The 49,083-nt window shown below is 70.5% G+C and carries 40 protein-coding genes, 4 pseudogenes and 1 riboswitch (1 of these 45 cut by a window edge); of the genes and pseudogenes, 15 read left to right on the forward strand and 29 right to left on the reverse strand.

Translation table 11 applies throughout. The features are described 5' to 3' along the window. Positions 1-608: the 5' portion of a DNA primase small subunit domain-containing protein gene (locus tag HCA58_RS15305; protein WP_169598504.1), read on the reverse strand. Its footprint begins 364 nt before the window's first position; the window shows 608 of its 972 coding nt (coding positions 1-608); its start codon is at positions 606-608; its stop codon lies beyond the left edge, outside the window. A gap of 186 nt (positions 609-794) precedes the next feature. Here HCA58_RS15305 and HCA58_RS15310 point away from each other — a divergent pair, with 186 nt between their 5' ends. Next, positions 795-2,900, forward strand: a complete 2,106-nt coding sequence (locus tag HCA58_RS15310) for an acyltransferase family protein (protein WP_169598505.1) — start codon at positions 795-797, stop codon at positions 2,898-2,900. On the opposite strand, the gene HCA58_RS15315 is transcribed toward HCA58_RS15310, so the two are convergent. Continuing rightward, positions 2,876-3,793: a metallophosphoesterase gene (locus HCA58_RS15315; protein WP_169598506.1), complete on the reverse strand. Its 918-nt coding sequence runs from the start codon at positions 3,791-3,793 to the stop codon at positions 2,876-2,878. The two genes, HCA58_RS15310 and HCA58_RS15315, sit on opposite strands and share 25 nt — an antisense overlap. A gap of 77 nt (positions 3,794-3,870) precedes the next feature. Next, a riboswitch (ZMP/ZTP riboswitch) is annotated at positions 3,871-3,961 on the forward strand. Between the two features lie 18 nt (positions 3,962-3,979). Between HCA58_RS15315 and HCA58_RS15320 the strand changes: the two genes are divergently transcribed. Next, complete coding sequence (locus HCA58_RS15320; protein ID WP_169598507.1) at positions 3,980-5,416, forward strand: glycine hydroxymethyltransferase; 1,437 nt, start codon at positions 3,980-3,982, stop codon at positions 5,414-5,416. Positions 5,417-5,480: 64 nt separating this feature from the next. Here HCA58_RS15320 and HCA58_RS15325 read toward each other — a convergent pair whose 3' ends face one another. The 3 genes and pseudogenes from HCA58_RS15325 to HCA58_RS15335 all read right to left on the reverse strand — a co-directional run. Further along, entirely contained in the window at positions 5,481-5,729 is a 249-nt protein-coding gene (locus HCA58_RS15325; RefSeq protein ID WP_205808706.1) for a hypothetical protein, read from the reverse strand. Between the two features lie 116 nt (positions 5,730-5,845). Then, positions 5,846-6,106: a hypothetical protein gene (locus tag HCA58_RS15330; protein WP_169598508.1), complete on the reverse strand. Its 261-nt coding sequence runs from the start codon at positions 6,104-6,106 to the stop codon at positions 5,846-5,848. Between the two features lie 253 nt (positions 6,107-6,359). Further along, a pseudogene (locus tag HCA58_RS15335) lies at positions 6,360-6,479 on the reverse strand (alpha-hydroxy-acid oxidizing protein); the annotation flags it as partial. Between the two features lie 138 nt (positions 6,480-6,617). Between HCA58_RS15335 and HCA58_RS15340 the strand changes: the two are divergent. Further along, positions 6,618-7,028, forward strand: a complete 411-nt coding sequence (locus HCA58_RS15340) for an MmcQ/YjbR family DNA-binding protein (RefSeq protein WP_169598509.1) — start codon at positions 6,618-6,620, stop codon at positions 7,026-7,028. Between the two features lie 66 nt (positions 7,029-7,094). Then, on the forward strand, positions 7,095-8,024 hold the full coding sequence (locus HCA58_RS15345; RefSeq protein ID WP_169598510.1) for an exo-alpha-sialidase: 930 nt from the start codon (positions 7,095-7,097) through the stop codon (positions 8,022-8,024). Between the two features lie 62 nt (positions 8,025-8,086). Here HCA58_RS15345 and HCA58_RS15350 read toward each other — a convergent pair whose 3' ends face one another. From HCA58_RS15350 to HCA58_RS15390, 9 genes are read right to left on the reverse strand one after another with little or no spacing between them, the layout of a single operon-like run. Beyond that, a complete protein-coding gene (locus HCA58_RS15350; protein ID WP_169598545.1) occupies positions 8,087-8,449 on the reverse strand; it encodes an antibiotic biosynthesis monooxygenase family protein in 363 nt (120 codons plus the stop codon). A 14-nt stretch (positions 8,450-8,463) separates the two neighbouring features. Continuing rightward, on the reverse strand, positions 8,464-9,756 hold the full coding sequence (locus HCA58_RS15355) for a beta-ketoacyl synthase N-terminal-like domain-containing protein (RefSeq protein ID WP_169598511.1): 1,293 nt from the start codon (positions 9,754-9,756) through the stop codon (positions 8,464-8,466). After that, positions 9,753-11,027, reverse strand: coding sequence for a beta-ketoacyl-[acyl-carrier-protein] synthase family protein (locus HCA58_RS15360; protein ID WP_169598512.1), 1,275 nt, complete (start codon positions 11,025-11,027; stop codon positions 9,753-9,755). Before HCA58_RS15360 ends, HCA58_RS15355 begins: the two co-directional genes overlap by 4 nt. Continuing rightward, positions 11,024-11,422 (reverse strand): cupin domain-containing protein, encoded by a 399-nt coding sequence (locus tag HCA58_RS15365; protein ID WP_169598513.1) that lies wholly within the window; start codon positions 11,420-11,422, stop codon positions 11,024-11,026. The genes HCA58_RS15360 and HCA58_RS15365 overlap by 4 nt, the downstream gene beginning before the upstream one ends. Then, positions 11,415-12,206: an SRPBCC family protein gene (locus tag HCA58_RS15370; RefSeq protein WP_169598514.1), complete on the reverse strand. Its 792-nt coding sequence runs from the start codon at positions 12,204-12,206 to the stop codon at positions 11,415-11,417. The genes HCA58_RS15365 and HCA58_RS15370 overlap by 8 nt, the downstream gene beginning before the upstream one ends. Beyond that, positions 12,203-13,582, reverse strand: a complete 1,380-nt coding sequence (locus tag HCA58_RS15375; protein ID WP_169598515.1) for an acetyl-CoA carboxylase biotin carboxylase subunit — start codon at positions 13,580-13,582, stop codon at positions 12,203-12,205. Before HCA58_RS15375 ends, HCA58_RS15370 begins: the two co-directional genes overlap by 4 nt. Positions 13,583-13,594: 12 nt before the next feature. After that, positions 13,595-14,131: an acetyl-CoA carboxylase biotin carboxyl carrier protein gene (gene accB, locus HCA58_RS15380; RefSeq protein ID WP_169598516.1), complete on the reverse strand. Its 537-nt coding sequence runs from the start codon at positions 14,129-14,131 to the stop codon at positions 13,595-13,597. Further along, positions 14,128-15,822 carry an acetyl-CoA carboxylase carboxyltransferase subunit alpha gene (locus tag HCA58_RS15385; protein WP_169598517.1) on the reverse strand — a complete coding sequence of 565 codons (1,695 nt, stop codon included), beginning with the start codon at positions 15,820-15,822 and terminating at the stop codon, positions 14,128-14,130. The genes accB and HCA58_RS15385 overlap by 4 nt, the downstream gene beginning before the upstream one ends. Continuing rightward, positions 15,819-16,145 (reverse strand): TcmI family type II polyketide cyclase, encoded by a 327-nt coding sequence (locus tag HCA58_RS15390; RefSeq protein ID WP_169598518.1) that lies wholly within the window; start codon positions 16,143-16,145, stop codon positions 15,819-15,821. The genes HCA58_RS15385 and HCA58_RS15390 overlap by 4 nt, the downstream gene beginning before the upstream one ends. Before the next feature lie 404 nt (positions 16,146-16,549). On the opposite strand from HCA58_RS15390, the gene HCA58_RS15395 reads away from it, so the two are divergent. The 5 genes from HCA58_RS15395 to HCA58_RS15415 all read left to right on the forward strand — a co-directional run bounded on the left by HCA58_RS15395 (position 16,550) and on the right by HCA58_RS15415 (position 20,618). Continuing rightward, positions 16,550-17,389, forward strand: coding sequence for a BTAD domain-containing putative transcriptional regulator (locus HCA58_RS15395; protein ID WP_169598519.1), 840 nt, complete (start codon positions 16,550-16,552; stop codon positions 17,387-17,389). Between the two features lie 92 nt (positions 17,390-17,481). Continuing rightward, the gene (locus HCA58_RS15400) at positions 17,482-17,829 is read left to right on the forward strand and encodes a TcmI family type II polyketide cyclase (protein ID WP_169598520.1); all 348 of its coding nucleotides are present in this window, start codon (positions 17,482-17,484) and stop codon (positions 17,827-17,829) included. A 12-nt stretch (positions 17,830-17,841) separates the two neighbouring features. Further along, the gene (locus HCA58_RS15405; protein ID WP_169598521.1) at positions 17,842-19,191 is read left to right on the forward strand and encodes an NAD(P)/FAD-dependent oxidoreductase; all 1,350 of its coding nucleotides are present in this window, start codon (positions 17,842-17,844) and stop codon (positions 19,189-19,191) included. A gap of 226 nt (positions 19,192-19,417) precedes the next feature. Beyond that, positions 19,418-20,242 (forward strand): helix-hairpin-helix domain-containing protein, encoded by an 825-nt coding sequence (locus HCA58_RS15410; RefSeq protein WP_169598522.1) that lies wholly within the window; start codon positions 19,418-19,420, stop codon positions 20,240-20,242. Between the two features lie 169 nt (positions 20,243-20,411). Further along, on the forward strand, positions 20,412-20,618 hold the full coding sequence (locus tag HCA58_RS15415) for a hypothetical protein (RefSeq protein WP_169598523.1): 207 nt from the start codon (positions 20,412-20,414) through the stop codon (positions 20,616-20,618). Positions 20,619-20,701: 83 nt separating this feature from the next. Here HCA58_RS15415 and HCA58_RS15420 read toward each other — a convergent pair whose 3' ends face one another. From HCA58_RS15420 to HCA58_RS15440, 5 genes are all read right to left on the reverse strand, one after another. Beyond that, positions 20,702-22,273, reverse strand: coding sequence for a hypothetical protein (locus HCA58_RS15420; protein ID WP_169598524.1), 1,572 nt, complete (start codon positions 22,271-22,273; stop codon positions 20,702-20,704). A gap of 191 nt (positions 22,274-22,464) precedes the next feature. Next, positions 22,465-24,555: an APC family permease gene (locus tag HCA58_RS15425; RefSeq protein ID WP_205808707.1), complete on the reverse strand. Its 2,091-nt coding sequence runs from the start codon at positions 24,553-24,555 to the stop codon at positions 22,465-22,467. A 110-nt stretch (positions 24,556-24,665) separates the two neighbouring features. Beyond that, entirely contained in the window at positions 24,666-25,058 is a 393-nt protein-coding gene (locus tag HCA58_RS15430) for a hypothetical protein (protein ID WP_205808708.1), read from the reverse strand. Positions 25,059-25,320: 262 nt separating this feature from the next. Then, positions 25,321-26,181, reverse strand: coding sequence for a DUF5995 family protein (locus HCA58_RS15435; RefSeq protein WP_240956253.1), 861 nt, complete (start codon positions 26,179-26,181; stop codon positions 25,321-25,323). 105 nt (positions 26,182-26,286) lie between these two features. Next, on the reverse strand, positions 26,287-29,160 hold the full coding sequence (locus HCA58_RS15440; protein ID WP_169598526.1) for a LuxR family transcriptional regulator: 2,874 nt from the start codon (positions 29,158-29,160) through the stop codon (positions 26,287-26,289). A gap of 192 nt (positions 29,161-29,352) precedes the next feature. On the opposite strand from HCA58_RS15440, the pseudogene HCA58_RS23575 reads away from it, so the two are divergent. Further along, positions 29,353-30,516, forward strand: a pseudogene (locus HCA58_RS23575) (adenylate/guanylate cyclase domain-containing protein); the annotation flags it as partial. Between the two features lie 609 nt (positions 30,517-31,125). Here the strand turns inward: HCA58_RS23575 and HCA58_RS15450 are convergent. Together HCA58_RS15450 and paaI are read right to left on the reverse strand one after the other, a co-directional pair. Next, positions 31,126-31,692, reverse strand: coding sequence for a dienelactone hydrolase family protein (locus HCA58_RS15450; RefSeq protein ID WP_169598548.1), 567 nt, complete (start codon positions 31,690-31,692; stop codon positions 31,126-31,128). Positions 31,693-31,840: 148 nt separating this feature from the next. After that, positions 31,841-32,203: pseudogene (gene paaI / locus HCA58_RS15455) on the reverse strand (hydroxyphenylacetyl-CoA thioesterase PaaI); the annotation flags it as partial. Between the two features lie 262 nt (positions 32,204-32,465). Here paaI and HCA58_RS15460 point away from each other — a divergent pair. Continuing rightward, a complete protein-coding gene (locus HCA58_RS15460; protein ID WP_169598527.1) occupies positions 32,466-33,224 on the forward strand; it encodes a class I SAM-dependent methyltransferase in 759 nt (252 codons plus the stop codon). A 109-nt stretch (positions 33,225-33,333) separates the two neighbouring features. On the opposite strand, the gene HCA58_RS15465 is transcribed toward HCA58_RS15460, so the two are convergent. Continuing rightward, the gene (locus HCA58_RS15465; RefSeq protein ID WP_169598528.1) at positions 33,334-34,611 is read right to left on the reverse strand and encodes an MFS transporter; all 1,278 of its coding nucleotides are present in this window, start codon (positions 34,609-34,611) and stop codon (positions 33,334-33,336) included. Positions 34,612-34,761: 150 nt separating this feature from the next. On the opposite strand from HCA58_RS15465, the gene HCA58_RS15470 reads away from it, so the two are divergent. From HCA58_RS15470 to HCA58_RS15480, 3 genes are read left to right on the forward strand one after another with little or no spacing between them, the layout of a single operon-like run. After that, entirely contained in the window at positions 34,762-35,742 is a 981-nt protein-coding gene (locus HCA58_RS15470; protein WP_169598529.1) for a LacI family DNA-binding transcriptional regulator, read from the forward strand. Between the two features lie 50 nt (positions 35,743-35,792). Next, positions 35,793-36,062 (forward strand): hypothetical protein, encoded by a 270-nt coding sequence (locus HCA58_RS23580; RefSeq protein WP_240956255.1) that lies wholly within the window; start codon positions 35,793-35,795, stop codon positions 36,060-36,062. A 35-nt stretch (positions 36,063-36,097) separates the two neighbouring features. Continuing rightward, positions 36,098-36,895, forward strand: coding sequence for an SAM-dependent methyltransferase (locus HCA58_RS15480; RefSeq protein ID WP_169598530.1), 798 nt, complete (start codon positions 36,098-36,100; stop codon positions 36,893-36,895). 164 nt (positions 36,896-37,059) lie between these two features. Here HCA58_RS15480 and HCA58_RS15485 read toward each other — a convergent pair whose 3' ends face one another. The 6 genes from HCA58_RS15485 to HCA58_RS15515 all read right to left on the reverse strand — a co-directional run bounded on the left by HCA58_RS15485 (position 37,060) and on the right by HCA58_RS15515 (position 47,588). Beyond that, positions 37,060-37,323: a metal-sensitive transcriptional regulator gene (locus tag HCA58_RS15485; protein ID WP_169598531.1), complete on the reverse strand. Its 264-nt coding sequence runs from the start codon at positions 37,321-37,323 to the stop codon at positions 37,060-37,062. 303 nt (positions 37,324-37,626) lie between these two features. Further along, the gene (locus HCA58_RS15495) at positions 37,627-38,223 is read right to left on the reverse strand and encodes an ECF transporter S component (protein ID WP_240956258.1); all 597 of its coding nucleotides are present in this window, start codon (positions 38,221-38,223) and stop codon (positions 37,627-37,629) included. After that, positions 38,223-39,059 (reverse strand): energy-coupling factor transporter transmembrane component T, encoded by an 837-nt coding sequence (locus HCA58_RS15500; protein WP_169598533.1) that lies wholly within the window; start codon positions 39,057-39,059, stop codon positions 38,223-38,225. Before HCA58_RS15500 ends, HCA58_RS15495 begins: the two co-directional genes overlap by 1 nt. Then, positions 39,056-40,807, reverse strand: coding sequence for an ATP-binding cassette domain-containing protein (locus HCA58_RS15505; RefSeq protein ID WP_346775998.1), 1,752 nt, complete (start codon positions 40,805-40,807; stop codon positions 39,056-39,058). The genes HCA58_RS15500 and HCA58_RS15505 overlap by 4 nt, the downstream gene beginning before the upstream one ends. A gap of 160 nt (positions 40,808-40,967) precedes the next feature. Further along, the gene (locus tag HCA58_RS15510; RefSeq protein WP_169598535.1) at positions 40,968-42,557 is read right to left on the reverse strand and encodes a LamG domain-containing protein; all 1,590 of its coding nucleotides are present in this window, start codon (positions 42,555-42,557) and stop codon (positions 40,968-40,970) included. 894 nt (positions 42,558-43,451) lie between these two features. Further along, positions 43,452-47,588 carry a glycoside hydrolase family 9 protein gene (locus HCA58_RS15515; RefSeq protein WP_169598536.1) on the reverse strand — a complete coding sequence of 1,379 codons (4,137 nt, stop codon included), beginning with the start codon at positions 47,586-47,588 and terminating at the stop codon, positions 43,452-43,454. A 515-nt stretch (positions 47,589-48,103) separates the two neighbouring features. Between HCA58_RS15515 and HCA58_RS15520 the strand changes: the two are divergent. Next, a pseudogene (locus HCA58_RS15520) lies at positions 48,104-48,586 on the forward strand (DUF4291 family protein); the annotation flags it as partial. A gap of 73 nt (positions 48,587-48,659) precedes the next feature. On the opposite strand, the gene HCA58_RS15525 reads toward HCA58_RS15520, so the two are convergent. Next, positions 48,660-49,083, reverse strand: a 424-nt coding sequence (locus tag HCA58_RS15525) for a transposase (protein ID WP_346775999.1), incomplete at its 5' end; no start/stop codon positions are given.

The following is a 49,083-nucleotide window of genomic DNA, read 5'->3' on the forward strand; positions in this document are numbered from 1 at the left end:
CAGTCACCGAAACTCCACCTCGGCTCGATCGGGACGTAGACGTGCAGACCCCTCCCGCCGGTGGTCTTCGGATAGCCGGCCAGGCCCAACTCGTCGAGGAAGGCGCGCACCTCCCGGGCCACCGGCACCACCTTGTCGAACCCGACACCGGGCAGCGGGTCCAGGTCGATCCGCAGCTGATCCGGCCGTTCCACGTCCGCCCTGGTCACCGGCCACGGATGGAAACGCAGCGTACCCAGGTTGACCGCCCAGATCACCACGGCCAGCTCACCCGGCGCGACCTCGTCGGCGGTGCGCCCGCTGGGAAAGGTGATGTGGGCGGTGCCCACCCAGTCGGGCGCGCCGGCCGGCACCCTCTTCTGGTAAAACGCGTCGCCGCGGTTGTCCTGCCGGGTGGCGATGCTCGCGCCTGCGAAAACTCCGCGTGGCCAGCGTTCGAGCATCGTCGGTCGGTCCCGCAACGCACGGAGGATCCCGTCGCCGACGGCGAGGAAGTACCGCACCACGTCGAGCTTGGTCAGCCCCCGCTCGGGGAAGTACGGCCGGTCCGGGCTGGTGACGCGCACCGTCCGCCGCCCCACCCGGATCTCCTCCGCCGCCGTAGCCACGCCTGCGAGGGTACGACGTCACACCCGGCCCCGGTCCGCGTCGCCGGACGTCCATGTGGGCTGTTCCGGTAGCGAGTAGACATTTCTCTGCGAAGAGCGGTTCGCATGGGTCTAGGTAGGAAAGTCGGTTATGGTGGGCGGCGACCTTCGCCCTAAGTACTAGATTCAGGACCCAGAGTGACCACCATGACCTCCCAACAGGACAGCTCTCGCGTCAGGTTCCGCGGTGACGTGGAGGGTCTCCGTGCCGTCGCCGTCGTCCTGGTACTGACGGGGCATGCCAGCCAGAACCTTCTCCCAGGTGGCTTCGTCGGCGTCGACGTCTTCTTCGTCATCTCCGGATTCCTGATCACCGGTCTCCTGGTCACGGAGTTGAGGAGCACCGGGCGCATCTCGCTGGTCGGGTTCTGGGCCCGGCGAGCCAAGCGTCTCCTGCCGGCGGCCCTGCTCGTCCTCGCCGCGACGCTCGTGCTGACATTCGCTTTTCTCCCACGAACCCGCTGGGCCTCCACCGGCTGGGACGTCGTGTTCAGCGGGCTCTACGCGATGAATTGGCGGCTGGCCGAACAGTCGGTGGACTATCTCGCCGCCAACCAGGCGCCCAGTGCTGTACAGCACTTCTGGTCACTGGCGGTCGAGGAACAGTTCTACCTCGTGTGGCCGCTGCTCCTCATCGGCGTCGCCTGGCTTGCCCGGGACCGGCTCCGCACCAGCCACCTGATCCTCGCGCTGGCCCTCGTCGCCGTGCCATCGTTTGCCTGGTCCATGTGGATGACCTCCAACGATGCGGTCCGCGCCTATTTCGTGACCACCACCCGGTTGTGGGAGTTGGCCATCGGCGGCTTCGTGGCGCTCCTCGCCCATCAGTTCGATCGGCTCCCCCGGACTGCGGCAGCCGGGCTCGCATGGCTCGGTCTTGCCGCGATCCTCGTATCCGCCATTACCCTGCGCCCCGAATCAGCGTTCCCCGGCTACACGGCCCTCGGGCCGACCCTGGGCACCGCCGCCGTCATCGCTGGTGGACTGGCCGCAGGCCGGCTCGGACCGGCTGCCCTGCTCGATGTACGGCCGGTCCGCGCAGTGGGTGCTCTCTCCTACTCGCTCTACCTGTGGCACTGGCCCCTGCTCGTGGTCGCCGAGGCCCGCCTGAATGAGCTGACCGTCGGCACCGGTCTCGCTGTGGTCGCCCTGTCCGCCGTTCCGGCGGTGCTCACCTACCACCTCGTGGAGAATCCGATCCGACACTCACGGCAGCTTTCCTGGCAACCGGTACGCGCACTGCAACTGGGCGCTGTCTGCACCAGTCTGGCCGTGTTGGCCGGGCTGGCATTCCAGCTCACCATATGGCCGCCGCCACAGACACCGCCGGCTCCGGTGGCGGTCGGCGGTGCGCTTCCGTCCGGCTCCCCAAATACCGGCTCGACTGCCTCCAGCGCGCTCGGCGCCATGGCGCTGGGCGCCAGGCCCATCGAAAGCAGTGCCGGTCAGCCGGTTGACCGGGTCGGTGTCTTCGTACCGGATCCACTGGCTGCTCTTCGAGACGGGCCAGACAGCCAGCGCAACGGGTGCCACCAGGACATGACGGGTAGCGAAGTCACGGCGTGCGAGTATGGCGACCCGAACGCCGACTTCACCGTCGCGCTGGCCGGAGACTCGCACGCGGCACAGTGGTTGCCCGCGTTGCAGCAGGTCGCCGCAGAACGAAAGTGGCGGCTGCGGTCGTACACGAAGTCCGCTTGCCCCTACATCAACGGGACGGTCGCCCTCGACAGTCGGCCGTACCGCAGTTGCACCGAATGGAACGAGAAGCTACGCGTGGCCCTGACCGGACCCCAGCGGCCGGACGTGCTGATCGTCAGCACATCGCTCTACTTGATGATTCGTGACGGTAAGCCGGTTACCCAAGCCGCCGGCACCGCCTTCGCGGAGGCGCTTCGCGAGACCTGGGCCGAAATCGCCTCCGCCGAACTACCGGTCGTCGTACTGCGGGACACCCCCTATCATCGCTACGATATAGCTGAATGCGTGTCGGTCAATCACAATCGCCTCACCCGTTGCGCATCGCCCCGCTCTCAGGCGTTGGAGGGCGGTGGTGGGCCTGCGCACGAGCAGGCTGCATCGAGCAACGACAACGTCCATCTCGTGGACCTGAACGAGGCCATCTGCCCCCAGGATCGGTGCGCCCCGGTCATCGGGGGCGTACTTGTGTATCGGGACAGCAACCATCTCACCGCCACCTACGTCCGGACCCTGACGCCGCGGCTGGATCACGCGCTGGGCCGACTGCTCTGACTGCCCCGCGTCAACGCCGCTGCCGGCGGCCACCACGCCGTCGGGGGCACACCGTCCGGCGCCGGCAGGATCTGCCGTAGCCGGGGTACGCCACGGGGCTGCCACTCACGTGGGTAGCCCACCGACACCTCCTCGAACCGCACCCCGTCGTGCCAGGTGGTACGTGGGATGTGCAGATGGCCGTACACCACCGCGGCGGCGGCGAAGCGTACGTGCCAGTCAGCGGTCGCCTCGGTGCCGCACCACTGGGCGAAGATCGGGTAGCGCAGGACGCGGGTCACCTCACGAACCAGCGGCCAGTGGTTCATCAGCACCGTCGGCAGCGCCGGATCACGCCCGGCAAGCCGGCGGGCGGTCTCGGCCACCCGGGCCGCGCACCACGCTGACCGGCTCTCGTACGGGTCGGGATGCAGCAGCATCTCGTCGGTGCAGACGACCCCGGTCCGGTACGCCTCGGCCAGCGCCGCCTCGACGGTGTCGAAGCCGTCCGGACGCCAGCTGTGGTCGTACAGCAGCATCAGCGGCGCCACCGTCACCGGACCGTCGGGCCCCACCCACACCGGGTACGGATCCTCGGGGGTGACCACGCCGAGATCCCGGCACAGCTCGACCAGGTGGGCGTAGCGCGCCACGCCGCGCAACGTCACCGGGTCTCTCGGTGGTGTCCACAGCTCGTGGTTGCCCGGAGACCAGACGACCCGGGCGAACCGGCCGGCGAGCAGCCGCAGCGCCCACTCCACGTCGGCGACGGTGTCGCCCACGTCACCGGCGACCAGCAGCCAGTCCTGTGGCGTCCGGGGACGTAGCCCCTCGACGACCGGACGGTTCGCCGGATGTCCGACGTGCAGGTCGCTGATGGCCAGGAGACTGCTACCACCGTCGGTCACCGTCATGTGGTCGATCGTAGTGACGTCGACCCGACGTCTGCCCGGCGGTGCTGCGGCCCGGCCGGGCGCACCCGGGTAGGATCATCCCGGGCCGTGACTGGCGCATTGGAGATGGAGAACCATCGGGGAGCGGCCCCGTCACGAGGACGCATGCCGAGCGCCTGGGCCTTCCGCACGTCACCTGGAGGTCGCATGCCGCGCAACGCCGAATCCACCGCCTTCCGCAGCGCTCTCGAGGTGATCCGTGGTGTCGAGCCGCGGGTCGCCGACGCGATCGGGGCGGAGCTGGCCGACCAGCGCGAGTCCTTGAAGCTGATCGCCAGCGAGAACTACGCCTCCCCCGCGACGTTGCTGGCGATGGGCAACTGGTTCAGCGACAAGTACGCCGAAGGCACCGTCGGGCGGCGGTTCTACGCCGGCTGCCAGAACGTCGACACCGTGGAGACGCTCGCCGCGGAGCACGCCCGGGAGTTGTTCGGCGCCTCGCACGCGTACGTGCAGCCGCACTCGGGTATCGACGCCAACCTGGTGGCGTTCTGGGCGATCCTCGCCGACCGGGTCGAGTCGCCGGCGTTGCGGCGGGCGCAGGCGCGCCACGTCAACGACCTGACCGAGGCGGACTGGTTCACGCTGCGGCGTGAGCTGGGCGACCAGCGGATGCTCGGCATGTCGCTCGATGCCGGCGGGCACCTCACCCACGGCTTCCGACCGAACATCTCCGGCAAGATGTTCGACCAGCGCAGCTACGGCACCGACCCGGCGACCGGCCTGGTCGACTACGACCGGGTCGCCGAGGCCGCCCGGGAGTTCCGCCCGCTGGTGCTGGTCGCCGGCTACTCGGCGTACCCACGCAAGATCAACTTCCGGATCATGCGGGAGATCGCCGATTCGGTGGGTGCGACGTTCATGGTGGACATGGCGCATTTCGCGGGCCTCGTCGCCGGCAAGGTCTTCACCGGCGACTTCGACCCGGTGCCGCACGCGCACATCGTCACCACCACCACCCACAAGTCGCTACGTGGCCCCCGCGGCGGGCTGGTGCTGTGCGGCCCGGAGCTGGCCGACCAGGTGGACCGAGGCTGTCCGATGGTGCTCGGCGGCCCGCTGCCGCACGTGATGGCCGCCAAGGCCGTGGCACTGGCCGAGGCCCGCCGGCCCGACTTCGCCGGCTACGCCCGGCAGGTCGTCGACAACGCCCAGGCGCTCGCCGACGGGCTGCTACGCCGAGGGGCCACGCTGGTCACCGGCGGCACCGACAACCACCTCGTGCTCATCGACGTGGCCGGCTACGGTCTGACCGGCCGACAGGCCGAGCAGGCGCTGCTGGACTCGGGCATCGTCACCAACCGCAACTCGGTGCCGCAGGACCCGAACGGCGCCTGGTACACCTCCGGCATCCGGATCGGTACGCCCGCGCTGACCACGCGCGGGCTGGGCACGGCAGAGATGGACACCACCGCCGAGCTGATCCACACCGTGCTCACTCAGACCAGCGCCGGAGCGAACCCGGACGGCACCGCCGCCAAGGCGAAATACACCCTCGACCCGGCCGTGGCGGACAAGGTCGGCCGTCAGGCCAACGAACTACTCGCCGGCTTCCCGCTCTACCCGAACGTCGACCTGGACTGACCGGCGTGCCGGGCCGGTGGTCCACCGGCCCGGCACGAACGCCGACGCTGAACGCCGGCACCTGTCAGACGTAGTCGAACGTCCAGAGGAACCACAACGGGCTCGGCGCGGCGCTCAGCTCGCAGTACCACCAGTCCCACCGGCCCTGGCTGGCGCCGTCAGCTCCGTACCACTGGCAGAAGTCTCGGTCGTAGTAGACGCCACGCAGCGTTCCACCCGCCGGGTCCGCCTGTGCCGGCGCCGCCCCGACGGTCAACGCTCCACCTGCCACGGCGAGCGCCGTGAGCGACGCCGCCATCCTCCTGCGCACCATGAAACCTCCCTGCATCCGGGCCCGTCGACACGGAACGCATCGACATCTGCACCCAGGGTTCCGAGGCTCGGGGCGCGCGTCAACGCGTTCCCGAGCGGTGGCCGGCATGAGGCTGGTCAGCTCAGTGGACGCTTGAGGTGATAGCGGTGCACCTCGGTACTGCCCTGCACGTTGTTCACGTCCTCGGCGGCGGAGACCAGCTCCCAACCCTCCCGGCCGACGCGGTTGAGGTGCGCGACGGCGGTGTCACCGTAGGCCGTGACGTCCTTACGCGACCCGTCCGGGCCGTACCAGACGAACGAGACATGAAAATTTCGGCCCTGCCCCTGGTAGCGGCGGACCAGCAGGGCGTACTCCCAGGCAACCATGCCGACCATTATGACCGTCCAACCCGGACCACGGCAGGGCGGCCGTCACAGGTTGCGAAGCGGTGAACGCGGTGAGTCGCCGCCCGGCGCGGATCAGCCGACCGGCACCGTACGCAGCCTGCGAGCGGCAGCCGGGTCGGCGCACCCGGCCAGGGCCAAAGCGTCGCGCACCTCGTCGGCGACCAGGACACCGTCGGCCCCCAACGCCAGAGCATCACGGAAGCCGGGCAGCGGGGTGACACCCGGTGTACCACCGTGGGCCAGCGGCCAGCGCCCGCTCACCGTCGGGGTGAACCAGCCGCTGGTACGCCATCGGCGGCACGCCCACGGGCATCGCATGCTCACGGCCGCGCAACCGGCACCGCAGCGTCGGGGCGGTCACCCCGTGGCGGCCCGTTCGTTAGCTCCATGAGGTCCACCATCGCCACATCGCCATTGCCGACGTCCGCCGCCGCGCCGACACCCGCGGACTCCTACCGCCGGCACCCACCGCGGGCGCCGACTAGCGTACCGTCGGGTGGTGGCCAGTTGGGACGACGTACGCCGGATCGCGCTGGGCCTGCCGGAGACCACCGAGCGGCCCTCCTACGACGGGGTGGCCGCCTGGCGGGTGCGGGACAAACCGTTCGTCTGGGAACGCCCGCTACGCGGTAAGGAACTCCTGGATCTGGGTGCGAGCGCGCCGGACGGTCCGGTCCTCGGGGTCCGGGTGGCGGATCTCGGCGTCAAGGAGGCGTTGCTCGCCGACGATCCCGGCCTGTTCCTCACCACACCTCACTTCGACGGCTACCCGGCGGTACTGGTACGGCTGGACCGGATCGACGTTCCCGAGCTGACCGAGCTGATCGTCGAAGCCTGGTACGCCCGCGCCCCGAAACGCCTGGCCCGGGCCCACCAGGCGGAGACAGCCCCAACCACAGCGGCGGACTGACGCGTTCGTCTGCTGTTCGTCCCCCCGCCACACCGGTGTCGCCCGGTCCGCGTACCGTCGACGCACGTGATCAGCCGCCCGGCGACCGCCGAGGTACGCGCGTTGCGCCGTATCGGTGACACCGCCCCGCACAACGCCTTCACCGACCTGGTCCGGTACGCCGGACGCTGGTTCTGCGCGTTCCGCCAGGGCCGGTCACACCTGTCCGACGACGGCGTGCTGCGGGTGTTGACCTCCTCGGACGCCCGGTCCTGGCAGTCCGCGGCCGTCCTCGCAGAAGCCGGCGTCGATCTACGCGACCCGCGCTTCGTCGTACGTCCCGATGGGCGGTTGCAGTTGCTCGCCGCCGCCGCGACCGGCACGCCGAAACGGTTCCGGACAGTCACCACGGTCAGCGGCGACGGCCACCGGTGGGACCGGCCGCAGCCGATCGGCGAACCGGACGTATGGGTCTGGCAGGCCGCCTGGCACGACGAGGCGATGTACGGTATCGGCTACGCCACCCGGGAGCCACGTTTCGTCCGGCTCTACCGCAGCGAGGACGGCTTCGACCTGCGACCGGAGGTGGACACCCTGTTCTCCGGTGGCTACCCGAACGAATCCGGGTTGATCTTCGAACCGGACGGGACCGCCACCTGCCTGCTGCGGCGCGACGGCGGTACGGCCACCGCCCAACTCGGCCAGGCCCACCCGCCGTACCGGGAGTGGACCTGGACCGATCTCGGGGTACGCGTGGGCGGCCCGGCGCTGTACCGGGTACCCAATGGGACCCTCGTCGCCGGCGTACGGCTACACGACGGTGCGGTGCGGACCGCGATCTGCGCCGTCGACGTGGCCCGGGGCCGGCTACAGGAGTTGGTGACCCTACCCTCCGACGGCGACTCCAGCTATCCCGGTCTGGCCTGGCACGACGGGCTGCTGCACGTCAGCTACTACTCCTCCCACGAGGAACGCAGCTGCGTCTACCTGGCCGAGGTCGACCTCGGGTCGCGCTGAGGGCCAGCGGGCCACCGCGCTGACATCCTGATCGCGCCCTCCGGTGACGCGGGTGCGACCTCTCACCGGGATGCCCCGGCAGGTACCGGGGTCTGCGCGTGGATGTGGAAGCGCAGGGACCTGGCGTCGGTGAAACACTCCCGCATCGGCCGGACCAGTTCACGGTGTTCCGGGCTGCGCTCCCACGCCTCGAAGTCGGTCAGGCTAACCCACTCGCTGGTGATCAGCCACTGCTCCGGGTCGGTCGACGAACGGCACACCTGGTCGACCAGGTGACCCGGTACCCCGTCGGCAACCAGGTGCCGCACCGCCTCGTAGGCCCGGAGGAAGTCGTCGGTGCGCTCATCGGGCACCCGGACCAGGAACACCACCCGTGCTCGGTACCCCGGCCGGTCACGTCCACCACGCTCACCGGCCCGCTGCACACCATCGCGTTCGCTCACCACGGCTCCTGTCCGGCCGGCGGCGCACCGCGCAGCACCAGCGCACTGTTGAATCCGTCGAATCCCCGGGCGCAGACCAGCGCCACCCGGGTACGCGGCCGCCGGGCGACCCGCAGAAAGTCCAGCTCACAGCCATCGGCGACGGTCTCCGGACCGGCCGAGGCAGGAATTGTGTCGTGGGCGAACGCGAGCAGGGCGGTGGCCACGTCGAGTGCCGACCCACCCTGATGCGCCCGCCCGGTCAACTCCTTGTGGGTACTGACCGGTGGGGTGCGGGTGCCGAAGACGGCCCGCAGGGCGCCCGCCTCGGCCCGGTCGTAACGGGGCACCCCGAGCGCGTCGGGGACCACCACATCCACCTCGCCCGGTTCGACGCCGGCTCGGCCCAGGGCCAGTCGCATCGCGCGGGCGTACTGGTGGGGATCACCGGCGCCGTCGGAGCTGGTGTGCGCCGCATCGTGGGTGGCGCCCCAACCGGACACCTCGCCGTAGATCCGTGCGCCCCGTTCGACGGCGTGCTCCAGCGCCTCCACAACGAACACCGCACCTCCCTCAGCGGGCAGGTAACCGCTGGCGGTGGCGTCGAACGGCCGGTAGGCGACCGGTGGATCGGCCACCTCGCTGAGCAGACCGGACCGCAGCTGGCAGGCCAACGCGTACGGGCTCAGCGGGCACTCGGTCGCCCCGGCGAGCACCACCGAGGCACCCCGCCGAACGGTCCGCACCGCGTGCGCGAGGCTGTCCAGGCCACCGGCCGACTCTGCCACCAGCACCCCGCACGGACCCTTCGCCTGGTGCCGGATGGACAGCTGCCCGACGCTGGCCGCGTAGAACCAGGCGATCGACTGGTAAGCGCCGACCGTACGCGACGGTGACGACCACAGGCGTTGCAGCTCCCGCTGGCCGAACAGATTCCCCCCGGAGGAGCTGGCCAGGGTCACCGCCCAGCCGTTCGGTTCGGTGGCCCGCTGCGGCAGACCGGCGTCGGCGAGCGCCAACGCGGTGGCAGCGAACCCGAGGTGTGTCCACCTGTCGGTCTGCACGAGGGCGCGGTTGTCGGCGTACCGGCCCGGGTCGAAGTCCGCGACCTCACCGCCCAGCCGGGTCGGGTACCCGGCGGCGTCGAACAGGGTGATCGGCCCGATACGACGGTGGCCGGCCAGGACCGTACGCCAGTGCGCGTCCGCGCCGACACCGCTGGGTGCCACCACCCCGACCCCGGTGACCACGGCCCGCCGGCCCGCCGTGCCGTCACCCCACCGGCCAGCCGGGGTCGAGGGCGCACTCACGGTGTCACGTCCCGCGCCGGGCGGCGGAACAGCATGGCCGACTGGAAGCCGCCGAAGCCGCTGCCCACCGAGAGCGCCACGTCCACCGGTACCTCCCGGGCCTCGTTGGGCACATAGTCCAGGTCGCACTCCGGATCCCGGGTGGCCCAGTTCGCAGTCGGTGGGACCACCCCGAACTCGATCGCCAGTGCGCACGCGGCCATCTCGATGGCGCCGATGGCGCCCAGCGAATGTCCGACCATCGACTTGATCGAGCTGATCGGCACCTGGTAGGCCGCCGATCCGAGTGACCGCTTGAACGCGGCCGTCTCGTGCCTGTCGTTCTGCCGGGTACCGGAGCCGTGCGCGCTGATGTAGGAAACGTCCTCCGGCGCCAGTCGGGCCTGCCGCAGCGTGTCGGTGATGGCCAGCCCCATTTCCAGTCCGTCGGGGCGCAGCCCGGTCATGTGGTAGCCGTTACTGCGGCTGGCGTAGCCGGCCAGCTCGCAGTAGACGTGCGCCCCACGCCTCGCCGCATGTCCGGCCTCCTCCAGTACCAGCACCGCCGCCCCCTCGGCGAGCACGAAGCCGTGCCGGTCGGCGTCGAAGGGCCGGGAGGCGTGCGCCGGGTCGTCGTTGTCCGGGCTGGTGGCCTTGATGGCGTCGAAGGAGGCGACGGTCACCGGTGAGATGGGCGAGTCGGCGGCCCCGGCCAGCACGACGTCCGCCTCACCGTCGACGATCAGCTGGTGGGCGTACCCGATGGCGTCGATGCCGGAGGTGCAGCCCGTGGAGATGACCTGCGCCGGACCGTGCAGGCCGTGTCCGCAGGCCACGTCGGCGGCCAGGCTGCTGGGCATCAGCGCCGGGTAGAGGTACGGGCCGCCGAGTGCCGCGTCGACGAGCCAGCGTCTACCACTGTCGCTCACCGTCACGTACTCCTGTTCCAGCGCCATGGTGCCGCCGACGGCGGTGCCGAGGACCACACCCGTCCGGTCGCGTTCGGCGTCGGTGAGTTCCAACCCGCTGTCGGCGACCGCCTCGGCGGCACAGGCGAGCGCGAACTGCACGTACCGGTCGGCGCGCTGCCGTTGGGCGGGGGTCAACCCGGCGGCGTCCGGATCGAAGTCGCACTCGGCGGCGATCTGCGACCGGAACGGTGACGGGTCGAAGAAGCTGATCCGCCGGGTCGCCGTACGCCCCTCGGTGATGCTCTTCCAGAAGCGGTCCCGGGTCGTACCGCCCGGGGCCACCACCCCGACGCCGGTGACCACGGTGCGCCGGGTGGTCACGACCCGTCCCGTTGTTCGACGAGTTCCGTGTCGACGTGGCCGAGTTCGGGACGCGGAGCCAGCGGTCCGAGGTGGAAGACCACCTCGGCGGGTACGTGCCCGGTGTTGCGCAGCCGGTGCCGGACGTTACGGGTCACGAACAGTGCCTCACCGGCGGCCAGCGGCACCGGTTCGTCGTCCAGGTCGACGGTGATGGCGCCCCGGGCGACGTAGAGGAACTCCTCGCTGTAGGGGTGGTAGTGCTCGGCGATCCGCTCTCCCGGCGCCATGGTGGCCACCCCCATGAAACCCGAGGTGCTGCCGACGGTACGCGGGCCGAGCAGGACGCGCAGTTCACCGCCGCGCCGGCGGTCTGCGGGTACGTCCCGGGCGGCCACCAGGGCGAGGTCACTCATCGGCTGCTCCTGTCGCGTTCGGGCCGGTCGCCCCGGCCGCCGTCGCCGTGCTCGTCAGCTGGTCGTTCGTCGGCGGCCTGCTCGCCGGGTACCCGGCGAGCCGCTCGATGCGCTCCTTGATCACGGCCAGTTGCACCGCGCTGTTGGTGTTGATCCGGTCGGTCATCCCGGCGTTGTCGACGGGTGCGGTCGGCTTCATCGCGAAGTCCTGCATCCAGGTCATCCGAACGCCCTCTGGTTCCTCCGCGTACGTCCAGTGGATCCGCATGTACTCGAACGGCCCGGTCTCCACCCGGCGGGCGTGCACCTGCCGGGTCGCCGGGTCCGCGGTGCGTTCGCTGACCCAGCTCCAGGCGACTCCGTTCTCGTCGGGATGCATGGTCAGGCGGAACCGGACGGTGTCGCCGTCCCGATCGATGATCTCGGTGCGCGCGTACTCGGTGAACAGGTCCGGCCAGCCCGCCACGTCGTTGGTCACCGACCAGACCAGTTCCAGCGGTGCGGCGATGACGATGCTGTTCTCGGTGTGCCCTGGCGGGTCGGCCTGCCGGGCGACCAGATCGGCCACGGCCGGGATGCTCAACTCGGCGGCCTGCTCCGGAATGCTGACCCGCCATCGGTCGGCGACCACCGCCGAGAGTTCGAGCAGGGCGAGCGAGTCCAGGCCCAGTTCCGCCAGGGAGGCGGCGGGGGCGCGAGCGGCGGTGTCCGGGTCGAGTCCACAGTTGGTCACCAGGATGTCGGTTATCTCCGCGGTCAGCGAACGGCCGTCGGTGACGGTCATCGTTTCCTCCTCGGGTGTGCGGGTTTCGGTGCGGCGACAAGGCGGTCCACCAGCCCGGTGGAGTGACGCCCCTTGCGGAACTCGGCGTCGTCGAGCACCCGCCGGACGAACGGGATGGTGGTCCGCATCCCCGGCCCGGAGATGTCGAACTCGCCGAGCGCCCGGTCCAGCCGGCTCAACGCCAGGTCGCGGTCCGGCGCCCAGACCGCGACCTTCGCCAGCAGCGAGTCGTAGTGCGGCCCCACCAGATATCCGGGGTGGCCGTGGGTGTCGACGCGGGTGAACGGGCCGCCGGGTGGGACGAACCGCTCCAACCGTCCTGGTGTGGGCGCGAAGTCGCGGTCCGGATCCTCCACGTTGACCCGGCATTCGATGCCCACCCCGGTGAGCCGGACGTCCTCCTGACGCCAGCGCAGCGGTGTGCCGGCGGCGACATGGAACTGCTCGTGAACCAGGTCGATTCCGGTGATCATCTCAGTGACGGGGTGTTCCACCTGGATACGGCAGTTGATCTCCAGGAAGTGGAACCGCTCCTCGGCGTCCACCAGGAACTCCACCGTCCCGGCACCGGTGAACCCGACGTCGAGCGCGCCGCGCAGGGCGGTACCGGCGATGGCGTCGAGCGTCGCCGGGGACAGCGCCGGAGCGGGCGCCTCCTCGACGAGTTTCTGATGTCGACGCTGCACCGAGCAGTCCCGGGTGCCCAGGTGCACGCCGTTGCCGTGCGAGTCGCAGAGCAGTTGGACCTCGACGTGCCGGGCATCGGTCAGGTAACGCTCGACGTAGACCCGGTCGTCGCCGAAGGCCGCCTGGGCTGCGGCCCGGGTACGCGCGTACGCCCGAGGAAGCTCCGCCGGGGCGGCGACCACGGTCATCCCGCGGCCACCTCCCCCGGCTGCGGCCTTGATGATGACCGGATACCCGACCTCGGCGGCGACGGCCGCGGCATCGGCGGCGGTCGGTACCGGCTGCACGGCACCCGGTGCCAGCGGTAGGCCGGCCCGGCTCATCAGTGCCCGGGCGGCGGACTTGTCGGCCAGCATGGACATCACCTGGGGCGACGGGCCGACGAAGGTCAGCCCGTTGTCCGCGCAGATCTCCGCGAAATCAGCGTCCTCGGAGAGGAATCCGTAACCCGGGTGCACCGCCTGGGCGCCGACCTTACGGGCAGCCTCCACCACCGCCGCAGCGTTGAGGTAGCTGCGCCGGCTGGCCGAGGGGCCGATCCGGACGGCCTCGTCTGCCAGTCGCACCGCCGCCGAGTCGGCGTCCGCGGTGGAGTAGACGACCGCGGTGCGGATGCCCAGTTCCCGGCACGCACGAAGGATACGCAGGGCGATCTCGCCGCGGTTGGCGATCAGCACCTTGGAGAACATCGGCGCACCACCTCAGGCCGGATCCAGGACGACGAGTGGCTGGTCGTACTCCACCGGCTGTCCGTCGGTGACCAGGATCTCGACGACCCGACCAGGTCGGTCCGCCACGATCTCGTTCATCAGCTTCATCGCCTCGACGATGCCGACGACCTGCCCGGGCCGGACCAGGTCACCGACGGCCACGAAGGGTGCCGTCCCCGGCTGCGGCGACCGGTAGAAGGTGCCGACGATCGGTGAGTGGACGCTGGTACGGGCCGCCGGAACCGCAGGTGGCGGTGCCACCGGCGGGTCCGCCGCGGTGCGGGGGGCAGGTGCGGCGACGCCCGGAGCCGTGGTGTCCGGCGGGAGCCCCGGTTGCGGTCCGGCCCGCCGGTCCCACTCCACCTCAAGCTCGGCCTCACCGAGGCGCAACCGCAGGCGGCACACCGGGGCGGTCAGTTCGACGATGACCTGCTGGGCGTGGCGGCGTAGTTCGGCCAGGGCGTCGGTGCTCCGGTGCCCGCCGAGGTCGACCGCCGGTGCGTCGCCGGCCGTGGGAACGCCGCTCATCGGGCACCTGCCGGGGCTGCGGCACGGGCGGCGCCGAAGCGGCGGAAGCGCTGCCGCCGTCGCTGGACGAGGGTCACCGCCGGCACCTCCATCAGGGGCAACAGGTTCGTCAGCAGCGCGTGGCGGACGGCTCGTCCCGTCGCCTCGGTGTCGTCGGCGGCTGAGCCTGCCGGCTCGGGAACGACCTCGTCGACGATCCCGAGCCGGCACAGATCCGGCGCCGTCAACCGCAGCGCCCGGGCCGCCTGCGGAGCAGCGGCACGACCCGGCCAGAGGATCGCAGCGCAACCCTCGGGGCTGATCACCGAGTAGACCGCGTGCTGGAGCATCAGCACCCGGTCGGCCACCGCCAGGGCGAGCGCACCGCCGCTGCCGCCCTCTCCGGTCACCACGGCAACCACCGGTGTGGGCAGCATGCTCAACGTCAGGATGTTCTCCGCGATGGCCGCCGCCTGACCGTGCTCCTCCGCCTCGAAGCCCGGGTCGGCCCCCGGGGTGTCGACCAGGGTCACCACGGGCAGTCCGAGCCGGGCCGCCAGTCGCATCAGCCGCAACGCCTTGCGGTGGCCCGCCGGGGTGGCCATGCCGAAGTTGCGGGCGGCCAGCTCTGCGGTGGTGTGTCCCTTCTGGTGGCCGATCACCATGACGTGCCGGCCGGCGAGCTGCGCCATCCCACCCACCACCGCCGGGCAGTCCCCGCCGAGCCGATCACCGTGCAGTTCCGTGAAGCCGTCGAAGGTGGTCTCCAGGTAGTCCAGGGTGGTGGGGCGGCCCGGGTGCCGAGCCAGGCGTACCGTCTCCCAGGCGTCGCGGGCTGGTGACCGCAACGGTCGGCCCGGGCGGGCCGCGTCGGGCGGTGGGGCGGTCACCCCGGACCGGATCGTCGTCGGGCTTGCGACGGCGGCGAGCAGGGTCGCCAGTCGGGCGCGCAGCGCGTGCCGGGGTACCACCATGTCGACCTGGCCGTGCCGCAGCAGGAACTCGGCGGTCTGGAATCCGGCCGGGATGTCGCGGCCGGTCACCTGGCGGATCACCCGGGGGCCGGCGAAGCCCATCCGGGCGCCGCTCTCGGCAAGCACCAGGTCGGCGCTGGTGGCGAAGGAGGCCGCCACCCCGCCGTAGGTAGGGTCGGTCAGCACGCTGATGGTGAGCAGGCCGACCTCGCGTAGCGCGGCCATCGCCTGGCTGACCGTCGCCATCTGCATCAACGACAGCGCGCCCTCCTGCATCCGGGCGCCGCCGGAGGCGGTGACCAGGACCAGCGCAACGCCTGCGGTCAACGCCTGCTCGGCGGTACAGGTGATCAACTCTCCGACGGCGCAGCCCAGACTGCCGCCGAGGAATCGGAAGTCCATCACCGCCAGGGCACAGGGCGATCCGCCGACCGTGGCGGTGCCGCACAGCACCGCCTCCGACAGGCCGGTGTCGGTGCGGGCGGCAGCGAGCCGGTGCGGGTAGGGCAGGGCGTCGACGAACCCGATCGGATCCACCTCGACCACGTGGTCCGGTAGCGCCCGGAACGATCCGGGGTCGACAAGCTGGTCGACGCGCTCCGGGGCGGCGAGCCGGGCGTGCAGTCCGCACTCCGGGCAGACGTCGAGGTTGCGGCGAAGCCGCTTGCGGTAGAGCAGTGCGGCACAGCCGCCGCACCGGGACCACAGCGTCTCGCTCGACGGGGCGGCGGCGGTCACGGTCGGCGCCCGTCGAAGCGGTAGAAGCAGCGTGCCATGGCGTCCCGGGGCGATCGCCAGTCCGGCAGGTACGGCGAGATGTACGGGCTCAGCCGACTGCTGACGCGGACGAACTCCGGGTGTCGCCGGACTGCTTCGACCGCATCGTCGCCGGCCGAATCGGTCTCGACGAGATGCAGGTACAGGTCGTGCAGGCGGTACAGCGAACGATGCCGGACCCCGACCAGGCGGGGCAGTTCGGTCGTGTCGGACTCGGCGAAGATCCCGGCGACCGCCGACTCGGCGGTCGGGACCACCTTCGCGACGATGAGCGTTCGGTCCATGCTGGTCCTCCCCGTAGGCCGGTCGGACGCCACCGGATAGGTCCGGACGGCTGCTGCCAGGATGCGGAGCACCGCGTCACCCGGCCGTCACCGACACCCCCGGCAGGCACCAGCGTCAGTGACGCTGTGTTGACGCAAGCTGTGGTTCAGCTGAGCAGCACCGGTAGCTGCCGTCAGCAAGATTGGCCAGTTCAGAGGGCGTCTCACAGAAGGTGCGGGGTTGCATTACCGACAAAATCGTTGACTCAGAGTAACGGCTATTGATAACTTTCGTAGCGGTCAGACCCGGCACCGCACCCCGCGCACGACGGCACGACGGCACGACGAGTCGACGGTGGCGTCACGGCGGCCACGCCGGACCCGGCCGAGACCCGCAGTCGACGCGTTCCGCAGGGGGTGCCGCCGTGGCCGCCGTTCCGCCCACGCCCACCACAGGTCAACACGACGCCGACATCCGGCTGCATCTGCTCGGCGGATTCCGCCTGACCCACGGCGACACACCGGTGGTGGTGCCCCGCGGACTGCAACGGATCGTCGCGCTGATCGGGTTACGCCCCGGCGCCACCCGTACCCACCTCGCCGGTCTGCTGTGGCCGGAAGCCACCGAGGAACGAGCGCTGTCGTCACTACGGACCGCGCTGTGGCGACTGCGTCAGGATCCGTACTGCCCGCTGACCACCGCCGCGGACACCGTCCGCCTCGACCCGCTGGTCCGCGTCGATGTCGACCTGCTCGTCAACACGGCCGGCCGGGTTCGGGACGGCCACGCCCCCGATGACGCCACCGAGGCGCTCGCCGCCGGTCGGCACGACCTACTGCCCGGCTGGTACGACGACTGGGTGCTGGCCGACCGCGAACGGCTGCGCCAGCTTCGACTGCACATGCTGGAACAGGTGGCCGGCCAGCACCTGGCCGCCGGGCGGCACGGCGAGGCCCTGGAAGCGGCGTTGGAGGCGATGTCCGCCGAACCGCTACGCGAGACACCACACCGGCTGGTCGTGCGTATCCACCTCGCCGAGGGAAACGCCTTCGAGGCGGTACACGCCTACTACGTCTACCGGGAACTACTGCTACGCGAACTGCGGCTGGAGCCGTCACCGGCCATGAGCGCGCTGCTCGCGGAGACCCTCGAACCCATCCGCCAGGCAAGTCGGCCGACCGGCGGACCCCGCCGGCACCTGGTCACCCGCACCACCTCCGGCGGCCCGACGACGATGCGTCACCGCACCGATCCTGGACGTTGACGGGCAGGTGACTGCCCGGCCGGCAGGGTGGGACCAGAGCGGCCCGGCATCCGGTGGGTGTGCCGGGCCGAACCACCGGTGAGAGGGATTCGATGAGCCGTCTAGTCATCGTCAGCAGAATCATCCCGGGCGCGGAGGGGCGCGTGGCGCAGATCTTCGCCGAGTCCGACGAGACCGAACTGCCGAGCCTGACCGGGGTACGTCACCGGTCCCTGTACTGCCTACACGACCTGTGCGTACACCTGATGGAGACCGACGACGTCGGCGCGGACGCCCTCGCGGCGGCCCGCAACCACCCGCTGTACCAGCAGGTCAACGAGCGCCTGTCCGCGCACACCTCGCCGTACCTGCCCACCTGGCGCTCGCCACGCGACGCGATCGCCAACTGCTTCTACCGTTGGGACGGCGCGGACGTTCCGGCTCCGCGTGTGGCCGGCTGACCGGGCGGGAACATGACGACCCGCGCACCGCACGTCCTGGTCATCGGTGCCGGCACCGGTGGCCTCTGCCTGGCGCACGGGTTACGCCGGGCCGGGATCAACGTGACCGTCTACGAACGACACCGGGCACGTGGCGAGGGACTGCTCGGCTACCGGGTGGGCATCGGTCCGACCGGTAGTCGGGCCCTGCGTGACTGCCTGCCGCCGGAGCTGTTCGAGATCTACCTGGCCACCTGCGCCCGCTCGCCCCGCTATTTCAACGTGCTGAGCGAGAAGATGCGCCACACCGCGTGCTTCCCGCTCCGACCGGACACCCACCCGGTCGACACGGAACGGTCCGTGGCCCGGATGACGCTACGGCAGGTACTGCTCACCGGCCTCGATGACGTGGTGCACTTCGACCGCGCCTTCACCCGGTACGAGCAGCACGACGACGGCACGGTCACCGCCCACTTCGCCGACGGTGGCACCGCCAGCGGTGACCTGCTCGTGGCGGCGGACGGTACGCACTCGACGGTCCGCCGTCAGTACCTGCCGCACGCCGTCATCCGGGACGCCGGCACGGTCAACATCGCCTCCCGGGTGCCCCTCACCGCACACACCCGATCACTGCTGCCGGAGAGCGTGCAGCGGGGCATCTCGCTGATCTTCGGCACCGGTGGCGTGATGGGTGTACTGCACGTGATGGAGTTCAAGTGGGATCGCGACGGGCGGCTCAAACCGGAGACCAGCTCGGCGGATGCGAAACTGCTCGCCGACTGGTCGGGGCTGCGGCACGACCCCACCCGCGACAACATCAACCTGGTGGTGTGGAGCACGGCCCGCCGGTTCCCGTCGGACGTCATGCGCCGCCGGGGCACGGAACTGATCAAGGTTGCTTTGGAGCTGACCGGCAACTGGCATCCTCACCTGCGGGAGCTGCTCAGCCTGGCCGACCCGGACAGCGCCCTGCCGATCCGGGTATCCACCTCGGAGCCGGTGCCCCCGTGGAAGAGCAGTACGGTCACCCTTCTCGGTGACGCGATCCACACGATGACACCGGGACGGGGTGTGGGCGCCAACACCGCCCTGCGCGACGCGAACCTGCTACGGCGTCAGCTGCTCCTCGCCACCACCGGTGAGAAGACGCTGCTGCAGGCGGTTGCCGACTACGAGGCGGCGATGGTGCCGTACGGCTTCGCAAGGGTCGCCGACTCGCTGGGCCGCAGCGGCACCAACGGTGACGACCGCATGTACCAGCCGGTTTTCGGCCGGCTCGCGCTGCTCGGTGCCCGGGGATACTTCCGGGTCACCAGCCGGGTTCCCCGGTTACGACGCAAGTTCGTCGACGACTTCTACACCTACCGGGGTGAGCAGGACTGATCCTCGTCGCGGCCCCGGCACCCGCCGTGGTGCCGGGGCCGTGGCACGGTCGACGTCACGCACCACGGTCACCCCACCGTCAGTTCCGTGCCGGACACCTGCCGTAGCCTCCACCCGTCCGGTACGGACTGTTACCTGGGCTGTCTGTCGTCCCCGTCGCGCGTATGCGAAGCTGCGGCGAGTTTTTCTCGCGACGATCCGGACGTGAACCTCAGGGAGGGATACCGTGGGCGAGTCCTTCGGGAGCTGGCTGATACTGCTCGTGGCGCTGCTGGCCGGGCTGGCGGTGGGCTGGGTACTGCTTCGCGGCCGGCGGGCGGAGCCGCCCGCTCCGACGGCCGGTGCGGCGAGCGGCGTGACCGCCGAGGCGAGCGGGGCGGCCCCGGCAACCACCGGGACCACGCAGGCTACCGCCGTCACCGAACCGACGACCGAGTCCGCTTCCGCCGCACCTGCGGACAGCGGAACCACCACTGCGGCGGCCGAAGCCGACGCGCCCCCGGCCGCCGACGCGAAGCCGACGGCCGGCACCGGCGGGAAGCCGGAGACCGGTCACGGCTCCGCCGAGGCGACGCCGGCCACCGAACCCGACATGGACGACGTCGCCCCGCCGTCCGTCCAGAGTGGACCGACGGCGGACGCGACCTCCGAACCTCGGCCCGTGACCGCCACCCCGCCGGTCCGGCCGACGATCACCACCGGATCCGAGACGGTATCCACCACGGCCGCTCCGGCCACCGACACGCCGGTCGCAGCCGACCCCGTCGCCGCACCCGAGCCAGCCGAGCCGGTCACCGTGGCCGAGCCGGTCACGGCCGCTGAGGGGGGCACTGGCGAGGCCGACGACTTCCGGCGCATCCAGGGAGTGGGGCCGAAGATGGCGGCGGCGCTGCACGGCGCCGGCATCCGGACCTACCGGCAGCTTGCCGACCTGGACGAAGCGGCGCTGCGGGAGACTGTCAGAAGCGCCGGGCTACGTGCCACCGCCAGCCTCGCCAGCTGGCCCCAGCAGGCGAAGGTGCTGGCCGCCCAGGCTGACAGCGAAGCCTGAGAACCCGGAAGCCGCCGGTCGCGGGACGCCTCGTGGGCCCCGCACCGGCGGCTCGGTGCACGCCGTCCCGGTGACCGCTCCTCGACCGACGGCCGCCGCCGTTAGCCACTCGACGCGCCTGGGTACAAGTCCCGAACCTGGCAACCCGAACCGTCTCGTGGAGGAAGTTATGCGCGGCACGTCGATATTCGGAGTCCTCGTGGTGATCTGGCTCGTCATCGGTGCCATCGCTGCGGGCCAGCGCGGCTACTACAACGACGAGGAAGCCAACTGCGCCGAGGTCGGTACGATCCTGGTGACCATCGCCGCCGGGCCACTCAACTACGTCGGCGCCAATCCGAAGGTCGACTGCGAACTGCCCCAGCCGTCTCAGTGACCCCGGTGACACACGATCAAGGCTCGTGTCCGGCGTCGGACACGAGCCTTGTCGATGTTTCGGGTACGGTGCCGAACTCCGGCTCAGCGGAAGCAGTGCGCCACCGGCACCTTGCTTCCCACACAGTTGGTCGGAGCGTTCTCGACGACGACGCTGTCGTCGTCGATCTTCATCTGGGCCCGCTCGGCCTGGATTCCGCCAGCCTCGGCGGTTGAGTTGTTGCCGGTGACGTGGCTGCGGTAGAGCGAGGTCGAACCTGCCGTCACGAACATCCCCGCCCCCCGCGACCGGTCACCGGGCGCGACGTTGCCCTTGATGTCGCTGCCCCGCACGAGCAGGTTCGACTTCTCGGCGTGGATGCCGCCACCGTCACCGCGAGTGGTGTTCCCGCTGATTGCGCTGTCGTCCACCGGCAGCAGGCCCTGGAAGGTGGAGACACCACCGCCCTTGACGGCGGCGACGTTGTCGCGGACCGTCAGTTGCCGCAGCACCAGCACCGCGTCCGAGTTGGCCAGCCCGCCGCCGACCTCGGCGGTGTTCTCTGCCACCAGCGTGTCGAAGACCTTGGTGCGGGCGGAGAAGCTGGCGAGCCCGCCCCCCTGACCGGCGTAGTTCCGCACGAAGGTGGAGGAGTGGACGTCACCTGCGGCACGGAAGTTGGCCAAGCCACCGCCGTAGCTGACCGCCCTGTTGTGCCGGAACTCGGTGCGGTGCACGGTCATGACGCCGCCGTTGAGCAGACCCCCGCCCTTGCCCTGGGTGCCGGCGGCCCGGTTGCCGATCAGTCTGCTGTCGCTGATCTCGAGGTTCCCGTCGTTGAAGATGGCACCGCCGCCGCCCTCGGCCGACATCGAGGTGCTGCCGACGACGGTGACTCCTTCGACGACCGCCGTGGCCCCGTGCACGATGTGGATGCTGCCACCCTCCGCCGCTGAACGGCCGTTGCGCAGGGTGACGTCCCGGAGTGTCAGTTCGCCGCCGTCGCGGACGGTGAAGAAACGGAAGTCAGGTGTGTTGGGTCCCCGGACGATGCTCGCGCCGGAGCCCTCGACGGTGATCCTGTGGTAGATCACGGGTAGGCCGGCTGTGTCGTCGGCGGGGTTGCGTGGTGGTGCCTCGGCGTCTCCGGGATTCTCGGCGGCATCGGCGGCCTCCCGCGCGTCGCGGATGCCACCGTCGTACTCGTCGGGTTGCTGGAACGCGTGATGCAAGGTGTAGGTGCACTTCTCCGCCAGACGCAGCGTGGCGCCGCCTTCGGCGTTCGCCCGTACCAGCGCGGCGACGAGCCGGGCGGAGTCACAGGGAACCGGCATCACCGTGCCGTCGGGTGCGCGCCCGTGGTGCCCGGTCGACCTGCCGGTCGCCGCGCCCGGGTCGTCCGGGGCGACACCGGAGCCGTGGCGCCCTTCGGGCCGCTGCCGGTCCCAGCCCTGGCGCTGTGGTGTCTCGTCGCTCTCGGGTAGGTCGTGCTGGAACATGGCGGCGGGCTGGCCCGGGTTCGGTGCCGCCGGTTCACCGTCGGCAGCCGAGGCGGTGACGACGGTCAGGCCTGCCGCCCCGGCCACCAGGCTGCCCGCCACCAGGCCACCGGCCAGCAGCCACCGGGACCGCCGACCCGGTCGGGTCGACCTGCGGCTCCCTTGGTACGTGGACATCAACGCTCCTGCCTCTCGTGCATGCGGAACACGGCCGCGCCGAATCGGGCGCGGGGTGGCTGACCTCGCCTCAACCACCAGAGGCCACCGTACGGCGACACATGGTGTAAATCAGGGCATAAGTGAACGGGTAAGCCGTTCGGCTTCGCATCCGTGCAAAGGCCACGTCACCGAACGGTGGCGGTGATTGGTCAACCGCCGACGTGGATGCCAGGGCGGCGTGCCGGATCAGGCTCGGATTTGCGCAGAATCTCCCGCACCACCGGCGGCGTGTCCCCACGACCGAGAATGAGATACCGCAGCAGGTGGGCGATCGGGTTGCCCTCCGACCACTCGAAGTGGGCGTGCGGACGTACGCCGGTCGCATCCCGCAACGCCAGCAGGATCGCCGCGATGGCGTTCGGCGCCGCCGGGCTGCTCGCCCGCAGCACCCGGTAGCCGCCCACCTCCACGCCACACACCCGAAGCACGTGGCGGAACCCGGAGGGATCCACCACGTCGATCTCCAGGAAGAGCACGTCGGTCGCCCCGGGGACCGGGTTCAGACCCCGCTGGGCGCGCTCCTTGATGGTGTACTCCTTGACCGACCCGATGTGCCGCTTGTTGGCGATCACGTGCAGCCGGCCGTCGTGGGCCACCGAATCGGCGATGAACCGCCGCGCCGTCTCGTCGAACTCGACCCGCTCGGCCCGCAACTCCGTGGTACGACTCACCCGCGACACCAGCGACACGGCGATGACACCGAGGATGAACAGCCCGGAGATGGCGATCCCGTCCGGCTTCTCGAGCACGTTCTCGACAAGCGCGTACAGCAGCACCACAGTGAGCAGCGTGAAACCGGCAGCGACGGCGCGTTGCCGCCGACCGGCGGCGGCGACGGCCACCGCGATCGCCGCCGAGACCATCATCGCCAAGATCCCGGTGGCGTACGCCCCCGCCTGCGCGTCGACGTCGGCGCGGAACACGACGGTCAGCACGATGCAGATGAGCGTGTAGACGATCACCACAGGGCGCACCGCCCGCGCCCACTCCGGCGCCATTCCGTACGACGGCAGGTAGCGCGGCACAATGTTGATCAGCCCGGCCATCGCTGAGGCACCGGCGAACCACAGGATCAGTACGCTGCTCACGTCGTAGGCGGTACCGAAACCCTCACCCAGTTGCGCGTGGGCGAGGTACGCCAGCGCCCGCCCGTTGGCGGCACCACCCGGCGCGAACTCCTCAGGCGCGATGAGCACCGCCGTGACAAAGGTCGAGGAGAGCAGGTAGACCGACATGATCAACGCAGCGGCGGTGAGCAGCCGCCTGGTGTTGCGGATCCGGGCGACCAGCCGGGCCGGCGCGTCGGGCCCCTGCCCCGCCACCAGCGGCATCATGCTGACCCCCGTCTCGAACCCGGACAGCCCCAGCACCAGCAGCGGAAACGCCAGCGCGGCGGTCAGGGCCACCTCGCCCGGGCCGCCGCCGGCCGTCAGCGCCGCGGTCCAGTCCGCCAACGGACGGGGGTCACCGGCCAGTTCGACGAGCGACACCCCCACGATCACCGCGTTCAGGCCGAGGAAGGCGACCACCAACGGGACGGCCACCGCCACCGCCTCCCGGAAGCCGAGCAGGAACACGGCACCGAGGATGAGCAGCAGGACGACGGTGACCCCGACGGCGACGCTCGTTCCACCGAACCACTCCGGCAGGTACGGGTTCTGCAGCACGTGCACGGTGGCATCGGCCGAGGAGAGGGTGATGGTGACGATCCATGACGTCGCCACGAATCCCAGCAGCACCAGCACGAACATCTTGCCGCGCCAGAACGGCAACAGACGTTCCAGCATCGCCACCGACCCCTGCCCGTGCGGACTGTCCCGGGCCACCCGGCGATACATCGGCAACATGCCGAACAGGGTCAGTGCCACGATCAGCAGCGTCGCCACCGGCGACAGGGCACCGGCCGCCAGGGCGGCGATACCGGGCAGGTACGACAGGGTGGAGAAGTAGTCGACCCCGGTCAGGCACATCACCCGCCACCAGGCATGCGACCGGGCCTGCCCCTCGACGGTCTCCGGACCGACCGGCTGCACCCGGTGGACGAACAACCACCGGCGCAGCCGGCTCTCCGGTGCCGACGGGCCGGACGGCACGGCCACCCGCTCGGGCACGGTGATCCGACGCCCCGCCCGTTCCCCCTTGCCTGTCGGGTCCCGCGCGGCACGCAGCTCCGATTCGACCGCGCCGGTCGCCGGGCGGCGGCGCTCGCGGCCCCGCCGTGCACTCGTCCCGTCCCCCATGCCCCCGCCTCACCGTCGTCGAACAGACCGTAGGTGGTGGTCCGGTCGGCCCCACCGCATCGCGACACGCAGCACCCGACCGGGTCCGTCACCGGGCCCCACGGCCACGGTCAGCCGTCAGCTGCGGTCAGCACCCGGGCCAGGTCGGCGGGGTCGGCCACGGTGACCGTCACCCCGGGATGACGCGGCCAACCGCCGGGTAGCAGGGCCGGTACCGGCCGCACGAATCGGACACAGAGACCGGCTGCCGTGTTGGTGCCGAAGGTGACACCGGCGTCAGCGCCGGACAGGTGCGGGCCGATCACCCGCCACCAGCGGTACGGGCCGCCGCTCTGCACATCCGCGACGTTCTCCCGCTCGGTACGTAGCTGCCACGGACCGAACCTGATCAGCAGTTCGTCGGAGTCGACCCGCACCCAGGCGGTCCCGGGACGGACCCCGACCAGCGCCAGCAACCAGCGGAACCGCGACGCGAAGCGGAACTCGAAACGCTGGACGGTCATCCCCGGACTCCGGGACATCCTGGACGGGGCGCAGCGGCGGGCCACGGTCGTGACCGCGCGGCACGGTGCGGGAAGACGAGGGTCATCGTCCCCGCGTACCCCGCAGGGGCCGGCCGACACCCCCCGGGCCGGCCGGCCCCTGCTCCCCGTGGTCCCCCCATTTCCCGTGGCCCCCCGTGGCCGCCTCCGGACGTTGCCGCCCGGAAATCGGATCGGATGTCCCCGCGCCCTCAGCCCGGAACGCGGGGACCCCCCGTCCCGGCTACTGCAGAAACGCCCCGAGGGGCGACAGCAGCAACCGACCGAGCGCGGCGGCAGTCTCGTCGAGCCGCCGACGCTCGCGCTCGTGCTGGTGCGGATCATGCCGGCAGCGCCAGATCCGCTGCGCGTTGCGCCAGGCGACGTCACGCGTATAACTGATCAACTCGCCCTGGTACCAGTCGTCGATATCGCCGTTGACCATGTCGATCAGCAGTTGCCACTGCTCCAGGTAGCCCCGACGCAGACCGGGGATCTTGTCGGCGAAGATCTTGTTGATCTCGAGGTAGTCCCGATGTTGGTCACTGCCGTCGACCGGTTCGGATTCCAGGTGGTCGAAGGTGGTGACGAGCGCGAACGGCAAATCGAAGTTGATGTGCGCGTTGATGCCGGCCGCCGCAGAGGGCAGTGGCCGGGCGTCCGGCCCCCGCATCCGCTCGAACAGGCACGTCCAGGCTCGAGGGGTGCCCGGGCTGCTGTCACCCCACATGCGTAGGGCGTCGAAGTAGCGGGCGGCGAACTCGACGTCCAGTCGGGACAGGAAGACCGGATCGACGAAGCGATCAGTGTAGAGACCGTCCAGCACGCTCGAGGTGATGGTGAGATACAGCCTGTTGAAGTCGGCCAACGGGCAGCTGTCCAACAGAGGCGGGAGCCGGACCAGCATGTCCTGCAACTTGGTCAGCTGGTCAACGACCGCGGGCACGTCGGTCGGATGATCCGCGAGCAGGTCGACGATGTCCCGGTGCACCGGCCCCCACACCGGCTCACCGCACCCATCTGACAGCTGCACTGCGCTGCGCTGCGCGCCCACCTGGGGCACCGCCACGGCGAGCTGACGATTCGTTAGCTGACGCTCGCTCATGTCCCCTCCAGGCTGCTCGACGGCGTCGTCGTGCCCGTCACGACGCCGGGCCCAGCCTCTCAGGCGTAGGCGACAGCGACATCAGTAGAACGACGTATCCGACACCTACGCCTGGCTACGCAGGAAGATGGCGCTCGCCTGAACCCGGGTACGAACCTGCAGCTTGTCGAAGATGTGCGACACGTGCACACCGATCGTCCGCTCGCTGATGAACAGCCGCTGGCCGATCTCCTTGTTGGTCAACCCCTCGGCCACGGCGGCCAGCACCTCACGCTCCCGCGCGGTCAGGGCGGCAAGTTCCTCATCACCCGATCCGCCGGGGGTCGCCGCACCGACCACGCCACGTTCCTCCAACGTGACCCGGGCCCGCCCGGCGATCGTACGGATCTCCTCGGTCAACGGCACCGCCCCCAACGCCTGCGCGACCTGGTACGCCTGACGCAGCAGCTTCCCGGCGGTGGCGGCCTTACGACGGCTGGCCAGCAACGCCTCGGCCTGACGCAGCCGCGAGTACGCCGCCGGGTACGGATGGTTGCGGTGGTCCCACTCCGCTGCCGCCCGTGCCCACAGCTCCGGATCGGCCCCGTCGAGCCGGCTCACCTCGGCGGCACACAAGGCCAGGTAACCGTCGACCACGTAGCGCACCGGCCGGGCCGCCCGTTCGCTGCGTTCCGCCACCCGGGTGGCGATGCCGCGCAGCCGACGCACCGCGTTGTCGTCGACGGCTACGGTGCGGCTGGCGTGCGCCTCCGCCTCGGCACGCAACCCGTGCCAGACCAGCACCGCGAGGATGACCAGATCATCGGAGCGGGTCTCGGTCAGTCCCCGCTGCACGGCGTGCCGGGCGACGTCGTGCCGCCCCTGCCACATGGCCAGCCCGGCCCGCAGGGTGAGCAACGGGATGACGTGCCGGGCACCGCCGCCGGCCAGGATGGTCGCCACCGCGTCCAGGTCACGGTCGGCGGCTGCGATGTCACCGTAGCCGACCGACAGCCGACACCGGGCCAGCAGCAGTTCGACGGCATCGGCGCCGGAGGGACGGTGCCGCAGCGCGGAGGCGACCACCTTCTCCGCCTCGGCCCACTGCCCCACCCGGAACAGCCCGTTGGTGGCGATGGCCAGTAAGCGGGTCTCGTAGGAACGACCCAATCCCAGCTCGGCGACCCGCTCGGCCCCTCGGCGGGCAACCACCACGCCCTCTTCGAGGATGTTCAGCGGCCCGGTCAACAGCTCGGCCAGATGCAGATAGGCGAGCGCGACATCCTCAGGACGACCGGCTCGTTCGGCGATGGCGAGGGCCCGCCGCAACGCCGCCAGGCCCGCGTCCGGGTCCTGTCGGTACGCCTCGGAGAAGCCCAGTGCCGCGCTGGCCAGCACCATCTCGGTGGTAGCGCCGTCCACCTGCTCGGCCAGGGCCAGCGCTTCGCGCGCCCGCTGGCCCGCCTCGGCGTACCTGCCGAGTTGCAGGAGCAGCTCCGCCAGCCGGGCGGCGACGGTTGCTCGCTGCCCGGGCGTGCAGTCGGCGACGGTGAGCGCTTGCTCGTACTCCACCTCGGCCAGCGCGGAACGGCCGGCGGCGGCCAGGTAGCGGGCCCGGCGGATGTGCAGTTCGCAGGCGGAAAGGTCGGTGTCGGCACCGGCCAGCTCCTCCAGCAGCGCCAACGCGCGAGCGTACTCACCACAGTGGTGGGCGGCCTCCGCCGCCCGGCCGAGCAGGGTGGCCCGGTCGACATCGGGTAACCCCTCGGCTGACTGCACCGCCACCGACCAGTGCCGGTGTGCCTCGGCGTAGCCGTACAGGCGTTCCGCTTCCTCGGCGGCGGCCACCGCCGCCGGCAGCGCTCGTGCCGGCTCACCGGCGAGCCGCCAGTGATGGGCCAGCCGGGCCTGGTGCAACTCGGCCGGCGCCGAGGTCAACGCCTCGGCGTAGCGGCGGTGCAGCACCGCCCGTTCGGCGGGCAGCAGTTCGCCCTCCAGCACCTCGGCGACGAGCCGGTGGCGGAGCCGATAGCCGTCGGCGGAGCCGACCAGTAGCCGGTGGGACACCGCCGCGCGGACCGCGTCGAGCAGCTCGTGTTCCGGCAGCTCGACCACCTGGGCGAGCAGCCAGTGCTCCACCGGTTCGACTCCGGCGGCGACCGCGTGCACGGCGCGGTGAGCCGGCCGGGGCAGCGCGTCCACCCTGGCCAGGAAGACCTCGCGCAGGGTGTCGGAAAGCCCGTCGCGGCCGTCCCGTAGTTCCCGGGAGAGCTCCTCGACCACGAAAGGGTTGCCGCCGCTTCGCTGCCAGAGTCGTTCGGCCGCCTCGGGTGCCGGTGGTCGACGCATCACGGCGGTCGCCAGCTGCTCGGTGCCGTTCCGGTCCAGCGGAGCCAGATCAAGCACCCGCACCGACCGTAGTCGACGTAGCTCGGTGAGCACCCGGCGCAAGGGATGCGCCCCCTGTAGTGACTCCGACCGCACTGCCGCCAACACCGCCAGTTGCAGGTCGCCGAGGCCAGCGAGCAGGTACAGCAGGAGTTGGCGGGTCGTCCGGTCGACCCACTGGAGATCGTCGAGCACCAGCACCAGCGGCCCGCCGTCGGCGATCACGTTCAGCCCTCGGGACACCCGCTCCAGCAGCGCGCCCGCGCCGTCCGGGCCGGCGCCGTCCTCGGCGAACACGGCGAGCAGCGCCTGAACGGACGCCGCAGCCGGCGGGGCCAGGTCGGTGTCGAGGCGGCGCAGGGCCTGTCGCAGCGGGTGCAGCGGGGAGGCGTCACCGATGTCCAGACAGGACCCGGTCAGCACCAGCGCATCCCCGCGGCTCAGCTGGTCACCGACCTCGCGCAGCAGGCGGGTCTTTCCGACGCCGCTCTCACCGGTCAGGAACACCGCCGCCGTGTGTCCCGGCGTCACGTCGTCGAGCAGCGCGGATCGTACCGTCGCCACCAGGTCGTCCCGACCCACGAGCGGAGTGGTGTCCAGGTCGCTGGCCATGGCTCGCAGCCTAGTCACAGGTTCCGTTCCCGTTCTACAGGTACTTCGCCTCTGTCCTACTCATCGCGTCGACATTGCGACCAAAGGTTGCGTTCAGCCGACATACGTCGTTTTGCCGATCCGCCGTCAGACCAGCGGTGACAGGCTCCGGACATCGTCGGCGCTACGGGGAGAGAGGCAGGTGCGACCGCCATGCCCAGTGCTGTTGTCGCTGGTCAGTTCACCAGCGGGCGGGTGCGTTGGCCCGTGGCGGAGGAGCGACGGACCGTCTCGGTCCTCTTCGTCGACATCGTCGGGTCGACCCGGTTGGTCGACCGGCTGGACCCGGAGGACGTCCGTGCCCTGCAACGGGCGTACTTCGGCGCCGTCGCCCGAGTGCTGCGACGGTGGGACGGTGCGGTGGAGAAGTACGTCGGCGACGCGGTGATGGCGTTGTTCGGCGCGCGTCGCACGGACGGGTGGGACGCGTATCGGGCGGTGCGGGCCGGGCTGGAGATCCAGCGGGCACTCGACGGCTGCCCGCTGGTACCGGGACTGCGGGTCCGGGTCGGCGTCGCCACCGGTGAGGCCGTGGTCGACCTGGCCGCCAGTCACGACGGTGGGCACGGTGTTGCCAGCGGTGCGGTCATCACCCTCGCTGCCCGGCTACAGGAACACGCCCCACCCGGCGGGGTGGCGCTCTGCCCGGCCACCCACCGGGCCGTCGTCGGGCTGATCACGCAGCGCCCGGTCCCGGCGGTGACCGTGGCCGGCAAGGCGCTGCCGGTCGACGTGTGGTACGCCACCGGCACCGAGCGGCCCCGACCATCACGGCACGACCTTCCCCTGCTCGGTCGGCGGCGGGAACTGGCCGTCGCCCGTGCGCACCTCGCCGAGGCGGTACGCGGACGCGGCGATCGTCGGGTCCTGTTGCTCGGTCCGGCCGGTAGCGGACGTAGCCGCCTGCTGCGGGAACTGGTCCGGACCACCCGCTCGCTCAGCGGAGTCCCGGTGCGGTGGTGCCAGCTGGCCTGCCCGCCCTACCCAGCGCAGCCGCTGGAGCCCGTCGCGGAGCTGGTCCGCGGGCTGGCAAAGGCCCGGGACGGTGAGGACATCGATACGATACGCCGCCGACTCGCCGCCGCCCTGACCGGTCTGGTGCCGGCGGCCCTGCTGACGCCGGCCCTGGACACGGTGGACGATCTGCTCGGGATGACTGTCACTCCGGCCCGGGCGGTGACGTACTGGCGAGAGGTGCTGCTGAGTCTGGCGCGGCGGCAACCGGTGGTGGTCGCCGTCGACGATCTCGACCGTGCCGCACCGGCGCTGCGTCGCCACCTGACCGCACTCGTCGACCTGGCCGAGGAACGTGACCTGCCGCTTGCTCTGGTGGCGACCGCCGCCGAGGAGCCGGGTTCTGCCACTCGCCGGGTGGCCCGGGTCCGGCTGCCACCGCTCGACACCGTCACCACCGGTCGGCTCCTGCGTCGGCTGCTGCGGCTGGCCGGTGAACCGACCGGATCGGCGGCCCGACTGACCGCCGTGGTCAGCGGCAACCCCGGACGGGCGGTGGCCTACGTACGCACGCTCACCGGGTCCTTCGGGGCGGGGCGGGGCGGGGCGGAGGGCGATCCGGGAACGCTGCCCGTACCGGAGGGTGTCCGTCGGGTCGTCGACGCCCGGCTGGATCGGCTCGACGGCAGCGCCCGCGCGGTCCTGATGACCGCCGCGCTCGCGCCCGGCCGCACCGGGTCGGAGCTGGCGGACATCCTCGACTGGCCGCTGACCCGGGCGGCGGCGGAGCTGGCCTTCCTGACCGGCGACGGCCTGCTGGTGCCGCTACCAGGTGGCGGATACGAGGTGACCGACCCGGTGGTACGACAGGTCGCCCGGGCGCGGCTGCCCCGAGCGGTACGCGACGTCTTCGTCGGGCGGGCCACGCGGGGCACCCCGACGGAAGGGGTGTCGCTGCCCCGGTCGGCTGGGTCAGCGGCGGGCCAGGAAGGCCAAGACCCGTTCCCAGGTCAGTCCGGCGGCGGCCGGGTCGTGGTCGGCAACCGTCGGATCGGTGAAGAGGTGTCCGGCGCCCGGATACCGGTGCACGACGAGGTCCGCGCCCGCCGCGATCATCTCCCGCTGCCACTCGGCGACCTCGTCGGGCGGGTCGTAGGGGTCCGGGTCAGCCAGGTGCAGGTGCGTCCGGAGGCCGGGACGGACCGCTGCCGGGGATCCGCCGGTGCCGTGCAACAGCAGCAGTCCGGCGGTGTCGGGTCGTTCGGCAAGCATCGCGCCGGCCACCCCGGCGCCCATCGAGAACCCGGCGAGCACGGTCTCGGGCGGCAGCCCGTCGAGCGCCGCGCGGGCCCGGTCGAGGACGACCTGCTGGCCGATCCGCTCCAGCAACGCGAACCCCTCCGCCACCGAGTCGACGGCGGGCGCGTCGTACAGGTCGGGTGCGTGCACCTGATGACCTGCGGCGCGCAGCCGGTCGGCAGCTACCAGGACCGCCGGTCGCAGCCCGTACACGGAGTGGTAGAGCACGATATGTTCCATCGGCACATCGTGCCCGACGTCGGCTGTTGCCGCGGGTCGGCGCGCACGGGCACCGGCCCGGGTCCTTGGCTCACCGGCTCCGGCCGGCTGCCGGTGCCCGGCCCCGCTCCTCCGATTCCGGTGGGCCCGGATCGGGGTCAGGTGCCCGGAGGGTCCTGCTCCGCCCGCGGAACTCCGCGATCACCTCCCCGTCTTGCCGGCTCACCGTGACGTCGTAGATGCCACTACGGCCGTACCGGGTGCGCTCGCTGGCCCGGGCTGTCAGCACGTCCCCCTGTCGCGCCGGGCGGACGAAGGTGATGTCGGCACCGGAGGCGACGGTGGCTGGGCCGTGGCTGTTGCAGGCCAGTGCGAACGCGGTGTCGGCCAGCAGGAAGACGAAGCCGCCGTGGGCGATGCGGTGCCCGTTGAGCATGTCGTCGCTGATCCGCATCCGGGCCGTCGCGTTGCCGTCGGCGGCGCGCACCAGCTCGATGCCGAGCCGGTTGGAGGCCACGTCGGCGTCGAACATCTCGTGCGCGGCGGTGCGCTGTGGTTCCACCTTGCGTCCCGTCCGTTCCGGCCGGGCGCCTCGCCCTCGCCCTCGCCATCATGGCACCGCCGGTCGGTGCAGGACCGGGCAGGCTCGTCACGGGTGAGCGGCGCCTGCGGACGTGCTCGGGTCGGACCTCCGGTCCGACCCGAGCTGATCATCGCCCTGCCATTCTCTCGTAGTTGCAAAATGCTGGCAACAATCCTGGACGCGCAGCCCCTTGGTAACTAGCGTGATCGCTATGAGCCCTTACATCAGTGGTGTCGCCGCATGGCAGGAGAGCTGGGACCGCCAGCAGGAGGCGTACCTGCCCGACCGCGAGCACCGGTTCGCCGTCATGCTCGACGCGGTCGACGCCGTCCGCGAGGCCACCCCACCGCGACTGCTCGACCTGGCCGGCGGCACCGGCACCATCTCCCTACGTGCCCTGCGCCGCTTCCCCGATGCCCAGGTCACCCTGGTCGACCTCGACCCCGCGCTCCTCGCCCTCGCCACCGCCTCCCTCGGCGACCGGGCGACGATCGTCACCGCCGATCTCAGTCGGCCGGACTGGGTCACCGCCCTGCCGCACCGGCGCTACGACGCCGTACTCACCGCCACCGCGCTGCACTGGTTGTCCGCCGACCGGCTGGGCGTCCTCTACCCGGAGATCCGCGGCCTGCTCCGGCCGGGTGGACTGTTCGTCAACGCCGACCACATGCCCGACGACGACCTGCCCGAGCTGACCAAACGCCTGGTCACCCGCGCCGAGGAACACCGCTCGGCCCGCTTCGCCGCTGGTGCCGCGCTGTCCTGGTCGCAGTGGTGGCACCAGGCCGAGCAGGATCCGTCGCTGGCTCCGCTGGTACGGCGACGGCACGGCATCTACCCCTCCGGGCACAGCCCCGAGTGGACTCCCCCGATCTCCTGGCACCTCAGCGCCCTCCGGAACGCCGGATTCACCGAGGTCGGTACCCTCTGGCGGGGCGCCGCCGACGCCGCCACAGTCGCCGTCCGCTGACCCCTCCCCCTCCCGTCCCTCGCGATCATGCAGTCGTGGTCGTAAGCCTCTCCGCATCCGCCCCACTCGTCCGGTGCCACAACTGCATGATCGCGTCGTCGGGCGGCGGCTATGGGTTGTCGGGTGACGTCCTGCTACTCGATCGGGCCCGCCCGCGCCGGCGCCCCGTGTCGTCGGCGGCGGGCGGGCGGACCGCCGGGACCAGCAGGAGGGTCGGCAGCAGCAGCAGGGGTACGACGAGCAGCGCCCGCAACGTGCCCACCTGGTCACCGAGCAGGCCCAGCAACGGCGGCCCGGCCAGGAACGCCGTGTAGCCGATCACTGCGACCACACTGACCCGGACGTGCGCGTGTTCCTCCTCGTCGGCGGCGGCACTCATCCCCACCGGGAAGCCGAGCGAGGCACCGATTCCCCACAGGGCGACGCCGACCACCGCCACCGGACCGGAGCCGGCGAGTACGGCCAGACCGGCACCGATGACAGCGAGCAGGATGGTGGCGGTGAGCACCGGCCCCCGCCCCCAGCGGTCCAGCGCCACCGTGCCGACGGTGCGGCCCAGGGTCATGCCCACCACGAAGACGCCGAATACCGCCGCCCCGGCCGCCGGACTGAAGTCGTACCCGTCGACGAAGGCCACCGCCAGCCAGTCGTTGGCGCTGCCCTCGGCGAACGCCGCCGCCAGCACCAGCAGGCCGATCAGAAGAGTGCGCGGCTCCCGCCAGGCGGCCAGCAACCGGCTACGGCCGGCCCGGACGGTGCCAGTTTCCGGCTCGGCCGGCAGGAACGCGCGCGCCCCGAGCAGGGTGCCGCCGAACACCATCGCGGCCAGCACGCCGAGGTGCACGGCAACCGGAACGCCCAGTCTGGCAGCGCCCGCACCGAGACCGGCACCGGCCACCGATCCGAGGCTCCACGCGGCGTGGAAGCGCGGCATCACCGTCCAGCCGAGCCGCCGTTCCACCGCCGCGCCCTCGATGTTCATCGCGACATCGCAGTTGCCGGAACCGTAGCCGAGCGCGAACAGGCCGACCGCCACCGCCGGGACCGAACCGATGACACCGGCCGAGAATCCGGCGACGGTCAGACCGAGCGCGACCAACAGGGTGGCCGCCACCACCGCGCGGGCCGCACCCAGGCGCTGCGCCACCAGGCCGGCGGTAGGCATGGCGACGATCGCCCCGGCGGACATGGCGAGCAGGAGCAGACCGAGACGCCCCGGAGTGAGGCCGAGTCCGTCGCGGATCGCCGGCACCCTGGCGAACCAGGTGGCGACGGCCAGTCCGTTGAGCGCGAACACGACAGCCACGCCGTTGCGGGCAGCCAGCACGGCTCGGGACGGACCAGCGCCGGCAGGCGAGGTTGCAGGGGTGGTGGCGAAGGGTTCCACGTACGTTCCGGTCCTCTCTGCGGGTATCACGCCGATCACACACCTGGGAGCGCTACCAGCACAAACATCACCGGACCTACCAGCGGACGAGCATGCGCGGCATGATGCTGATGAGCGCCCCGGGCGGGCGGAACAGAACGGGGATAAGAGATGACGACACCACGCCGGCCGGCCACCCTGGACGACGTGGCCCGCACCGCCGGGGTGTCGCGCTCCACGGCGTCACGGGTCCTCGCCGGCACCGGCTTCGCGTCGCCGGCCGCCCGTGAGCGGGTACGCATCGCAGTCGACCTGCTCGGGTACGTGCCGAATCCGGCGGCCCGGGCCCTGGTGCACGGTACCGGCGTACGGCTGCTCGTCGCGGCGGCGGGCACCGGCCCGGCCGTACTCGACGACCCCTACGTCGACCAGGCTGTCGCCACGGTGGCCCGGGCCTGCGCGCCGTACGGTCTGGGCGTCGCGGTGCAGTGGGTGCCGTTGAGCGCACCGGAGCGGTTGACCCAGCTCACCGACGACCGGGCAGTGGCCGGCCTGGTCCTGCTCAACACGACCACGACGCTGCTGGACCTGGTACCGCGCCGGCTGCACGGCCAGGCCGTGTCGATCGGGATCGGTTCGGCCACGGTGCCGTCGGTGGACATCGACAACGGCGGCGGCACCACGTCGATCGTCCGTCACCTGTACTCGGCCGGACGTCGACGGATCGCCATGGTCACCGGCCCTCGCTGGTTGGCTTGCGCCGACCGCTCGGTGCGGGCGTACCGGAGGCTGCTACACGACGCCGGCCTGCCGATCCGGGAGGTGGTCGGCGACTTCAGCGCGACCAGGGGGTACACCGCCGCGCGGCAGGTGTTGCGACGCTGGCCGGACACCGACGCAATCGTCGGGATCAGCGACGCGACCGCGCTCGGGGTGATCGGGCGGCTGCGGGCAGACGGCATCCGGGTGCCCGACGATGTGGCGGTGACCGGGTTCGACGACATCCCGCTGGCCGCGTCGGTGGCACTCACCACTGCCAGCCACCCGGTGCGGCAGATCATCAGCGCAGCCGCGACCATGGTGCTGGAACGACGCCGGGCACCGGAGACGACCGTCTTCCCCTCGACGCTCGTCGTACGCGCCAGCGCCTGATCTTCCGTACGCGCCACAGCGCCTGACCCTTCCGGATATCGAACTTGTCGGTGCCGGAGTGCGAGCTACTCAAGGGCGCCAGCGTGGAGGTCGCCGGCACCGGCTACCAGCTGTTGGCGTACTCCGGCGGCGACGGCGCCGGGGCGGCCGTCGGCTGGGAACGCCGGTCACTGGCCAGGCTGTCCGGAACCCTGATCGATGGGGCCGTGATCGGCCGGCCGCTTCGATCTCGGAGCAGCACGCTGGTCGCATCTCGACTACCGCCGATCGGTGCCTTCCCGGGCGTCGACAGTGGATCGTCGGTGGGTAGCATTCGGTGATCTCGGTTCTACGATTCCTCCGATAGGAGCCCGGCATGGTCAGCCCGGATCCCGACCTCACCGCCAAGCTTGAGCCCGACGTGCCGCATGCCGCGCGGATCTGGAACTACTGGATGGGTGGTAAGGACAACTTCCACGCCGACCGGGCCGCCGGTGACGCCGTTGCCGAGGTCTATCCGGAGATCGTGCTGATGGCGCAGCAGTCACGCCGGTTCCTCATCCGGGTGGTACGTCACCTGGCCGCCGAGGCCGGCATCCGGCAGTTCCTCGACATCGGCACCGGCCTGCCGACCATGCAGAACACGCACGAGGTGGCCCAGCAGATCACGCCGGAGGCGCGGATCGTCTACGTGGACAACGACCCGATGGTGCTGGTCCACGCCCGCGCCCTGCTGTCCAGCACGACCTCCGAGGGGGTCACCACCTACGTGCCGGCGGACTACCACGACCCGGAGACGATCCTCACCGAAGCGGCCCGGACCCTCGATTTCGACGAGCCGATCGCGGTCATGTTCATGGGTGTGATGGGCTACGAGCCGGACCTGGACGTGGTCCGGTCCCTCGTGTCACGGGTGATCCACGCCACCGCCCCCGGCAGTCACCTGGTGTTCTGGGACGGCACCGACACCAGCCCGTCGGTGGTCGCCGGTGCCGACCGGCTCGCGCAGAGCGGCGGTGTGCCCTACGTCCTGCGCAGCCCGGAGCAGCTCGCCACCTGTTTCGAGGGGCTGACGATGGTGGAACCAGGGCTGGTGCCGATTCCGTTGTGGCGTCCGGACGAGGCGGACGCTCAGGCTATCGACGCGTACGGTGCGGTGGCCCGCAAGCCCTGACCGGCCATCACGGTGACCCGCTGGGCCGGCGGTGCTGACTGAGATCGCCGAGCCCACCGACCGGGGCCACCGCAGGCCCACGGCATGACCCTGCTCGTCGACCGCTGCCGCCCCCTTGCCCGGACGTCGCCGGGCCGCGGCGAGCTGCGCGTCGGCGGGCAGGCTCAGGCCAGCGACAGGAACAGCTTCTCCATCTGTTCGAGGTTGGCCTTCCGGTCCTCTCCGGTGGAGCTGACGCACTGTTCCAGACCACTCGCGATGATTTTGAACCCGGCCCGGTCCAGGGCACGGGAGACCGCCGCGAGCTGGGTCACCACCTCGGCGCAGTCCCGGCCGTCTTCGAGCATGCCGATGACGCCACGAATCTGCCCCTCGGCGCGGCGAAGTCTCTTGACCACGTCACCGACCGCGTCCTCGTCGACCTGCACTGTCCGGCCCCTTCCCGTGTCGTCGGACAACAGTACACCGGGGGGTATCTTCCGCCGGCTGGCGGCTTCTCGTGCAGCGCGGTGAACTTCTCCGCCGGCGCCCGCACCCCTGTCACGAGTGTCGTCACCGCCCTGATGGTGGCGCTGACCGCGATGTTTCTGACGCCGGCCGTCCACCACCTGCCCACGGACCCGCCGCTCGGACGGCCGATCTTCGCCCGCACCTTCCTGGTAACCCTGCCGTTCGGAGCCGAACCCGCTCTCCCCGCCGGTGTGGCGTTCGGCCCGGCCCCACCCGCACTGCTACCCGACCCGGCCTTCCGCGTCCGCTTCCGGCCGACGAGGAACCGGGCCCACGCCGACACGGCGGGTCGGTGCGATGCCCCGGGCCACCCCGGTCGCAGCCAGGCGGCGCGCCACGACGAGCCCGAGCCCGGTGAACACCATCTGACTGGCGACCATGAGCGCGAAGAAGATCCCCTGGGCGAACAGCGACATCGCGGAGATGTTGAACGCCGCGTACGCGGACAGGGCGTACAGCACAGTGAAGGCGATCGCGGTGAGCTGGAACAACCACGGCCGCCAGATGCGGTAACGGGTCACCAGGAACCCGAGTTCCATCGCGACACCGACCATCAGGCAGGTGACGATCGCGCTGGGCCCGGCCGGGGTGGGCGTGCTGATGACACCCGCCACGAACATCGTCAACACGGCCGACCCGGGCCGGCGCAGCACCGCCAGCGCCACCACCGGTCCGATCAGCCACAGCCCCACCATCGGGGCGTACGCCAACGGCACGGTCGCCGAGATGCTGAACGCCGCGAAGTTGGCCGGGATCAGCAGCACACCGGTTGCCGCGCCGATCGCGGCGCAGGCCATCAGGAAACGGGTGGTGAACATCAAGGGGTACCCCCGGTCAGGTGGTGAGCGAGCAGCGGAACCAACGGCGCGCCGGCCAGCAACGACGCCAGCAGTGCCCAGTCGCGCAGCCGGAACGGCAGGTGGCGACGTTCCGTCCGGCTCGGGTAGGCACCGAAACCGCGCGACTCCATCGACAGTGACACGCGGTCGGCGTGCCGGATTCCGCCGGCCAGCAGCGGAATGGCGTACCCGGTGTGACGCCGGACCACCGAGACCGGCCCTCGGCCGCCGGACAGCCCCCGAACCCGGTGGGCGCTGCGGATGGTGTCCAGTTCCTGTGCGAAGCGCGGCACGAAACGCAGCGCCGCCAGTCCGGCGTAACCGATCCGGTAGGGCACCCGCAGCTGCGCGATCATCGACCGGACCAGGTCGGCTCCGTGAGTGGTCAGTCCCGAGAGCAGGGCCAGCAGCACCACCGCGGCCACCCGCAGACCGGTGGCGAGGCCCGTCTCCAACGCCCCCGACCAGAAGGTCAGCGGGCCGAGCCGCAGCAGGGCGTGAGTGTGGTCGACCTGGGACGGATCCGTCCACATCCCGAATGACACGGCCATCAGCGCCACCAGGATGGTGACGCCGAGCAGCACGCCGCCCAACGTCCGTGCGGCCAGCCGACCCCCGCCCAGCAGCAGCGCCAGCGCGAAGGCCGCGAACAGTGCCGGGGTCAGCAGATCCCGGGAGGTAATCGCCACCACCATGGCCGCGATCGGCCCCAGCACCTTCACCAGCGGGTTGTAGGTCCGCAGATCCAGAACCGAGCCGTCCAGATCCGGCTCGGTCCCCAGCCCGACGGAGCGGTGAGGTACGCGGGCCGTCATGCCGCTCCCACCGTCGTACCCGAAGGCAGCTCCGCCAGCCGGGTGACCGCACGCCACGGCGTGTGGCGCACCAACGTGCCGGTGGCTCGGGCCACCGGAGGCGGACGCAGGCCCACCCGGGCCAGCAACGCGGCGTCGGTGAACAGCTCGGCCGGCGACGCGTCGGCGACCACCCGCCCGTCGACGACCGCCACGACGCGACTCGCGTACTCGGCTACCAGGGGCATGTCGTGGGTCACCAGGACCACTGTGGTGCCGGCCCGGTGCAGGTCACCGAGCAGGTTGAGCAGTTCCGCCGCCCGCTGCCGGTCCTGCCCGAAGGTGGGTTCGTCGAGCACCAGCACCTGCGGCCGGCAGATGATCGCGGTCGCGACCGACAGTCGTCGCTTCTGGCCACCGGAGAGCAGGAACGGATGCCGGTCGCGCAGCTCCAGCAGGCCGAAGCGGCCCAGGACGTCATCGACCCGGACCGCCACCTCGTCCTCGGCGACCTTCCGGATCCGCAGCCCATGTGCCAGTTCGTCGTCGACCCGACCGGTCACGAACTGGTGTTCCGGGTTCTGGAAGACGAATCCGACGAGCCCAGCCAAGGTCCGGCTGTCGATCCGGGCCGGATCGACACCAGCCACCCGTACCGTGCCGCGCGGAGGCCGGGTCACGCCCGCGATGGCCTGCGCCAGGGTGGTCTTGCCGGCACCGTTCGGACCCACCAGGGCCACAAGTTCACCGGCCGTCACGACGAGGTCGATGTCGTGCAGCACGGGAACCCGTCCACGCCTGACCGTCAGTCGGGACACCTCGACCGCAACCTGTGCCCCGCCGGCCGGCGAAAGCTGGTCGGTCGCAGCCGACGGCGCCGGCAACTCGGGACACCTGTCGAGTGCGGCACCCAACTCGGTCGGCGTCAACGGCAGCGGCTTAAGGTCGACGCCGGCACGCCGCAGCCGAAGCGCCGCCAGGGTCGCCTGCGGCAACCAGACACCGAGGCGCAGCAGGTGGTCGGCGTGGTCGGTGAGGATCTGCCGAACCGGTCCGTCCAGGGCCAGCCGACCCCGGTCGTCGAGCACCACCACCCGGTCGACAAGTTCGACGGCGGTATCCAGGTTGTGCTCGACCAGCAGGACGCCGCGTTCCCCGGTCGCCACGATCCGCCGCAGCAGGGCGTGTACCTCCTCGACGCCGACCGGGTCGAGGTTCGCGGTGGGTTCGTCCAGCACCAGCAGCGGTGCCCGCAGCGCCAGCGCGCAGGCGATGGCCAGCCGCTGCCGGCCGCCGCCGGACAGTCGACCCGGATCGTCGTCACGTCGCTGCCACAGGCCCACCGTCCGCAACGCGTCCTCGGCCCGTACGAGCACCTCACCGGCGGGCAGGCGGAGGTTCTCCGGCCCGAAGCAGACCTCGTCGAGCACCGTGGCCATCACCACCTGCGCGTCGGGGTCCTGGAAAACCATCGCGACGTCCCCGGCGAAGGTCGGCACCGGATGATCGGCGACCGGCCGGCCGGCAGCCCGCACAGTGCCCGTCACCTCGGCGGTCATCACGTTCGGAATCAGCCCGTTGCTGGTCAGGGTCAGGGTCGACTTACCGCATCCCGAAGGGCCCAGCAGCAGGACAGCCTCGCCCGGCCGGACCTCGAACGACACCTCGTCCGGACTGGGGTGCCCGTAGTGGACGACGTTCTCGTCGTCGTGCCGGGGCACCTCGTGCCGTACGGAGACACCCGCGAACGAGAGCAAAGGATGACGCACGGAGTTAGGATAGGCGACCCTAACCGATGTTTCCATGCGCCCGGCATTCGACGACTTCATGGCCGGTGCCGGCGACGTCGTGGCGGAACTCGGTATCACGCCGCCCCCACCTCCGGCGTCACTGCTGTGTCACGCCGGTCGGCGTGACACAGCAGCCCGGCTACGAGCCGAGAAGCCGGTGGACCTCGGTGTCGGTCAGAGCGCCCTGGAACACGGCGACGTCGTCGATGCCGCCGTTCCACGGTTCCGCGAGGTGTCCCTGCCGCAGCGCTCGGCCCACCAGCAGGGGGCCGGTCGAGGCCATCGGGGTGAACGTGATGTCGTCGGTGACCGCCTCAAGCTCACCGTTGACGTAGAGGCGGATCTGGTTGCGACCGGCGTCATACACCCCGGCAAGGTGAGTCCAGACGCCCGTCTCGGCCGCCGATGTCGACGTGACGCTGGCCGTGGGCGTGACGGCGACGTCCTCGTCGCTGACACCGAACTGCCACCTACCCACCGTCGGGTCGAACGTCAACCAGCCGCCGCTTGAGTGCTGCCCCCGCTGGGACACCGCTGCCCGCACACCGTCCGAGCCGTCGGGCATCACCCAGGCTGACATCGTGAAGGACTGATCGGTACGCAGGACCGGTTCGTCTTCCCACTGGGTGAACTCCAACCCGTCGCCGTCCGGCTCGGTGAAGCCCACCATCACCGCACTGCGTCCGTACTCCGTGGTGCTTTCGGTGTGACCGTCTTCGGGGAAGTACCTGTCATCCAGCCACAGACCCGAACCTGCTGCGGTGTGTCCGACACCGATGGACGCGCCCCGCGTCAAGGCCAGCGACCGGCCCCAGATCGTCGTATCGGGTGCCTGGCAGGTGTCCCTGAGGTCCGCCAGGTAGCAGGGAACCGCCATCTCGAAGTTCCAGCCGCCCACCCGCATCGGCGTCAACATCCCCGGCTCCTGGAACCCGCCCGACGTCGGGTCCTCAGCCCTGAGGCCGGTGAAATCGTGCGGTACGAGCACCCGACCGTACGCGTGAACATCGGCGACGTTGCCGTGGAACCAGTTGCCCGGTGCGCCGGAACTCCACCCCCGACCAATCGCGAACACACCGGTGGCACTCCACGACGTCCCACTCCGCTGGACCTCGGCGGTCAGCACGCCGTCGACATAAAGCCGGAGCATGCCCGCTGCAGTGTCGTACACGCCCGCGATATGCGTCCAGCGCCCCACATCTGCAGACGTCAGGGCAGAGCTGCTGTATGCCGCATGGGTGGCGCTCGATTGTGCGTCGCTGTCCTTCATCAGGAACGACCACCGAGGCGTCGACGGAGACCCGACCAACTGGGTGCCCAGGTGGAACCCAGCGGCGTCGACCCCTGCCTGAGATGCGATGACGGCGTCGTAGGTCGTCGGCAGCGAGGCGAGTCGGACCCATCCGGCGACACTGAAGGAGTTTGCCGTGTCGACGACACTTCCCGGCGCGGCCAACCCCGACGACTCCCCGTCCAGCTCTACGGATCTGCTACCAACCAGTCGAACATCGTCGACCCAGCTGACGTTCGACGTGCTCAGATCCGTTTGGCCCCCCAAGGCTGGTTGCTGGTCAGCGAGCGCGGCAGTCTCATCGATACCGGGAAGCTGCTCCAGACCCCACCTGGCGACGGGCGGCGACAGACTCGGCGCGGTGAACGTGACGGAGCCGATGTCGCCGAGATTACCGTTGGCGTCGACGGCACGAGCCCAGAACGTGTTCGACCCCAAGCTGGGGACGGTAGCGGTCACCGTAGCCGTCTTGGGGTCGGTGCCGCTGGCGGCGACCTCAGTCGAGGGCGGATTGGACCAGCCATAACGGAACTTGGTCACGTCCACGGCGGTGGTACTGACCGTGAAGGTCATCGTCTGGCCCGGGCCAACGACGGCGCCCGGCGTTATCGTTGGTACCGGCGGCACGGATAGGTCCGCACTGAACAGACACCACGATGACCATACGCTGGTGATCGAGTTGCGGGAGCCCCTCACCCTGAAGGCGTAGGTGGGGCCCTCCACGGTCGTCACCGCGGCACTCTCCGCCCGGCTGTTCGGGGTAATCCCCGTCCGCACCGGTGGCGGACTCAGGCGAGCCGGGAACCATCTGGTCACCGAGCTGATGCCCCCTGCCGGGACCTCGATCCACTCGTAGGTGACGGTTGACGCGGCACCGCTCCCGAAGCCAGGGATAGTCGCGGAGAACGTCGGAGCCGTGGTACCGATAGACGACACCTCGGATCCGCAGGCAACGCCCGCGACGTGAAGGGTGTGCGGCGCTGGCGACGCGGGGCGTGGCCGCCCATCCGGCGCTACTGCACCAACCTCGGCGACCGTCAGTGACCCGGTCCCGGCAGCCGCGTAACCCGGCGCTGAAGGGCCCGTCACCCCGGCAGCCATCACGGCCGCCACCATAGTGGACAGCGTACGTTGCACGCTCACGTTCAATACGCACCCCCGGTCGCTTCGACAGGCTTTGGCAGTGACTGTAGAGCTCGAACGCCGCACAGGTCGCCCCATTACCTGTGTCGGCCGCGTCATTCGTGCTGAACGCCGGCCGGCCCGCCCGGTGATGTCCCCGTATGGGCGGGCCGGCTTCTCACCAATGGTCAGCGACAGTTCACCGGTGGGTCACCGGCGCGGTGCCTCGTCGGCGGCGAAGGCGCTGACCCACGCCAACGCCGAGTTCCAGTTGATGGTGATCTCGTTCGTCGACCAGGCCTCCAAGTTGTCCACATAGCACAACTGCGGGGCGCAGCCGTGCAGCCAGGAAGCCGACAGCGGGTCCTGCAGGCTGGAGTTCGGCCCACCCGACACCGATCCGACCGGCGGATTCGGCAGCGTCGAGTCGAACGACCTCGCGTACCAGCGGCTGTGCTGGTTCTTCGCGTCGTTGCTGCCGTACCCGGTGACGTAGGACTGCCCCAGGGCATTGCGGCCCAACAGGTAGTCGAACGCCTCGAACACCGCGTCGGCGTACATCGTGTTGCCGGTCAGGTCGTACGCCGTGGCGATCACCACCTGGTTGTTGAGGATCGACGCGTTCGATCCCCAGTCGTACAGACCGCTGGTCGGGGTGTACGTCTGCCCGAACCGTTCGGCCTGCTGGAACGAGATCAGCCGGTTCGCTGCGGTAGTCACCCAACCACGGATCTGCGCCTGCTCGGACAGCCCGCTACCGAAGCGGGCCAGGTCCAGCTGGGCGAGGGCGGCGACCTGCCCCCAGTAGAAGCCGTTCTGGTTGAACGCCGCACCCGCAGCGTGGTACGGGTTGGCCCGCACCGCGTCGAGGTACGTCCCACCGCCGGTGGTCAGGTACAGCTGCGTCGCCGCCCAGTAGTACTCGTCGGTGACGTCGTCGTCGGCGTACGGGCCACCGCCGGAGCGATCCGCTCTGGGCGCGTAAAGCGTCGGGTTGGCCAGCGCTGCGGCGTACGCCCGCTGCGCCGCCGACCGCAACCGGGAGGCGAACGTCGCGTCGTACGACGCGAAGATCCGCGCCGCCTGGGCCGCGACCGCAGCCAGATTCAACGTCGCCGCCGTCGACGGCCGGTGCAACTCGCGCTGCTTCGTGTCCTGGTGCGGCAGCATCGGCGGCCCGGTCCACGACTCGTCGTGGACCTTGTGGTGCACCATCCCGGCCAGTGGCAGCCCGTCCGGTACCTGCATTTTCAGCATGAACTCGAGGTTCCAGCGGGCCTCGTCGAGGATGTCGGGCACCCCGTTGCCGCGCTCCGGGATCGCCAGGGTGGAGTCACCCAGTGGCCCAGACCGACCCACCGCCACGGCCCGTTCCCACGCCGAGAGCAGCTGGTAGGTGGCGATACCGCCGTTGACCACGTACTTGCCATGGTCACCCGCGTCGTACCAACCGCCGGTGACGTCCAGCGTGTAGTCACACGTCCAGTTGTCCATGAACTCCTGCGGGAACTGGCAAGGCACCGCGGTGTCGCCTCCGCCAGGCGAGGATGCCACGTGTCCGGCCGGACGGGCGTACTCCGCCCCGGCGATGCCGCCGTCGATCGCGATGCCGCTCCGATTCGGGTAGAAGAACCGCATCGAGTCCGTTCGCAGTGACGCGTACAGGTCCGTCCGGATGTCGAACGGATAGCTGGCCTGACCACCGACCACCAGCTCGAACCGGCCGGTCGCCGTCACCGAGCTGAAGTCGACCAGGTGGACCGAGGCGCCGGCCGAGCCGTCGAAGCCCGCCGGGACGGTCTGCCCGGTCGCCACGTCGCCGCCGCCGACCCGTCGCAGCGCCCAGGACTGCGAGTTCGCCGCGTCCGTCACCACCGTCGCCCGTTTCGGACCCTGCGGCAGGTAACCGTGTTGATTGACCTTCACCGCCGGACCTCGCTGCGCCTGGTACGCGTAGCTGGCACCGTTGAGCGTGACGTCGTCCATGCAGAACTCGTACGCCTGGTCCGACCCGCCGAGGCGGAACTGCACCTGCGACAGCACGTACTCCTGGCTGAAGCTGGTGTCGAAGGTGTACTCGTAGGTCCGCCACGCCCCACCGGTCGCGGTCGGATACTTGGCCAGATACGTCGTGTGGTTCGGGTTGTCGAACGGAGCGATCTGCACCACGAACGGAACCGTCTCGCTGGTCCGCACCCGGAACCGGAACGTGTACGAATTCCCTCGTGGCAGGTAGATGCTGTTGTGCCCGACAAGCACATCCCACGGCTTCGCCGAAGCCGGGGCGGTCACGCAGAACACCCCATCATCCACCTTCGGCGTCATCTGCGCGTTCACCCACCACGGCTTGAAGGAGCCGGTGAAGTTGCTGTTCTGAATCAGTCGGCCAGTCACCTGCGGACGCGGATCACCGCCGCTGTACGCCGGCAGCGTCCCCGGCGGAAGCTGCTCCGGGGAGGACGGTGTCCCCGGCTGGCCCGGCCCCTGCTCGCCGGACCCGTAGCGTGGCAGCCGCCAACCGTCGACGCCACCCTCGGCACTGTCGAGGAGCAGCAGGTCCGCAACCCGATCTCCATCGATGTCGCTGAAGATGGCACCGGAGTTGCCTGCCAGCGGCGCACCCACCCGGATGGTGCCCAGCGACCGCCAGCCGGTGGAACTGGTCCACGGGCTGCCGACGTTCTCCCACGCCTGGACCCCGCCGGTGTCGTAGTCGACCAGAAGCAGATCCGCGCGGCCGTCCCCGGTGACATCGGCGAAGTGGACCTTCCCGCCGCCCTGCCCCTGGCCCGGATATGCGAAGCCGTCGATCCGGCGCCAGTCAGCTGGCCCCGGCAGGCCCCACCCGGTGTTCTCCCAGGCGCTCACGGTGTCGTCCGCCGCGACCGTCAGGTAGTCACCGTCGCCGTCACCGTCGATGTCGAGGAAGAAGCGCCGGTCGGTGGCGGCGTAGCCGAGGTTGTTCGCGACCCGGCTGCCCGCCGCCCAGCGGATGTCGCTGATCGACGACTCACTGCGCCAGGCCTGGATCATCGGGACACCGGTCGATGACTGGCTGGCGTCGAGAACCGCGATAAGGTCCGCCCGGTCATCGCCGTCGAGGTCACCGAAGTGGACCTGGTCGGCGTTGAACTGGTCCAGTATGTCCTCGATCGGTCCGGCGTCACTGCGCTGCGCCCAGAGCCGCTGGCCGTCCTCACCGCAACCGACGTTCTGCGACAGTTCGGCACGCCCGGCCGGCGCGACCAGAATCCGGTCCGACAGGCCGTCGCCGTCGACGTCCGCGTACCGAAGTTTGGTCTTCGACACCTTCTCACCCGAGCTGTTGTCGTCATCGAACAGATCGAGCAGCCGCTTGAGGCTGTCCTGCATCCGGCCGAGTTCCTGCCACCCGAGCCCGGTGCCGTTGTCGGAGCTGGGGTCGTAGCCGGGGCACTGGCCGGTCGCGAACGATCCGATCCCGTGTCGGGCCGCGAGCTCCAACGCCTTGCGCAAGACGTCCGCAGCCTCGGCCGTGAACATGTCGGCTGCGTGGCTGACGAAACTCTTGAGCGAGTTCCACACCTTCAAGCTGGTATCCCTCAGGAACTTCCCCAGCACGGCGTACATGGGCCGGACGGTCGATTCGACCAGCTGAATGGCACCGTGCAGGGTCGCGCCGACGAACGCACCGCCGAGCGCGGTCCCGAGTACGTCCGACCACACATCGCTATTGATCTCCTTGCCGGCGAAGACAGCCGCCAACAGCTCCCGCACACCTCCTGCGATGAATCCCGCGAACGCACTGCACAACACCGCAGCTACCGGCGCCTCTGGCGCGAAAAAGGCGACGCAGGTGCCCTCCACGAGCGCCCAGACACCGAAGAAGATCAACGCCAGCGCGATCTTCTTCAGGACGCCGATCCAACTCCACGCGGCCTCCACCTCCGCCTGCGGGATCACTATCACCAGGTGGTTGGCCATCCGGTGGATCTCGCCGTCGAAGTCGATATCCTCGTCCTGCTCCGCGTAGTACCCGATCCCGAACTCGTCCGCCTTCGTGAGGAGGTACGTGCTCAGGCTGACTCCCGCTTCGCGTGCCTGGTTGGCGTCGTCGACCTGACGTTGCAGGATCTCGCGGAGCTCAGCCTCCTCGCGGGCGGGAGTGAACTCCAGGATCGCGACGATGTCGTCGTCGCGATCGGCGAACACGCCGAAACTGCCGACGTCCCGCGCGCAACCCATGCGTAGCGTGACCTCACCCGGTCCGGTCGGTCCAGCTTCGAGAGCCGTCTCACCGAACTCGCAGCCTGACGCGCTCTGCGCCGCGACAGGACGCGCATGGCCGGCGAGCACCAGCACGACCACCAGCGCGAACGCTACACAGAAAATCCATGATGGTCGACGTTTGGCTCGCAGTCGAACCAAAGCTTCCATACGTGCAACACCCAACTTCTCATCTCCGATGTGGCGAACGGGGACGGGTGACGGGGGTGTGACCGGAACAGACAGCGAACTTCCGCCGGCGGCGATGGTGGACGTGATCCTACGCATCCGTGATCAACTATGAAAGTGCCAGGCCCAACGTTCAGCTCCTGCCACCGCAATGGATCGACCGATGTCTGAGCACACCACGATCAGTCACCTACAGGCTCGGAACGTGCCCACACGGATCATCCGACCGCCCAACGAGGACCCACGGAACGCGATAGGGGACCTGCTCGCGCTGCCGCCATGACCGGCCAACCACACCCGCTCGCCGCCGCTGCGGACCGCGGCTCCGGGCCGCGAGGAAGGCGCAGGGGCGTAGACGGCGTACGCGCTTCGGTGCAGAACCAGGTACGCCAGACGTACACACGCCGATAGGTCTGCCGCTCCGGCTCCGATGGATGACGTATCGATGCGGCTGGGCCACCAAGCCAGGGCAAGAGCGCGTGCTGTCCATCGACGTCAGGCGGGACGGATTCGAGTGGGCGCTGGCGCGAGCCTGCCTGAGTCACTACGGCCGAGACCTGCACGGCGACTAGGCGACCTGGTCACGGCAACTGAAAGCCAGCCCAGTCCGAGTGCAATGGGATCCGGAACGATCGCTGCCGCTGAAGGTGCTGCCGTACCGGTCGCTGCAGGTTGGACTGTCCGGCGAGGCTGTCGACCGGTACGTCGACGACTGGCTCGTTGCCATCACCGACATCAGCCCCACCGTGCACCTGATCCGGGACCTTCTTCGTCGCGGCGACGAACAGGCGGCAGCACCTCATCTGCCTGTCGAACATGCTCACCCGCTGCCGGCTCAGATCGCCGCCGACCTCGACGCCAGCCCGGACTCCACCACCGACGAAGTGCCCAAGCAGCAGCACGGACAGTGAGGGCCGCTCGACAGGCCAGCGCGCAGGCCCGGCGGCACGAGTGGACGACTCGTCGACGACGAGGAAGGCTCCGTTACGTCGGCATGGTCGACACCACGCTGATCGTCGATTGACAATGAGCGGATGGAAGCAGATGCCGCCAAGTACCGTGAGCTGCAACCTGCGGTTTCGGCAGTGCCGAGCTGGACATATGACCGGTCAGGTCGAGCGGGGCCAGCAGCGGCCGGAACCGGGTCAGCTCGTTGGTCTTGCCGTCCACGTCGATCTGGCCGAGGACGGTGCCGGTGTGCTGGTCCAGCACGGCGAGCAGATGTACCTGGGCACCAGCCGGGCCGCTACCTCGTAACGTCTTCCCGTCCACGCTGTACACCCGCCGGCCGGGGCCCGCGGGCCGGGACGCGATGATCCACCGGCCGACGGTGTCGTCGAGGGCGTCGGCGTCGACGCCGGCCAGGATCCTGCGGAAGGTCGACTCGTCCGGCGCCCGATAGACCCCG

The sequence above is a fragment of the Micromonospora sp. HNM0581 genome (genome assembly GCF_012726175.1).
GTDB lineage: Bacteria > Actinomycetota > Actinomycetes > Mycobacteriales > Micromonosporaceae > Micromonospora.

Excerpts from the sequence above, each read along its gene's own strand:
- HCA58_RS15310 (WP_169598505.1), top strand. The coding sequence starts at position 795 with ATGACCTCCCAACAGGACAGCTCTCGCGTCAGGTTCCGCGGTGACGTG.
- HCA58_RS15315 (WP_169598506.1), bottom strand. The coding sequence starts at position 3,793 with ATGACGGTGACCGACGGTGGTAGCAGTCTCCTGGCCATCAGCGACCTG.
- HCA58_RS15320 (WP_169598507.1), top strand. The coding sequence starts at position 3,980 with ATGCCGCGCAACGCCGAATCCACCGCCTTCCGCAGCGCTCTCGAGGTG.
- HCA58_RS15325 (WP_205808706.1), bottom strand. The coding sequence starts at position 5,729 with ATGGTGCGCAGGAGGATGGCGGCGTCGCTCACGGCGCTCGCCGTGGCA.
- HCA58_RS15330 (WP_169598508.1), bottom strand. The coding sequence starts at position 6,106 with ATGGTCGGCATGGTTGCCTGGGAGTACGCCCTGCTGGTCCGCCGCTAC.
- HCA58_RS15365 (WP_169598513.1), bottom strand. The coding sequence starts at position 11,422 with ATGAGTGACCTCGCCCTGGTGGCCGCCCGGGACGTACCCGCAGACCGC.
- HCA58_RS15370 (WP_169598514.1), bottom strand. The coding sequence starts at position 12,206 with ATGACCGTCACCGACGGCCGTTCGCTGACCGCGGAGATAACCGACATC.
- HCA58_RS15375 (WP_169598515.1), bottom strand. The coding sequence starts at position 13,582 with ATGTTCTCCAAGGTGCTGATCGCCAACCGCGGCGAGATCGCCCTGCGT.
- accB (WP_169598516.1), bottom strand. The coding sequence starts at position 14,131 with ATGAGCGGCGTTCCCACGGCCGGCGACGCACCGGCGGTCGACCTCGGC.
- HCA58_RS15390 (WP_169598518.1), bottom strand. The coding sequence starts at position 16,145 with ATGGACCGAACGCTCATCGTCGCGAAGGTGGTCCCGACCGCCGAGTCG.
- HCA58_RS15400 (WP_169598520.1), top strand. The coding sequence starts at position 17,482 with ATGAGCCGTCTAGTCATCGTCAGCAGAATCATCCCGGGCGCGGAGGGG.
- HCA58_RS15405 (WP_169598521.1), top strand. The coding sequence starts at position 17,842 with ATGACGACCCGCGCACCGCACGTCCTGGTCATCGGTGCCGGCACCGGT.
- HCA58_RS15415 (WP_169598523.1), top strand. The coding sequence starts at position 20,412 with ATGCGCGGCACGTCGATATTCGGAGTCCTCGTGGTGATCTGGCTCGTC.
- HCA58_RS15420 (WP_169598524.1), bottom strand. The coding sequence starts at position 22,273 with ATGTCCACGTACCAAGGGAGCCGCAGGTCGACCCGACCGGGTCGGCGG.
- HCA58_RS15425 (WP_205808707.1), bottom strand. The coding sequence starts at position 24,555 with ATGGGGGACGGGACGAGTGCACGGCGGGGCCGCGAGCGCCGCCGCCCG.
- HCA58_RS15430 (WP_205808708.1), bottom strand. The coding sequence starts at position 25,058 with ATGACCGTCCAGCGTTTCGAGTTCCGCTTCGCGTCGCGGTTCCGCTGG.
- HCA58_RS15435 (WP_240956253.1), bottom strand. The coding sequence starts at position 26,181 with ATGAGCGAGCGTCAGCTAACGAATCGTCAGCTCGCCGTGGCGGTGCCC.
- HCA58_RS15440 (WP_169598526.1), bottom strand. The coding sequence starts at position 29,160 with ATGGCCAGCGACCTGGACACCACTCCGCTCGTGGGTCGGGACGACCTG.
- HCA58_RS15450 (WP_169598548.1), bottom strand. The coding sequence starts at position 31,692 with ATGGAACATATCGTGCTCTACCACTCCGTGTACGGGCTGCGACCGGCG.
- HCA58_RS15460 (WP_169598527.1), top strand. The coding sequence starts at position 32,466 with ATGAGCCCTTACATCAGTGGTGTCGCCGCATGGCAGGAGAGCTGGGAC.
- HCA58_RS15470 (WP_169598529.1), top strand. The coding sequence starts at position 34,762 with ATGACGACACCACGCCGGCCGGCCACCCTGGACGACGTGGCCCGCACC.
- HCA58_RS15480 (WP_169598530.1), top strand. The coding sequence starts at position 36,098 with ATGGTCAGCCCGGATCCCGACCTCACCGCCAAGCTTGAGCCCGACGTG.
- HCA58_RS15495 (WP_240956258.1), bottom strand. The coding sequence starts at position 38,223 with ATGTTCACCACCCGTTTCCTGATGGCCTGCGCCGCGATCGGCGCGGCA.
- HCA58_RS15500 (WP_169598533.1), bottom strand. The coding sequence starts at position 39,059 with ATGACGGCCCGCGTACCTCACCGCTCCGTCGGGCTGGGGACCGAGCCG.